Genomic DNA, 57,242 nt, shown 5'->3' with positions numbered 1-57,242 from the left:
TAGGAGTGCCAGTAGGGGGCGGCTCCGCCCAGGTTCGCGGCATTGGGTTCGGCCGTGCAGGCGTTCTCGCCGGTGGCGTCGGGGGTCCAGACCTCGCTGAGCTGGCGCCGCTCGTCATAGGCGTAGCACTGGACGTCGAAGAGCCGGTTGGGGTCGGAGGGTTCGTCCCGGATGGAGAGGATGTTGCCGGCGTCGTCGTAGGCGTAGTGCTGGTGCAGCAGTGATCCGTTGCCGACCTCGGGGACGACGCTGGCCCACTTCACCCGGTTGGTGGCCTCGTCGTAGTCCCAGGTCGCCCAGGTCTTGCGGGCGCGGGTGCCCTCCCGGCTGAAGGAGCGCTGGGTGAGGTTGCCGATGCTGGAGTAGTAGGCGGCCTCCACATAGGTGCCGTCGCCCGCGACCCGGGTCATCTGGCCGAGGTCGTTGTAGGTGTAGGAGACGTTCTCCACGTCCAGGCCGCCAACGGCAGGCATGACCTGGTTCTTGATGCTGCCGTCGGGGTTGTAGCGGGTGGTGAACCGGTAGGTTCCCGCGATCCCGGTCTCGGCCGCAGGGACGATGACGTCGCTGGTGACGGGCCGGTACAGCTGGTCGTAGGCCACGACACGGGTGGTGTAGGCGTTGCCGTCGCTGTAGCGGGTGGACGAGGTGAGCTGCCCCTTGGCCAGGGTGTCGTAGACCCAGGCCGCGCGCTTGTTCCCCTGCGGGGAGTCGTCGTGCAGGGAGACGGTGCGGCCCAAGGCGTCATAGACGTAGGCCAGGGTTTCGTCCCGAGCGTCGGTCTTGGTGGCCAGCCGGTCCAGCTCGTCGTAGGTGAAGGTGGTGGTGCCGGTGTCGGGGTCGGTGGTGGAGACCTTACGGCCCCGCAGGTCGTAGGTATGGGTCCAGGTGTTGCCTTCGGAGTCGGTGACCGTGTCCAGGTCGTTGCGGTGGTTGTAGGTGTAGGTGATCTCGTCGTAGTCGCCGACGGGTTCGCGGCCGTGGTGGTGGCGCAGTTCGGTGGTGTTGCCGCGGATGTCGGTGATGGTGGTGGTGCCCACGCCGCCCTCCGGGGCGGTCACCAGGGTCTGCTCACCGTTGTACTGGGTACTGACGCGCCACTGCTCCAGACCGCGGGACATGCTGATCGCGTGGACCGGGCGTTCGGCTCCGTCGTAGACGGTGCGCTCCCAGCGGGGGACCTCGTCGGTGTTGTTGACGATGACGATGTCGCCGCCGGGTTCACCGGCCGTGGGGTAGGCGGTGCGGGTCTGGACCTGCAGGCCCCGGTTGTCGTGAAGGGTGTCGCTGATCAGACGGCCGCCGTTGCCGGTGGCGGTCTGCGTCTGGCGGGGGCGCAGCAGGCCGTCGAAGATCTGGTAACTGGTGATGTAGGCGCCGTGTGCGTTGAGCCCGCTGCTGGCGATGTAGGTCGGCTTGTCCTTGCTGACGTGGTAGGCGAACTTAAGGCTGGGGCTCACTCCGCGAGACCGGTCGCGGTCGGCGAGCCAGACCTCGGTCAGGCGTCCCAGTGGGTCGTAGGCGAGCTCGATCTTCCTGCCGTTGGCGTCGAGCTCGGCGACGGGCAGGGAGCGGGCCGGTTCCATCTGGGTGGTGGCGATGTGCCCCAACGGGTTGGTGACCTTGAGCGTGGTCGCCGGTCCACCGGCCACGGCCGAGGTGAACTCGTAGGTGAGGGTGTTGCCCTCGGCGTCGGTCTGGGTGAGTTCGCGACCGTAGGAGTCGTAGGTGGAGGTCTGGATGGTCTGGTAGACGGGGGTGGTGCCGTTGTAGTCCTTCAACCGCTCACTGCGGGTTTCCAAGCCTCGGGTGGGCACGGTGCCGATGTTGCCGCCGTCGTAGGCGGTGCGGGTGTCGGCGATGACGTCGCCGGGGTAACGGGGTGTGGTGTCGCAGCCCACGGCAACGGCTTCCTGGCGGGAGACCAGGCCGAGGATGTTCTTGCTGGTGTTGCGCACGTAGGTGGTGCGAGAGCACTGCTCGTCACCCGCGACGGAGGTGTCGCCGTGGTCGAAGACCTCGGTGGGCATGCCAAGGGTGTCATGGGTGGTGTCCATACGGTGCTGGCGCCAGCCGCCGTCGGCCGTGGGGGTGTAGCTGCGTTCCGAGGCGGTGCGAACGATGTCCGCGGTCAGGGTGCCCCAGGAGTAGGTGCGTGATGCGGTGCGGTGGTGCCAGGGGACGGCGATGGTCTTCTCCACGACCTCACCACCCGGACCGTTGCGGGTCAGCGTCTCCAGGGTCTGACCGTAGAAGTGGTCGTAATCGGTGTGCTCGCCGCCCTCGGAGTCGGTGACCTTGACGCTGCGGGTGCCGGAGGGTTGCTTGTCGCCGTGCATGCCGCGGAAGAATCGGTGCTCCTCCTCGCTGCGGGTCTCACCCTCCACACCGGTGTTGACACGGACGATCTCGTAGCCGCGCCACTGGGACCAGGTTCTCTTGTCGTCCTTGGTGAAACCGTCGGCGTCCATGTACCGCCAGGCGGCCCCGCCCCGGTAGTCGTAGGTGGTGATGACATCGGGCTGGTCGGTGACCAGGTCGACCTCGACCACCTGGGTGACGACATACTTGTGGAACCAGTCGGTGATGTCCTTGTCGCCCCGGCCGGAGGGCACCCATCTGACCGGGTAGCAGCGCCTGGTGTTGCTGTGCGGCTCCGGGGTCTGCCCGGGGGTGCAGTCGGGCTGGGAGTACAGGATGTCGAGCTGGCCGCCGGACTCGGAGTAAACGGCGGTGATGCGCCACTTGTTCATGGGGGCGACTCCGTCGGAGGTGGAGTCGACCCGGTTGGGCATGGGGGTACCGGCGAACGTCAGCTTCGGGGTGGCCAGGGTTCCACCGACGTGTCCGGTGTGGGTGATGGAGTCCAGCCACAGGGCCGGGTCGGTGCCGTCACCGGGCGCGGGGAACTTGTGGGTCAGCGTCCAGGAGTCGATGGGCACGTACTCCGTACCGTTGTGGTACTGGGTGGTGACCTTGTCGAGCTTCTTGGTGGTCCAGAAGGTCGGGGAGTAGTTGCCGGTGCACTTCTCCCCGGACTTGCAGTCCTGGTCCTGCGGGACATCGGGCCAGTGGGAGGCGTTGGTCTTGGTGCGCTTGTCGGCGGCGCAGTCGAAGGAGTCGGTCTTCAGGCAGCGTTCGCCGGTGGTGAAGACGACCCGGGACGGCGCGGTGGCGTACACATTGTCGCTGCGCAGGCCGTAGTCGATGCGGCGCAGGTAGCCGCCCCGGTCGTAGGGGGTGGCGACGGTGCCCATGTTGCGGGCGTAGTGGTTCTTCTCCTTGGTGTAGTGCAGGGTCATGGCGTTGCCGTGGACGTCGACGACGTAGTCGAGGTTCCACCGCCAGGCCTGTTGGCACCAGGAGTCTGCGAACGAGGACTTGTGGCAGGGTTCCCCGTCGTTGTTGCCGTAGACGGGTGTGGTCCAGGCGGAGTTGGTCTCGGGGTTTCCCGAGGTCCAGCCGGGCAGGCGGTTGCGGCCGAAGAAGTACTGGGTGCCGTCGGGGGTGGTGACCTTCCAGTACTCGCCGTCGTTGTCGCCGTTGGTGGTGCCGGTCAGGCGTTCGACTTTGGAGCCGTCGTCGCTGCGCAGTCGCCAGGTGCCGTCCTCGTCTACCAGTAGTTCGCTGGACATGCCGTTCAGCGACAGGGTGGCGTTGTGGCGGCGCCAGCATTGGTCACCGGTCTTGTTCGGGTCCTTCTGGCCGTCGTCGGCACATGGGACGTAGGAGCGTTCGATGAAACCGGGGTGGTAGTTGAAGCCTTCACCGATCCAGGAGGTCTGGTTGTTGGTGGAGGCGGTGCGCCCGTCGATGGAGCCGGAGGAGTAGGACAGGGAGACGCTGGGGGCCAGGCCTCCGGCCACGTCCGGGGTGTCGATCGGGTAGGACCAGGAGAAGTCGCCGGTCTGCAGACCGACCTCCCAGGACGCCGACGGGGACAGTTCGCTGGCCTGGTAGTCGCCGCTGTTGCCACCGGCGTCGGACACAGCGGCGAGCGTGACACCGGAAGCGGTGGCCGGGGCCATGGCGCTGAGGGTCCGGGCAGAGAAGTCGTTGACCGCGCCCAGGTCGTAAGCGGCTCGGCAGTCCTCGGCCGGATTCTCCTCCAATGCGCACTCGTCCAGCGCGATCAGGCGCAGGCGCGCCCCGTAGTCGCCGCCGAAGGCGGTGGTGAAGTCGCCGTAGTCCAGCTCTACCTCGACCGGACCGGGAGCTTGCACGTCGTCGGTGCGGGTCAGGCGCATCACCAGGCCGTTGATCCCGGCGGCTTCGGCGGTCTGTGTGTCGAGAACCTCCAGGGTCGCATCCGTCACCGGCTCCGGAACGACCGGGACCGGCTCCTCCTGCACCTCAGCCTCTTCTTCGGCCAGGACCTCCGGGGAGGATTCCTGTTCTGGAGTTCCCTCGGCCGGGCCTTCGGCGCCCTGCCCTGAATCCGGCGTCGCCGGTTCGGTCGAGGCACCTTCGGAGTCCGCTGGGGGCTCCGAGGGGTCGGCCCCCGATTCGGGTTCGGTGTGCAGGCGGTTCTCCGCCGCGGGCTCATCCTCGGGAAGGACGTTCTGCTGCAGGAACAGGGGGATCTCCCATTCCTGGAAGTCCTCATCGGATACCGGGGCCAGGGAAACGGTCGCACCTTCGGAAGGGGGTTGCTGCAACTCGACGGTGCCGGTGCCGGGCCATGCAGCCGAATCGAGTTCGGTGATCGCCGCATCATCGACGGCCGAGTCCTCTTCGATTGCCTCAGTGACAAAGGTACTGGTCTGCAGCCAGCCCTCATCTGGGGCCTCAGGTTGCTGGTTGATCGATTCGGCCTGTGAGGTCGAGACCGACAACAGCGCGATGATGACAGCGATCGAAACGGCGCCGGAGGCCCATCGGCGCAACCGATCGGCGAAAAGCCGGGTACGCGGGGGGGCGTCTTGGTCGGAGAGGGCGTTGAAGTCTTCGGGGGAAGGGGTCACGGACACAGGGGCCTCCAGGCCCGACGGTCATCGTTGCCGCCGGGTTGCCGTTTCAAGGGATGAGGTGGGGTGGAACTGCGCAGGTTCAAAAGATGCTTCACATCTCAGAAAGCCCCTGTCGGGATGAACCCCTCGTACACGTTGTTGATGTCTTCCTGGGTCAGGATTCCCTGGTAGAGGTGCACATCGCTGATGTCGCCAGCCCAGGCGTCGGCGAAGTTCTTCTGGAACAGTCCGCCGCCGATCACCACGGGGCCATTAGCATGCCAAGCGTTGGGAACCTGGACCGTGCCGTTCTTCACGCCGTCGACGTACAGGGTGGCTTCACGTCGAGTGTGGTCGTAGGTGGCGGCCAGGTGGGTCCAGCGGCCGAATTCCGGGGCGTGCTCGGACAGGGCGCGGTGCCATCCGGTGGCGCCGGTGCGGTCTTCGGGCGGCAGTTTCATCACCCAGTTGTTCCAGTCGTAGGTGTACTGGTAAGCGAGGGTGAAGGCGCTGTGGTCGGTGCCGCTCTGGGAGACGGCGGCGGTGTTGGCGCCGACCTCGTCCAGGCGGACCCAGGCGGCGACGCTGTAGCTGCGGTCGGTGCGGATCGCGGGTCCCTGGGTGGTGATGCGTTCTCGCTCGGCACGGTTCAGGCTGACTCCGGGGGCGAAGGTGACGTCGTTCATCGCTTGGTTCCAGGCGGTGAGCGGGTTGCCGTGGAGGGTGCCGGTCAGGCCGTGGTCGGAGGAGTCCGCAACGACGGTGCCCTCGTATTCGTCCAGCTTCCAGCGCCCTTCCAAAGCGGCAGGACGGTTGGCGAGTTCCCAGGCCTCGGAGTACGCGTCGTCGCTCTCTTCGGGGACCTCGTCGGTCAGGACCCGGTCCCAGACCCGGACGTCGTCGATGGCGCCGGGCCAGAAGTCGTGGTAGGTGCCGCGGTACAGGGCGCCGCCGATCACGAACGGCCCTTGGGCGTTCCAGGCGCTCTGCTGGATGTGGGTGCCCTGCTCGACGCCGTCGACGTACAGGGTGAGGGCGCCGGTCTCGGGGTCGTAGGTGCCCATGAGGTGAGTCCACACGCCGGTCTGTGCCGGTTCCAGGGACAGGACGCGCTGGGAGATGGAGGTGTCGTCGCCGTCGTGGGGGGCCTGTTTGAAGATCCAGCGGCCGCCGTCGGTGTGCTGGTAGCCGAGGTAGAAGCCGCTGTGGCGGTTTCCTGCCTGGGAAACGGCGGTGTAGGCGCGGCTGGGCTGGCCGTCCAGGCGGACCCAGGCCGAGACGGTGAAGGCGTCATCGGTGTCGATCACCGGGTTTTCGGTGGCCAACCGGTTGCCGCTGGTGGTGTCCAGGCCGGCGCCTTCGAGCCGGTAGTTCTGGCCGGTGCGTTCGCCGACACGGCCGCGGGTCCAGTCCACCGGGCCGGAGGCCGTGGCAACGCGGTCGTCGTGGACGAAGTCCGCCGCCACACTTCCCTGCCCCTCGTTGAGGGGGAAGTAGGAGACCGGGTTGGAGGGCGGTGCAACGGTGAAGGTGTACACCAGCACGCACGCCGAGGAGTTACCGAAGGCGTCGGTGGTGCGGGCGTGCAGCAGGTTGGGGCCGTCCCGGCGCGGGGTGATCGGCACGGTCACCGTGGCCCCGGGGGTGTCCAGGGTGATCTTGGTGGAGCAGGTGGCGTCGTTGAGGCTGTAGTGGTAGGCCACCGCTTGGGCGACGCCGTTGTTGGAGAAGGTGAAGTCGCCGCTGCGTCCCACGCTGCCGTGGACGACGTCTCCGGCCGGGTAGTCGGTGGAGATCACCTTGGGTCCGGTCTGGGGCTTGGTGGTGTCGACCTTCAGGTAGCACCAGGACGACCACGGTCCCCAGTTCTGCTGGTCGTGGCCGCGCAGGCGGTAGGCGATCAGCTGGTTCTGGGGCAGGTTCTTGACTGTGACGCTGCGATAGCTGCCACCACTCCACTTGGCCACGGTGACGTATGCCGACTCGGCCGACCCCAGGTTGGTCGAGGCGCCGTCGACCTTCCACTCGAACTGGCCCTTGACCTGCTGGCCGACGTAGTAGGAGTCGCGGTCGCGGAGCTGGCCGCGCAGGGTGACCTCGGTGTTGTTGACCAAGCGCGGTTGGGTCTTGTCGGTGGAGCAGGCACCGCCCAGGGAGTCGGAGATGGTGGAGGTGACGGGTTTTTCCGGCGGGTGGTTGTAGTTGACCACCAGTACCGGGGGCTTGTTCTTGATGTCGAAGCGGCGCCAGGCGCTGCTGGCGGACTCGTCGCGTTCCTTCAACCGCAGGTAGATGTGCGAGGCTTCGTTGTCGACGCCCCACTTGTAGGCGGTGGTGGCGTCGAACTCCACACCCGTGGACTTGGGGCAGGTGGCCCAGCCGCCCTTGATGTTCTGGGTGTCGAGCAGGGTGCGGGCGGTGGGCTGGTTGCTCCAGGTGGTCTTGCTGTTGAACGCGTCCACCCGGTGCAGCTGGATGTAGGAGTTGCTGGTGCAGGTGTAGGCCCAGGCCACCTCGGCGCGCAGCGTGGCGGAGTTGATGATGGTGTTGGCGTGGGCGGTGCGCCCCATCACGGTGAACTGGAACAGGGCCCGGCGGGTGTAGGTGCCTTCGCCTCCGGAGTAGTAGCCCACACCGACGCTGTCGACGCTCTTGTTGTAGTACGCCTGGTTGGGGTAGGTCTTGTCGACGTAGGCCCAGTTGGGGCGGTTGGCGCTGACCGAGGGGTCGATGTAGACCGGGTACTGGGTGTCCTCACCGGTCAGCAGGCCCTGGTCGGGGACCAGGCGGATGCTGTCGACGGTGATGTCGGTCTCGACCAGGGCGGTGCGGGCGCCGGTGGTCGCGGCGACGGTGGGGTCCTCCCCCTGGGTCTCTTCGATGCCGGTGGAGTCCCACATGGCCGGGGCCTGGACGCTGAACACGCCGTGGCCGCCCTCGTTGCCGGTGGCTTCGATGTTGCCGTGCTCGTCAGCCCTGAGGGCGACCCCGGTGGTGTCCAGGGGGAGTTCGAGTTCGGCGAGTTCGGGCAGGGCGGCGGCTTCGGGGGTGTGCACGACCAGGACCTGGGTGAAGCCTTCGATCCCGGCGGTCAGAACCAGGTCGACGTCGGGCAGCACGTCGGGGTAGGTGGCCTGGTCGCCGTCCAGAACCGGGGTGGGCAGGGGGCCGTCCCAGTCGAGTTCGACGCTGTTGGAGCCGATCCCGATACGGGCCATGGGGGCGTCGCCGCCGCCGGAGAAGGCGATGTCCATGCCGGCCGCGCGGGGCCGGACCAGACCGTCGGATCCGGTGACCAGGGTGGTGTCCGCGTCGATCCACCCCTGCTCAGAGCGGACCCGGACCGGCAGGGCGGAGATCTCCGCGGTCAGGGTGCCGTCGGGGTTGGCGTAGTGGATCGTCTTCTCATCGGTCAGCGCTGCGATCTCGACCGGATCCCCGGTCTCGCGCGCCAGCGCCAGCGCATCCTGCTCGGCCAGGTCGACCACCGACTGATCAGCACCGGACGAGACAGGCTCGTCGTCCTCATCCGCCCACGCGGGTGCCGCGGCCAGCAACGACAGCGCCAGTGCCGCAGCCGTGGAGGCCGCTGCCGTACGGGTCAGGGAACGACGCATGGGGGATGCCTGTCTGGTTCGGTTGTGAGAGGTCAGGTGTCACCACGGACTAGGTTTCCGCGGTAATCGAAGGTGAAGGTAGTGAAACCACGCAAACCACACAAGAGACCCAGATGCGGGACCCTGAACCAGGCGGGGCCCTTCTCCGAAAACCACTCGCGTGAGCTGGAGAGACACAGCCGGTGGCCACATCTGGCCACCCAGTACTCACAACACCCCTCCGACCACAGGAAGAGTCCGAAACAGGCATAATAACGACGAATTGCAATCGATTGCTTACTGACTGCCATGGCCGCCAGTCGCCACCCGGACAGCTTGGGAGGTGCCATCGGACGTCACCGTCGGCCCGTGCGTGCTCCGTTGGTGCTCCACGGTTTTGGAACGGGGCGACACCGGGCGGTACGACATGACACAGGGCGGCAGGGCGGATCGGATGAGGTGGCACGAAACGGTACGTAGCGATACGTCACGGCACGCAACCAGGGCACTTCTCATCCGATGGCCGCAGGTTCGAATCCTGCCGGGTGCGCCACAAAACCCCAGGTCACAGGGGTTCCCTGAGGACCTCGCAAGAGGTCCTCGCCCCGTTCCGGACCCCGTAGTGCTCCATGCGTGCTCCCCAGTCCAAGGTCAGTACAGGTGGAGGTCCACCTCCCGGAGCACTTTGCCATCCCGTGCCCCTGACGGCCCCGCCCGGAGCGCCCCGTGTCCGCCCTCCAGCGCCCCGCAGCCGCCCCGACGCCGCCACATAGGACCCCGGGGACCGGACACACCCGACCGCCCCGCCAGCCCACACAGCCGATTCAGCCGGAACCCCTTACCCAATACCGGTTCGCGCACAACAATCAGCTGGCACCAGCAAAGCCAGATTGATCGGCGCGGTGGCGCCAGCCATCGCGATCAACCGTCGCACCGGGTCGGGCCGTGAACGCTCCGGGGCGAAGCCTTCACCCTTCCCGCCAACCACACCATCAAAGATCAGCTGTTCCGACCACGCGCGGCCTTGCCCCTGGAGCGAACCGCCCACAGCTCGGCCGACCCGCCGCGTTCCAAGTCCCGAGCCAGATGTGACCGGTGAAACGCCTTGCCGCGCTTCAGACGCTCCCGGTCGTTGCGAGTGTCGACGACCGACAGCTGGAGATGAAAGTAGTTCACGTATTCAATGAGGGCAAAACACCACAGGGCGACTCCTGGCCAGAGTCGGCCGACGGCTTCGCCACGGAAGGCGGCGATCACCAGCAAAACTGCACTCACACCCAGAAGGATCACATCAAGTACACGCAGAACACGGAAGACCGGCAGACCTCGGGGAACGCCGCCACCTGACCGGAGAGCATCGTACTTGAGCTTCCAGTAAACGGACCCTTGCAGAACGAGGCAGGTCACCAACGCCAACGCGGCTAGATTCGCCACGGTAGGCGGCATCTCCAGGATCCACACCACTGAAACGGGTATCAGCACCACGTAGGCGCCCTCAATCCGGGCGAGGAAACGCAGCCTGCGCAGCACCTCGGCCCTACTGGCAAATTGCCCGCTCACAGGTCACCTCTCAGCTCTGTAAGCCACGAACCGCCCCGGAAAGCGGTGGACAGATCCGTCCTGGCCCTGATGAGAGCCATACGCCAATCGGCATGTTCCATCGACCAGTCAACAGAGGTTGTGAGGCCGAGGTCGCCAGAACGAATCGTAACAGCATGCACCTGTGTTTCCAGCTCTCCTCGGATTTCCAACGCGAGCGGTCTTTGGCTCCTGGGCATGAAAGGTCCATGGTGAATCGTGAGGGCATCTTTCAGGCGCCCCTTATACAGGTGGTGAGCATGTCGTCCACATCACAGGAGACCCGAACCTCAAAGGTATCGCCAGCGGTTCACATCGTAGGAGACACGGAGCCCTTTTCATCCTGAAGGTGCTGGTCACAGCCGTGCACCAACCACGCAGAACCACCCCTGACAGCAAGAAGCCCCTGGTAGGTGGGTTAACGACCAAGAAAACCTGCCACACCAAGGGCTCCGATGCTGTTCTACCGCTCTGCGCTGCCGTTGTCACGTCGCACCCTGAACCTGGCCGCCCGCATCATCCGCGCCCACCGCAGGAAGACCGGCTCCCGATGGCGGCGCCTTGACCCGGCACAGCAGGCCCTGCTCGTCCTGGTCCACCTGCACAAAGGAGAGCCGTTCGCGCAGGTCGCGGCCGGTTTCGAGGTCGGCACCACGACCGCCTGGCGGTACGTGCGCGAGACCACCCGCCTGCTCGCCGAGCAGGCACCCACCCTCGAACAGGGGCTACGCCGCGCACGCCGCAAGGGCTGGGGGTACGTGATCGTGGACGGCACCCTCATCGCCTGCGACCGCCTGGCGGCCGACCGGCCCTTCTACTCGGGCAAGCACAAGCAGCACGGCATGAACATCCAGGTCGTCGCGGCCCCGGACGGCGAACCCCTGTGGATTTCGTGGTCGCTACCCGGGGCGGTGCACGACACTCGGGCCGCCCGGGTGTGGAAGATCGCCGAGCGCATCAGAGCCGCGGGCTTGCTCGGTCTGGACGACAAAGGGTACGTGGGGCTGGCGGACGTGGTGTTCTGCCCGTTCAAGGGCCGGGGCAAGCCGCAGTGGAAGAAAGACGCCAGCTCCGAACACGCCAAGCTCCGCTCGCCGGGCGAGCGCGCGATCGCCCAGCTCAAGAACTGGGACGTCCTGCGCCGGCTGCGATGCTGCCCGCACCAGGCCAGCCAGATCACCCGAGCGGTGCTGGTGCTTCAATTCCGCGAAGCAGGATGAAAAGCGCTCACTGCGGCCACGGATCTAGCCCTGGGTCAGAGTGCAGACACACCAAGGGGCGGTCTGCGCAAATCGCCAAATTTAAAGCATCTTCAAAGGTGGGTCCCATTTCCCAGATCCATCCGAGGCCAGCAGCCACCACCCTCCCATCAGCTTCTATGAAAACGCTCGAATAACTTAGCCATTCTCCAATCGGAAAGTACCTCCCACCCAGAACCCCTTCAATCTCTGACACCAGACCCCGCTGACCCGAACCAGCAGAAATAGGGTCGAAATTAAACGGCTCATAATTCACGAAGTTCGGGCCATATTTATTTATTGGCTCTACTGATAACCCACCCAGAGCAACAAGAATTTCTTCAGCCCGCAGATTTTTTAGGTACCCTTCCTGACACAAAGAGTCGAGCCAAGGATCGACACTGATCCTCCTTTGTGAATGCCAGCCAGCCTCGCCAAGAGCTCTCAGTAGACTGGGGTGAAATGAATCAAATCTGATCAAGGTAGCTATCCAGTACCAAGATGATCCAAAAGTCGCACACAATGACCACAAGGACGTGCTGGATCACCGTGCCCGGCAGTACGTGACGTCGGCATGGAGTTATTTCTTGACTGCACTGTGCGCATTGCACCTCCCCTGATAGCAGCAGGACCCTCGACTTCCTGAGCCTGAATGAGGAAATGCACCTCGGCACAACCTCCATGGTGGTCGACCTGTTCCAGATCCGTCTGCAGAAGGCCGTTCGCCTGTTGGCCATGTTTGTTTTGCCCGTAGTACCTCTGACCCGAAGGAGACGTGTACTCCGATACGAATCTGGCACCTGTTTGATTGCGCACCTGATTGGCGTGCTCTGCCAACGGATCGCCAGTAGCGCAGTTGTGGTTGAGGACGTCGAGCGCCCCCGTGGCAACATGGTAGGTGTGGACGCCCTGGACGGTCAGGTTGTGGACCGTGGCGGGCTGGGACCATGCCTGGATGGCGTTGATCTGGACCCAGGTGCCGGCGGAGGTCTGCAACCACATGCCCGGGGCGAGGTCGATCGCGTCAACCCACGCCTTCAGCTCCGGGACCCAGAAGGGGTGAGCGTCGGTCGCGATGACCACATCCCCGGCCGCCACCGGACCCGGGATGCCCGCGTTCTCGGTGTCGGCCTCGACCGTGCCCTCGGAAACGGGCTCGCCCTCTGGAGCGTCGCGTTCGGTGGTCGGGTCGATGGTGACCTCCACCAGGGCTTTGGAACCCGAACCGATGATGGTGGCCGGCACCGTACGAGCCGACTGCTCACCCGTCTCCGGGTCGGTGGCCAGGACCTCGTCACCGGTCTCGACCTCTTCGATGGGCTTGGTCGAACCGTCGGCCATCACCACTTGGGTGCCCGGCACGAAGCAGTTACAGCTACCCCCACCGCTCGGTCTTCTCAGCACCGGGGCTTCGGGGATGATGATGTTGTCGGCCTTCTTCTTGGCGTCGAAGAACCCTTCGATGCCGTCTCCTCAACCCCGGCCGAGTCCCACATGGCCGGGGCGTCGGCGGTGAACACGCTCTCGCCGCCCTGGTCGCCGACGGCGTCGAGGTTGCCGTTGGCGCCCTGGTGGACGGTGACGCCCCGGGTGGACAGGGCGAGTTCGAGCTCTGCCAGGTCGGGGTGCTGCGCGGCCTCGGGGGTGTGCACGACCAGGACCTGGCCGAAGCCGTCCACGCCCGCGGTCAGGACCAGGCCGACGTCGGGCAGCACGTCGGGGTAGGTGGCCTGGTCGCCGTCGACGACCGGTTCGGGGAGGTCCTCGTGCCAGCCCGGGGCGACCTCCTTGGAGCCCGCCGATGCTCACCAGGTCCCGGTCTCCGCCGCCGGAGAAGACGATGTCGGCGACCGCCGCCCTGGGACGCAGCGCGCCGTCGTCGCCGGCCACCAGGTCGGTGTCGACGGGGCTCCAGCCGTCCTCGTCGCGCACGCGGACCGGGAGGGCGCTCTGCTCCATGGTGAAGGTGCCGTCGGGGTTGGCCAGAGGGCGAGGTTCCATGGCCAGCAGACCGCGTCCGGCCGGAGGAGTGCGTGGCCCTGCCGACCGAAGGTCTCCTCGGGCCGCGTCGACCGGTGCATGACCTCAGCGCGAAGGATCGCACGCGGCCGTTTGATCCAAGGCTCGATGCTGTGCCGACGGTGTTCCATTCCGGGTGGTCCACAGAAGGTCTGCAGACCGCTGGCGCCGAGGAAGGGCCACAGTAGGATGACGCGGTGTCCGAGCAACACGTTCATACCCGCACAGACGAAGGTTTCCGTGACGCACGCAGGGCGGGTGCCGGTCTCGCCTCGCCGCGCTACTGGGGCACGGCGCTGCTGCTCGTGGGGGCCGTCGTCGTGACGGCGGTCACCGTGGGGTTGGCCTCCGGGAACGAGATCGAGGTGAGCAGCGGCGCGGAGGGCGTAGAGGGCTACTTCGCCTCCGCCTTCGCGCACCTTCTCACACTCGGGCTCTTCGTGCTGGTGGGCGTCGTCGTGGCGCTGGCCGTCCTCCCCGTGGCCCTCCTCCTGTGCGGCGGGCTGATCCTGAGGTGGCTTCGCGCCGCACCGGCCTGGCGGCGGGCCGCGCGACGCCAGCCGACCAGAGTGCTGCATGCGGACCTCCTACCGAAGACACGTACGGTGGGCCGGCACGTGGTGCGTACCGTGCGGGTGCGGGACGCGGAAGTCCTGCCCGTTCTGCACCTGTACTTCGTGCCCGGCGCGGCGGAGCACCTCGCAGGGCCGGTGGCCCTGGAGCTGTTCGGGGGAGAGCGGGTGGGTGGTCCCGTCCGGGTCGGCGCCGTCACCGGTGCCGCCTGGGCCTTCGACGCGACGGCCGCTGAGCCCGGGGCTGGACCGGAGGTCGAGGTCGAGGCGGAGTTCAGCGGGTCACCCCTCGAGCCGACGCTCGAGGCCTACTCGATCGACCTGAGCCGCCCGAACCGAGGTCGCCGGGCGCCGCTCTCCCCGGCTGGAGATGGCTTTCGGGCCGCCTACAGGGCCGGAACCAGAGGCACCTCGCCGTGGCGGTGGGCCCCCCTGGCGGCGCTGTCGGTGTTCATGTCCGGAGTGATCCTGGTGATCGCCGTCACGGAAGTCTGGGAAACGATATCGACGAGCGGCTCTCTGGACCCGTGGCTTCTCATGATGGCAGGCATGTCCGCAATGCCGCTGCTCTTCCTACCCGATGCGCTCCGTAAGGCTCGCCAGCGGCGCCTCATCGGACCGGCATGGCGCCGGGCCGCCGCGCGCCGCCCGACGCTCGCGCTGGCCGGCACGATACTCCCCGGGACTCAGGCGGTCGGGACCTACGGTATGCGCACCGTCCACCTCGACCGGCCCATCGCACAGGGCGATGGCGAGGCCGCCCGCCGCCTGCAGTTGCTGTTCGTCACGGCCGAGGGCTGGGGCGAGCGCCTGGTCGGCCCGGTCGTCGTGCGGCTCTTCGCCGGCGACCTGCTGCGTGGCCCGGCCCTGGTGCAGGACGCCCACCGGGCCGAGTGGGCGTTCGCCGTGCGGGACGACAACGCCTCGCGGGCCGACAGTGGCTCCCGTGACGGCTGGGACGACGGCGGCTGGACCGAGACCGGTGACGGAGGCGACGGGGGTGACGGCGGGGAATGACCCCACACTTAGTGCTCCTGGGGCCGCCGGATCGCCGGGGTGGCGCACACCGTCATGAGGGTGCTGGCCGTTTCAACGGCCATGCGGATCAGCCAGCGGCGCGGTGTGGTGCCGCTGGCGTCCTCGTGGTCGCGCCGGTGTGATCGGCCACGCGTGCGACGTCGTCGGTGAGCGCGGACTTCCATGACGCCCCGGCCCCGTAGGCGGCAACGGTCGCGGTGCCATGTGCCCAAGCCCCGGCACAAGTGCAGGATGAGGGCTCCGGTCGGACCGAAGGTCGGACCGAAGGGGGAGAACTCATACCCACCACCGGAACAACGCATCGTCAACGGCATCCTGTTCCGTGCCCGCACAGGTGTCCCCTGGCGGGACCTGCCCGGACGCTACGGTCCATGGGAGACCGTCGCGGGTCGTCACCGCCGCTGGTCCCTCGACGGCACCTGGCAACGCATCGCCCGACCGGCTGCGCATCGACGCCGACAGCGGCGAGGAACTCATCGTCGGGATCGACTCCACCACCGTGCGCGCCCACCAGCACGCCGCCGGAGCGGCGAAAAAGGGGAAAGAGCACGGGACGAACCGGACGGGGCCGAGGCCCTGGGCCGCTCCCGGGGCGGGCTGACCACCGAACTCCACCTGCTGGCCGACACCCGACGGCGTCCGCTGGTCGTGCTCTCCAGTCCCGGCCAGCGCGGGGACAGTTTGGTGTCCGAGCCGTTGATGGCCGCGTTGCGGTTGCCTCGCCGGGTGGACAGGCCCCGGACCCGGCCGGACCGTGTGCTGGGCGACAAGGCCTACTCCAGCAGGGCCCATCGGGATCACCTCGGGCGTCGCAAGATCAAGGCGACCATCGCCCAACCCAAGGACCAGCGTGAGAACCGCCGCCGTAAGGGATCGGCGGGCGGCAGGCCCCGGTCTTCGACCGAGGTGCCTCCCTGGGCCGCAACACCGTGGAGCGGTGCATCAACCTGCTCAAGCAGAACCGGGCGGTCATGACCCGCTACGACAAGCGGGCCGCGATCTTCGACGGGACCGTGGTGGCCTCGATCCGGATCTGACTCCGCGACCTGACCCACCCAAAAAACACTGCCTAGGATCCGCTCATGGTCGTGCTCACCGTCGTCATCTCCGTGCTCGCCCTGTTCGTGGCGAGCGCCGCCCTGGCACTGTCCCACGCCCAGCACCGGCGCGACGCCGCCCGCCGCCCGCCGCCACGAGGAACTCACCCCGCACGTGCACGTGGCCGTTCGGCGCAAGTACGGTGACGGTGCCGTGTCGGAGGTGACCGTCACCGGTCCCCGGTCTCTGGAGCGCCTGGACGCGCTCCACATCCACTTGGAGGACGACCACCCGCGCTCCCCCGTCGTCGCCGGAGGGCCCACCCAGGAGGACCTGGACGCGCAGCTGTGGGGCCTCTACCAGTTCTCTCAGGGGGACAGGCACACCGTCAAGCTGGCCGAGGTCGCTGTGGGACAGCTCCCCACGCTGTGGCTCACCGCCACCCCGCCCCCTCCGTGGGCGGTCCCCGCGCACTGGCGCCAGGACCAGGACGGCGCCCCCGTCCGGGTCACCTTCCAGTGCCGCCGCGGCAAGGACTCCTGGAAACCCCCCGCCATGAGGTCTTTCGTGTTCGACCCTGACCCACAGGTGAGCCCGGCGCCGCCCGGGCGGCGACCGCATTCGGTCACCGTCTCTCACTAGGGTGGGCGCTCTCAGCAGTGTCCGCCCCTCCACCCCCGGTGAGGAACCCATGTCGTCGAACACCACGCCCACACCCCAGGCCCGCGCATGGGCATCCCAGATCGTCGCCGAGCACGACATCCATGACCGAGCCCAGGACATCCTCGCCCGCCTGTACGTGCCCGGCCTGCCCGAGGTCGTCGCCGCCCTGTACACCGAGATCACCGCGAGCGCCGACGCCGCCCACCAGCGCCCCCGCACCACACCTCTCCCGCCCCCCGGCCCCGAGATCCGGGCTGTCACCGACACGCTCGACACGGATACACGGTGGAGCACGTTGCTGTGGTGCCAACTGGCCGCCGGATACAAGAGCATCTACTTCGTCGACGATCCCCGGGGCACGCTCCACGGCCTGTACCGGAACCTGGCCGGCCACCTGAAGGGCGAGGCAGGGGACTGGGATGCCGCCCGAATGGGGCTCCTGCTGGAAGCGGCATCGCAGTACCTCGTCTCCCATGAGTACGTCCTCGATATGTGCGAGGACGCACCCCAGGCGGCACTTCGCCCCCACCTGGAGCTGCTGCGCGGCCTGTACGCCAAGGCCGGCAACCGCTACGCCTTGGGCTGGAACCAGAAGAACCCGACCCTGAGCGAGCTCCAGACCCGAATAGCGCAGCTCCTGCTGCGCCTGGGAGCCCCCCTCCCCCTGGACGAGCTGTTCGCCCCCGACGACGTGTTCGGCGACGTGCTGCGCCACAAGTACCCCGACCTCTGCACGACCCCGGGCCTGGCCGGTCTGGTCGCGGGCCTGATCACACCTCCCTCGACCCGTCCCTCCCAGGCGTGGCGGCGCCGGACCGCCGCCCTGTTGGAAGCCCTGGAAGATCCCGCGTCGACCGTGCGGGAGGTGCTCACCCTGATCCCGTCCCTGCCCGCGGCACCGGCCGAGAGCAGCGAGACCCACTCGCCCTACCTGCGGCCCCACGTCCACGACATCCTCACCGGCATGCTCTGGTGCGTCGACCTGCTCCCCCAGGAATCGACTCCCTGGGCCGCACAGGTCCTGGAACGACTGACGGTATTCACCGGCACGGGGCCGGGCGGATCCAAAACGCTGCGCTCGGAGCGGATGGCCACTGCGGCCGTGAGAATCCTCAGCAGGCGCAGCGGAGAAGCCGAGAGGGGCGCCCTGGTCCGGATCCGCGCCGAGGTCACGAAGAAGACCCTGCTGAAGACCATCGACACCGCGTTGGCGGATGTCCCGCTCAGCGCGGGCACCTGAGCAGGTGCCTTTGATGCTCTGGTCCGGGCGGCGCTGGGGCGCCCATGCCAGCAGGCCACTTCTGCCCAGCCCTGAACCGCAGGCGAGCCCGGCACCGCCCCAACGGCGGCTGCGTTCGGTCACCACCCCTCACTAGTGTGGTCGCCCCAATACCGTCCGCCCCCGGTGAGGAACCCATGCCGCCGACCACCACCCCCATGCCTCAGGCTCGCGCGTGGGCGTCCCAGATCGCCGCTGAACACGGCTTCCCGGACAAGGCTGAGGACATCCTCGCCCGCCTGCACCTGCCCGATCTGCCCGTCGTCGCCGACCTGCACACCGAGATCAGCGCGAGCGTCCAGAGCGCCTACCGGGGCCCTCGGCTGCCTCCGCTCCCGCTTGAGGACCGCGGCCCCCGCGCCGTCACCGACCCGTTGGACGCCGATCTGCACTGGCACGCACTCTTCTGGAGCCTGCTGATCACCGGGCAGCGATCGGCGTACGGGTCCTGCCCGACGCCGACCACAAGACGGTGGCCGCTGCCCGGGCCACGGTGCGCTCCCCGGGGCGGGTCCGCGCGTTGTCGGTCTACGCTCAAGCGCATGGCGACACAGCCCGCAGGCGTCCACAGCATGATCACCCGCGCCAACCTGAGCCGCATACGGGGGCGCCTCCTTCGTGTCCTGGAAGGCGCCGCCCCAGCTCGGACGAAACACACCCAGATCGTTGAGCGGGACGGTGAGCCCCATCCGTTGTGGGTGTTCGACCAACGCGACCTGCTCACTGCAGCGGTCAATCGGGAACACGCCTGCCGCGGGCTCCCCACGGTCACCTCCGACGCCGTTCACGAACTGGAGGTGACCGCTGGAGGCCACAGGAACTACGCCCACAAGCTCCCCTGGCGGCTGGCCGAGCTCGCCTGTGGACTGGGCGGGTCGCCGGCCTCAGCAGGGGTGGCCCCGATCACCTGGCACCGCGCCGATGGCTGACTGTTCCCCGGCCTCATCCGTTGGAGGCCCTGTCCCTGCTGCGGACAGGAAACTTACAGCCACCCCCGAGGCGGGCGCGACACCGATGCGTTCCTCGGTCACTCTCACCTACGGCTCCTTCTCCACCGAGGTGACACCGGGGATGCTCGACCTCAGAACGGTCGACTGGTTCCGGCGGGGGGCGTGCCCGCTCATGGCCTGGGCCCTGGTCGAGCAAGCCGCCCGGCACGGCCTGGAGTGGGAGCTGGCCATCATCAGGGACTCGATCGATTGGGGCGATTGGTGGCACATGGGCGCCATCACCGAGGACCACGATTACTTCATCGACGTCAGTGGGGCCATACGAGTCGAGGAGGTGTGCGAGCGGTGGCAGCAGAACCGCCGTCAGCGCCGCCACCCTGCCCATGACACTGGTCTCTCGACGGTCAGTGATTTCTTCTTCCAGTTGCTCTGGCACGACCTCCGCGCCACGGACGAGCACACCCGCCAGGTGACCTTGGAGTTCGCCAACCAGATCCTGGTCGCCGAGGGATTCCTGCCCTGACCGAAAAGCGCCCCTGCCGGGCTGGCAGGAACGGCTTCTCACCAGGGTCATGGGCGGTGGCTGGGGCCCACTGCAGCAGGACAGCACAGGCCTGCACCGGTTCCGCACGCCGTTCCTTCGCCGTGGCCGCGGCCGGCGTGTTCCACCAGAGCGGCCGTGCTCCATACCGATGATGCCCAGTAACTGCCCGGCGGTGTGGGACGGCACCGCCCTGGTCTACCTTGTGCCCGAAGATCCCCGATGCCGAGTGTCTGCGCCGCCCGCCGCCTTGCGGGCCGGTGGGCGCCTCGGGTACCACCCGCCGGAACGGTTCCCACAACTCGTCCGGCACCAGCCGTTCCACCATCGACACAGGGGCAGACTACCGAGAACCCAAATGAGATGAGCTCTATGTAGGTTGCCCGAGGTGGTGTTCTGCCCGTTCAAGGGGGGTGGTAAGCCGCAGTGGAAGAAGGACGCCGACTCCGCCCACGCCAAGCTCCGCAGCCCCGGCGAACGCACGATCGCCCAACTCAAGAACTGGGATTTCCTGCGCCGCCTACGCTGCCGCCCACAACGCGCCGGGGGGGTCACCCGAGCCGTGCTCGTGCTTCAACCCCGCGAAGCAAGATGAAAAGGGCACAGCGAAGAAGGGACCTATTGTGGATCCGATTTGGCAACAGGAGCTGGTTCGGGAGATGGCTCTTGAGCTCATCGAAGCCGCTCCTGAAGGTTGGGTTTCGATGAATTTCCGGTACGAGTACATCGGAAGAGTTGCGGCAAGTGAGAATATCGTGGCCTTTGACACCGGGGAGACGGCGAGGAAGCGCCATCCGTGGCCTGTCGACAAGAAGGCCAGGACCCTGAAGGCCGAGATGTACCAGGAGGACAAGGGGACATGGCTCGCCATTTCGATTAATATAACAAAGGGGGGTGAGTTCAAAGTCGATTTCTACTACGACAAAGAACTGAGGGTTCATCCTCTCCCCGCCTCGCCCGGCAGTTACGCTTTTGAACTAGAGAAATTTCCCCGGAACCCTCATGCAATTCCTGATTGGATCCGTGAGCGAATCAGCCAAGTGCAGGAGGAGTAGGGTTGCACGGTGCGCAGTCGGGGAGCCGAAGTCCTTCGGCTGGACTGAGCCCTTTTCATCCGGCCTGCTCCTGCCCGCTGTGCGAAGCCCTCTCAGCGAAGGTCCACACCTACCACCAGCGCGCCTCACCGTTCCCCGCAGGCCTCAGGAGAATGTGCGTTGTAGCCCGGGTGCACCGCCTGGTGTGTCCAACTCTCGCCTGTCCCCGTCAGGCCTTCTGGGAACAGCCATCCGCTGTCTCGACCCGCTCCGACCGGCTCACCCTCAAAGAGCGGTCGACCCTCACGCCGGGCCGAACAGATCTTCGTGACCTGCGGACTCTGGCGCTGGGTCGGCAGATGCCGCGAAAGAGGGCTCGCATGTCGTTCGCGAGCAGTTCCGACTCCTCCATCACGGGGAAGTGGCCTCCCTCGGCGTGCTCGTCCTCCACCGGTTCCGGCTCCGCGCCCGAGGGTGGGGCCGGGTGGTCCTCCGGCTCGGCCGGGCGGGGACGAGGAACGGCCGCGAGGTCGAGGTAGGGGCGGCGGACCAACGCTCCAGCGATCAGGCCGGATCGGTATCCGCCCTGCCCTCCGAGCCGAACAGGGCGGAACGGTCCCGGTAGGCCTGGTCCCAGCGGGCCGAGGCGGCCGAGGCTCCGGCCGCCCAGGTGTCCGGGGTAAGAAAGCAGGAGCGGCCAGTGGGCAGGTCACCCCGCCTGGAGGCGTCGGGCGGGAGCGCGGAGGGCAGTGCGCGCGGGAACCGGCGGCGCTACCGGGCCGACCGGGGGCTGAAGGGTGTTCCGTGCCGGTCGTGCGGCGTCGTTGCGCACGCCGACCGCAATGCTTCCCGCGTCCTGGTCCGCAGGGGCCAGGACGCGGGGAACGCGGGGCGCGGGGCGGCCGGGCGTCACCCGCTCCCGGGGGACCCGTAAGGATCCCCCGGCGGTGGGCATCCGACCGGCAGCCGGTCGGACGCCCACCCGCAGGCCCGGTCGTTCACTGCCGGGGAGTCGGCCCACCGCCCCTGCCGTGCGACCCGTACAGCAGGTCCTGGTACTCGGGGTGGCGGGCGATCCAGCCCGCGAAGAAGGGGCAGGTCGCCAGCACCCGCAGGTCCGCGGCCCGTGCCCCGTCGAGGGCGGTGCGGGCCAGCGCGGACCCGACGCCCCTGCCCTCGTACTCCGGGGAGACCTCGGTGTGCACGAACGCGACGAGTTCCGCCGTGCGGATGTACTCCGCGACGCCCGCGACCCCGGTCCCCCCGTCGACGCGGGCCTCATAGCGCTTCGCCTCGGGGGCGTCGCTCACTTCGACCGCCATGTGTCCTCCTCCTGTGTCGACCGGCCGGGGCATCGCGCCCGCCCGGTCCGGTCGGTCCGACGATTCATCGACCGCTCCGCGGCCGTGTCGGGCGACGCCTCCGGTGCGGCCGGCTGGCAATCGCATATCCCGGAGCAAGCGACGCCGCTTGCTCCGGCGTGCTGCGGCTGGAGTCCGTCCGGGCGGTCGGGGTCCCGACCGCCCGGATCATGCGCCGCGCGGCCGTGGCGTGCGCCTGCGCCGGGGCACCGCCCGAGGCGTCGGTGGCGGCGAAGACCCCGAAGCCCCCGCCCGCCGCCTGGATCGCCGGCACGGCCGCGCGGATCTCCGTCCGGAGGCCGGGGACGACCGGCCTTCCCGCGCCCGGGCGCCCCGACCGCGTCGACGACCCGCCCGTCCTCCCCGGTGTCGATGAGCGTGCGGTCGATCGGCTCCTGCTCGGGGAACACGTCCTGGAGCGCCTGGACGAGGCGGCCCCCGCGCTCCTCTGTCACGGTCGTCGGGGTGGCCGAAACGTCGAACACCCTGGCGGCCCCGGCGGGGCCGACGACGTTGCCGACGCCCGTCGACGGCTCATGGCCGATCAGGACGGGGGCGCTCTCCCGGGGTGTCGGCAGCGCAGGGAGGCCGTTCTTCGCTCCGGTGCTCATGGGCCTCCCTTTCCGGGGAGCGGTGTCGGGGTCCCGGACGGGGCACCGCCGCGGTGTCGGCGCCCCACTCCGTCCAGGTAGATGATGCGTCCACCAATGTAGCGAGCTTGATTGATGTGTCAACCGCCAAGGTGACAGGCGCGCCAACCCCGACACGCAGGGGATTCCGATGGCCAAAAGGTTGACTCATCATCTAGTATCGTGACGATGCACCGACAGGGACCAGGGGTTGCGGCAAGCCCGCAGCACCCGTCCGCAGCACAGGGACACGACCGCCCGCGCCCTGCGGGGCGCAGCCGAGGAAGTGAGAACCGGTGACCATCCCGCCGACGACGGACTGGCCGGGCCTGCGGGTCTCGGACTGGACGCCCACCCGCGACACCCTGCACATGTGGACCCAGATCGTGGGCAAGATCCGCATGGCCCACACCCCGCTGGTCAACCACTGGTGGCAGGTGACCCTCTACGTCAGCCCGCGCGGACTGACGACCTCGGCCGTCCCGTACCGGTCGGGGGCCTTCGAGATCGAGTTCGACCTCATCGACCACCGGCTCGACGTCCGCAGCAGCGACGGCGGCGCGCAGAGCCTCCCGCTGCGGCCGATGCCGGTCGCCGAGTTCTACGCCCGGGTCCTGGACATGCTCGACCGGCTCGGGATCGAGGCACCGATCCGGCCGCGCCCCAACGAGGTCGATCCGGCGATCCCCTTCGCCGAGGACCACGAGCACGCCTCCTACGACGGCGAGGCGGCCACCCTGTTCTGGCGCCAGCTCCTCCAGGCGAACCGGGTGATCGGCGAGTTCCGGTCGCGTTTCGTCGGCAAGGTCAGCCCGGTGCACTTCTTCTGGGGGGCGATGGACCTCGCCTGCACCCGCTTCTCCGGCCGGTCGGCTCCCCCGCACCCGGGCGGGGCGCCCAACTGCGGGGACTGGGTCATGGTCGAGGGCTACTCCCGGGAGCTGTCCAGCTGCGGGTTCTGGCCGGGCGGCGGCGAGGAGGGCGCCTTCTACTCCTACGCCTACCCCGCGCCCGAGGGGTTCGCCGACCGTCCGGTCACAACCGATGGGGCGTACTACAGCACCGAGTTCCAGCAGTTCCTGCTGCCCTACGAGGCCGTCCGGGCCGCACCCGACCCCGACCGCGCGGTCGCCGGGTTCCTCCGCGACACCTACGAGGCCGCCGCGGACCTCGGGCACTGGGACCGCGCGGCACTGGAGGACGACCCCCTGCGCTGGCACAGGACCCCCGCGCCCGAGGGGGACGGCGGCGCCTGACCGGGCCGCCGCCGTCCCCCGCCGCGGCGTCCCGTTGGATGAGGTGTCAACGATTTCGTTAAACTGCGCCCATGAACGCGACGCCGCGCTGGCTGGATCCGGACGAGAAGGCCGCCTGGGACGGCTTCATCCGTATGCAGGAGGCGCTCCTGGGACGCCTGGCCCGTCACATCCAGGCCGACTCCGGGTTGTCCGCCTCCGACTACGTCGTGCTCGTCAACCTCACGGACGCGGACGGCGGGCGGATGCGCCTACTGGAACTGGCCAGAACGGTGAACTGGGAGAAGAGCCGCATGTCCCACCAGGTCACCCGGATGGTGAAGCGAGGGCTCGTGGCCAAGGAGGAGTGCCCCGACGACGGGCGGGGCGCGTTCATCGTCGTCACCCCGGACGGGTACAGGGCGATCGAGGAGGCCGCGCCCCAGCACGTCGAGCACGTCCGCCGCCTGTTCATCGACGCCCTGACCCCGAACCAGCTCAGAACCTTCGCCCGGCTCACCGAGCGCGTCCACGACCACATGGCGAAGCAGCCGGACTGAACCGCCGGCGGCGCCCCTCCCCCGCCGCTCGCACGGGAGCGGCGCCGGGTACCGCCCGCGGCGACCGGGGGCGGCCGCCGTGGCCGTGCCCGCGCATCAAGGGAAGGACCGCAATGACCAACACAGAGCCCCGCCCGGACACCCACGTGTGCACCGACGGCGGCCTTCCGGGGCCGTGGGCCGAACGCGGGGACGGGGCCCCGGTCGAGATCATCACCGCCCGGGACGTGCCCCTGGGCGGGCCGCGCGCGATGAACGTGCGCCGTACCCTGCCGCAGCGGCAGCGCTCGCTGATCGGGGCGTGGTGCTTCGTCGACCACTACGGGCCCGACGACGTGGCGGCCACCGGCGGCATGGACGTGGCACCGCACCCGCACACGGGTCTGCAGACGGTCAGCTGGCTGTTCGAGGGGACCGTCGCCCACATCGACTCCGGCGGGAACAGGGCGGACATCCTCCCGGGGCAGATGAACCTGATGACGGCGGGGGCGGGCATCTGCCACTCCGAGACCTCCTCGGCGGACTCAGGCCGGCTCCACGGAGTCCAGCTCTGGGTCGCCCTGCCCGAGGAGGTCCGGCACAGCCCGGAGCGCGGGTTCGAGCACTTCGTCCCCGAGCCCGTCGGGTTCCCGGGGGGTTCGGCGCTGGTCTTCCTCGGCTCACTGCTGGGTTCACGGTCGCCTGTGCGCATGTACACGCCGCTGGTGGGGGCCGAGCTGCGGCTCGACCCCGGCGCCGGGGTCACCCTCCCGGTCGACCCCGGCTTCGAGCACGGCCTCCTGGTCGACACCGGCGAGAACGTCACGCTCGAGGGCGTGCACGTGCCCAGGGACGCCGTGGGCTACACCGGTGTCGGGTCCGGGGAGCTGCGTGTCGCGAACGAGGGCACCGGACCGGCCCGGCTCGTGCTCCTGGGCGGCGCTCCCTTCGGCGAGGAGGTCGTCATGTGGTGGAACTTCCTGGCCCGTTCCACGGAGGAGATCAGCCGGTACCGCGAGGAGTGGGAGAACCACGGCGAGCGGTTCGGCCGCGTCGAGGGGTACGTGGGGCACGGCGGGCCGGGCAGGAACCGCGAGGGGATGGAGAGGATCCCCGCCCCGGAGCTGCCGCCGGTCAGGATGCGGCCGAGGAAGAACCCGCCGCCCCACGCGCGGTTCGAAGGCTGACCGTCACCGCCGCCCCCGTACCCGCACCCGCCCGGCCGACCCGGTCGGGCACCATCCCCTCAGAGAGGCGGTCGAGATGACCGAACGGCGCACCGACAGGACCGGCGCCCCCGTGTCCATCGCGCTCGATCAGGAACGCGCGATCAGCGCCTACACCGTGAGCTTGGACGACGGAACCGCGGCCGGACGCGCGGACTTCGTCGACCCGCCCGGGGCGCCCGGCGAGCGCGTCTTCTTCCACACCGAGGTCGCACCGGAGTTCGGGGGCCGGGGCCTGGCCGGACTACTCGTCCGCGAGGCGCTGGCGGACTGCATCCGCAGGAACCTCACCGTGGTGCCGGTGTGCCCGCTCTTCGCCGCGCACCTGAAGAGGCACGGCGAGGAGTACACAGCCGGGGGCGGACGGTTCCGCCGGCCGAGGCCGGCCGACCTCGCCCTGGTCGAGGAGACCGTCGGGGGCGGGGGCGGCGCATGAGCGCGGAGCGCCCCTACATCGACAAGGAGCACCCCGAGGTCTACCGGGCGATGGTCAGGGCGGCCGCGGCCTCCCGGGCCGCGGCGAACGCGGCCGGTCTGGGCGACGACCTCATCGAGATGATCAACGTCCGGGTGTCCCAGATCAACGGGTGCCCGGCCTGTCTGAGCATCCACCTCCCGAAGGCGCGCAGGGCCGGGGTCGAGCAGAGCACCCTGGACGTGCTGCCGGCCTGGCGGGAGGTCGCCCTGTTCACCGATGAGCAGAGGGCCGCGTTCGAGCTGGCGGAGTCCCTGACGGTGATCGACCCGACCGTCGACCGGCAGGCCGTCAACGCGCGTGCGGCCGCCCACCTGACCACCGCCCAGATCTCCGCGGTGGAGTGGACGGCCACGCTGATCAACGCGTTCAACCGCATCTCGATCGCCAGCGGTCACCCGGTGTCCGGGCGGTAGGGGGAGGGGCTCCCGCCGCCGCGCCGGGGGCCCGGCGCGGGTCGCGAGGCGGCCGGGGAAGGAGGGGCGGTCCTGCCGCTCTGGCCGCGTCCGTGCGTCCACCGGTGGCATGCGTCCCGTCCGTTCCCGGACAGGGTCGCATCCCGGGTGCCCGGCCCGGTCTCGATCCGTCCGGGTCCGGACCCGAACGCCCGGTCCATGTTCCCGCCGGGCCGGAAGGCACCGGCGGGTTCCATGTCGACGAACCCCGTCGCCCGCGCCGCGAGTGGTCGGGCGGCGTCCGGGGCCCGCTCCTCACCCGTCGGCGCACGGGCCGCGCGTTGACCGGGAGGCCCTGCCGCCCGATGGCCGCGGGGGTGAGGCGGCCGACCCGAGACCGTGGCCGCCGCCCCGGAGGGGCTCCGACCGCGCCGGGATGCCGTCCGCCCCCGGCGGAGCTCTGCAGGCCCGGTTCGGGCGCACGGGCGCGCCGGCCGATCTGCACGGGGCCGTGGGCCGACCACGCGCTCTCAGCCCGCCGGGGGCGCCACGCTGTCGCGTTCGACGAGGGTCGCGGTGATGACCCGCCGGGTCGAGGCGCTCCCCTCGCCGGAGATCACCGACAGCAGCACGCCCAGTGTCTCGGCGGCGACGGTGTCGAAGTCGGGCCGCACGGTCGTCAGCGGCGGGATGAAGTAGGCGGCCTCGGGCACATCGTCGAACCCGACCACGCTCACGTCCCCGGGGACGGACCGGCCGCGCTCGTGCATCGCCCGCAGGATCCCCAGCGCCAGGTGGTCGTTGGCGGCGAACACCGCCGTCACCTCGGGCATCCGGGCGAGCATCAGGCCCGCGCGGTACCCCGAGGCCGCGCTCCATCCGGCCGGGCTGACCGGCGGCACCTCCGCGCCCGCCTCCTCCAGGGCCTGCCGCCAACCGCGCATGCGCCCGGCGGCGTCGAACCAGTCCGCGGGGCCGGACACGTGCCAGACCGTCGGGTGCCCGGCGGCCAGCAGGTGCCGTGTGGCCAGCCTGGCGGCGGCCTCCTGGTCCACCGTGACCAGGGTGGTCCCGCGCTCCGGGTCGCCGTCCACCGCGACCAGGGGCAGGTCGGTCGGCACCTCGTCCAGGGCCTCGGCGGCAGCCGCGGTCGGCGCTATCACCACGACTCCGGCGGCCCGCTGCTCGCGGTGGTGCTCCACGGCGGCGGCGATGGAGCCGCGATCCAGGACCCGGACCCGCCGCACGCTGACCACGAAGCCCCGCGCCGCGGCGGCCAGTTCGAACGCGGCCAGCAGCGAGGAGGGGCCGAACAGCGTCGAGTTCTGCGCCACCACGCCGATGAGCTGGGACTTCCCGGTCGCCAGGGCCCGAGCCGTCCGGTTGGGCCGGTATCCCAGCTGTTCGATGGCCGCACGCACGCGGAGCCGGGTCTGTTCACGGACGTTGGGGTGTCCGTTGAGCACGCGGGAGACCGTCTGGTGGGACACCCCCGCCAGCCGTGCGACGTCCGTCATCGCGGGTTCGCGGTCGGCCCGGACGACCGATGGCGTGTGGTCCACCCATGACTCCTCGACTGTCGGTGCCACCGCCCCCGGCGGAGTGGGCGGCCACCGGGCCAGGTGATCGGTCCCCGGACGCCCGCACCACGCGTGCCAGCTCCGGAAACATCGTTGGCGCTAACATACGCCACTCTTCGCGCTCGAGCAATGACGTTGAATTGTGCTTGGCAGAGGGGTTGACGCGCAAAATGTTAGCGCTCACCATATTGGCCATGTGACCCCGATCACCACCCACCCCCGGCGGGTCACGGCCGATACGAAGGGCACCCCCCAATGAAGAGGTTCACCACGGTCACGGCGGCACTCGTCCTCATGACGGCGACCGCCTGCGGCTCGGGCGGCTCGGGCGAGGCGGACGACGGAACGATCACCATGGGCTTCGCCCAGGTCGGGGCCGAGAGCGGCTGGCGGACCGCCAACACCGAGTCCATCCAGCGGGCCGCCGAGGAGGCGGGCATCGAGCTGAAGTTCTCCGACGCCCAGCAGAAGCAGGAGAACCAGATCAGGGCCATCCGGTCCTACATCCAGCAGGACGTCGACGTCATCGCCTTCAGCCCGGTCGTCGAGACGGGCTGGGACGCGGTCCTCCTGGAGGCCCAGCGCGCCGACATCCCCGTCATCCTCACCGACCGGGCCATCGACTCCGACGACACCTCCCTCTACGAGACCTTCCTCGGCTCCGACTTCGTCGAGGAGGGCCGCAAGGCCGGGCAGTGGCTGGTCGACAACGCCGAGGGCGAGATGAACGTGGTGGAGCTGCAGGGCACCACCGGCGCCGCGCCCGCCATCGACCGCAAGGAGGGCTTCGAGGAGGCCATCGCCGGCAACCCCGACATCGAGATCATCGCCACCCAGACCGGCGACTTCACCCGCGCGGGCGGCAAGGAGGTCATGGAGGCCTTCCTGCGCTCTCACGACGACATCGACGTCGTCTACGCGCACAACGACGACATGGGCCTGGGCGCCATCGAGGCGATCCGCGCCGCCGGGTTGGAGCCGGGCGAGGACATCCGGATCATCACGGTGGACGCCGTCAAGGCGGGCATGGAGGCCCTGGCCGCGGGCGAGATCAACTTCATCGTCGAGTGCAACCCCCTGCTGGGCGAGCAGCTGATGGAACTCGCCGAAAAGGTCGTGGCGGGCGAGGAGGTCCCCGAGCGCGTGGTGGTGGAGGAGACCACCTTCACGCAGGAGGAGGCCGAGGCAGCCCTCCCGGACCGCCAGTACTAGGCCGTGTTCTTTTGAACCTCCGCTCCGCTCCGGTTCGCGTTCGGCGCCCTCAGAAGGCGGGAACCCTCGGCCCCACGGGAACACCCCCGCTCCCCGGACACCCCCTCCGGGCCCCCAGAACCCCGCCGGCGCCTCACACACCCCCCGCGGAACAGGACGGCACTCGAAGAACAGGCCCTAGCCCTGCTTCCTTCGGGCCTGTGCCGCGCTTCGACCCCAGCGGTACAGGTCCGCGTTCCAGCGGCAGGTTCCAGCCCCAGCCCCGGCGCCCCCTCCGACGGGGGCGCCGGGACCTTCCACGACGACGAAAGCCCTGGCCATGACCGATTCATCAGCGCAGTCGGCCGACCCGGTGGTCGACATGCGCGGTATCACCGTCGACTTCCCCGGGGTACGCGCCCTGTCCGGCGTCGACTTCCGGCTGCTCCCGGGCGAGGTGCACGCCCTGATGGGCGAGAACGGAGCGGGCAAGTCCACCCTGATCAAGGCCCTCACCGGAGTGCACCGCCCGAGCTCGGGCGAGATCCTGCTGCACGGCGAGCCGGTGGAGTTCGCCGTCCCCGCGCAGGCCCAGAACGCCGGGATCAGCACCGTCTACCAGGAGGTCAACCTCTGCCCCAACCTGTCGGTGGCGGAGAACATCCTGCTGGGCCGCGAACCGCGCCGCCTGGGCGCCATCGACGGCCGGGCCTGCCGGACCCGGGCCGCGGTCCTGTTGGAGCGCATCGGCCTGTCCATCGACCCGGGCTCCGCCCTGGACAGCCACCCCATCGCCGTGCAGCAGCTGGTGGCCATCGCCCGGGCCCTGGCCGTGGACGCGCGCGTCCTGGTCCTGGACGAGCCGACCTCCAGCCTCGACGCCGACGAGGTCGCCGAGCTCTTCCGGATCATGCGCGTACTGCGCGAGGAGGGGGTGGCGATCCTGTTCGTCTCCCACTTCCTGGAGCAGGTCTACGAGATCGCCGACCGGATGACCGTGCTGCGCAACGGCTCCCTGGTCGGCGAGTACCTGCCGGAGCGCACCGACCGCCTGGAGCTGGTCTCGCTGATGCTCGGCCGCGAGCTGGGAACCCTGGAGGACGTCGAGCGCCGCTCCGAGGAGCGCAGGCCGGGTACCGCGCCGGTCCTGACCGCGTCCGGGCTCGGCCGGGCGGGCGCGATCGCCCCGTTCGACCTGGAGATCCACGCCGGCGAGGTGGTGGGCCTGGCGGGTCTGCTGGGCTCCGGGCGCACCGAGATGGCCCGGCTGCTGTTCGGCGCGGACCGCGCGGACACCGGGACGCTCAGCACCGGCGGCCGGGCCGTGCGCCCCCGGGGTCCGCGGTCGATGATCGCCCGGGGCGTGGCCCTGTGCTCGGAGGACCGCAAGGCGGAGGGGCTCATCGCGGACCTGACCGTGCGCGACAACCTCATCCTGGCACTGCAGGCCGCACGCGGATGGATGCGCCCGGTGCCCCGGCGCGTGGCCGACGCGCTGGTGGACGAGTACATCGAGATGCTCGACATCCGCCCCGCCGATCCGGGCGCCGTCATGAGCACCCTCTCCGGCGGCAACCAGCAGAAGGTCCTGCTGGCACGGTGGCTGGTCACCCGGCCCCGGCTGCTCATCCTCGACGAGCCCACGCGCGGCATCGACGTCGGCGCCAAGGCCCAGATCCAGAAGGTGGTGGCCGATCTGGCCGCGGACGGCATGGCGGTGCTGTTCATCAGCGCCGAACTGGAGGAGGTGGTCCGTGTGTCCGACCGTGTGGTGGTCCTGCGCGACCGGCGCAAGACGGCCGAACTCGACGGCGACGGGATCACCGTGGACGACGTGATGGCGGCCATCGCCGCGCACGACGAGCAGGGGACGGCGGTGGCCTCGTGATCCGACACCGGCTCTTCTGGCCGATCGCCGCTCTGGTCGCGCTGCTCGTGCTCAACACCGTGGTCAACCCCTCGTTCCTGGAGGTCAGACTCCAGGACGGGCACCTGTACGGCAGTGTCGTCGACATCCTGCGCAACGGAGCGCCGACCCTGCTCATCGCCGTGGGCATGACCCTGGTGATCGCCACCCGCGGCATCGACCTGTCGGTGGGCGCGGTCGCGGCGATCGCCGGATCCATCGCCTGCACCTGGATCGTCTCGGGCGGCGGTGCGCTCACCGGCATGCTGCTGGCGCTGTGCGTGTGCGTCCTGCTCGGCCTGTGGAACGGCTTCCTCGTCTCGGTCCTGGGGATCCAGCCCATCATCGCGACGCTGGTGCTGATGACCGCCGGGCGCGGCGGCGCGATGCTCATCACCGAGGGCCAGATCATCACCGTGAACGATCCGCTCTACCGCCAGATCGGCGCGGGCTTCCTGGTCCTGCCGATCGCGATCCTCATCAGCCTGGGCGTGCTGCTGGCGGTGGCCGCGCTGACCCGCGGCACCGCCCTGGGCATGCTCGTGGAGTCGGTCGGGACCAACCCGAGGGCCAGCCGGCTGGCGGGGGTGCGCTCGCGCACCATCGTCTGGACGGTGTACGTGTTCTCCGGGCTGTGCGCCGGCCTGGCCGGGCTGATGATCAGCTCGAACGTCAACGCGGCCGACGCCAACAGCGCGGGCCTGTGGATCGAGATGGACGCGATCCTGGCCGTGGTCATCGGCGGCACCCTGCTGGCCGGCGGGCGGTACTCGCTCTCCGGCACCCTGGTGGGCGCCCTGGTGATCCAGTCGCTGACGACCACCGTCTACAGCATCGGCGTCCCGCCCAACGCCATCCTGGTGTTCAAGGCGGTCGTGGTGATCGCCGTGTGCCTGTTGCAGTCCCCTCGCACGTCCGCGCTGTTGCGGCCCCGCCGCGGAGCCGGGACCACCGAGCCCCGCACCCCGGAGGTGACCGCGGCATGAACGTTCTGGATCTCGCACACGTGAGGAACCGCGTGGAACGCGTGCCCCGGCGCTTCCTGCCGGTCATCGCCACGTTCCTGGTGTTCGTCCTGACCTTCGGCACCGGCGCGGTGCGCTACGACGGCTTCGCCTCGCCCCAGGTGATGACGAACCTGTTCGTGGACAACGCCTTCCTCATCGTGCTCGCGGTGGGGATGACCTTCGTGATCCTGACCGGCGGTATCGACCTGTCGGTGGGCGCCGTGGCGGCGCTGTCCACCATGATCGCCGCGGCCACGCTGGAGGCGGGTTGGCCTCCGCTCGCCTCGGTGCTGGCCGTGCTCGTCTCGGGCACCGCGCTCGGCCTGCTGATGGGCCTGGTCATCCACTTCTTCGACGTGCAGCCCTTCATCGTCACCCTGGCGGGCATGTTCCTTGCGCGCGGCCTGTGCTTCCTCATCAGCGTCGAGTCGGTCTCCATCACCGACCCCGCCTTCCGGACCATGGCGACCGGGACCATCACCCCGGTGGAGGGGGTGACCCTGACCTACAGCGTCCTGATCGCCCTGGCGGTGGTCCTGGTCGCGGTGTACGTCCTGCACCTGACCCGGTTCGGGCGCACCGTGTACGCGGTGGGCGGCAGCGAGTCCTCGGCCCGCCTGATGGGCCTGCCCACCGGCCGGGTCCAGGTGGGCGTCTACGCGGTGAGCGGGTTCTGCTCGGCCCTGGGCGGGCTGCTGTTCAGCCTGTACATGCTCTCCGGCTACGGCCTGCACGCGGTCGGCATGGAGCTGGACGTGATCGCCGCCGTGGTGATCGGCGGGACCCTGCTGACCGGCGGGACGGGCTACGTCGTCGGCTCCGTGACGGGTGTGCTGGTGCTCGGCACCGTGCAGACCCTGATCTCGTTCGAGGGCACCCTGAGCTCCTGGTGGACCAAGATCGTCATCGGCGTGCTGCTGCTGGTCTTCGTCATCTTCCAACGGCTGATGATGCGCCGGGCCGCCTGAGGCCTGTTCTTTTGATGCCGTCCTGCTCCGCGGGGGTGCGAGGTGCCGGCGGGGTTCTGCAGGCCCGGAGGGGATGTCCGGGAACGGGGACGTTCCCGTGGGGCCGAGGGTTCCCGCCTTCCGAGGGCGCCGAACGCGAACCGAAGCGGAGCGGAGGTTCGAAAACACACCGCCTGGGTGTGCCGACCTGGGAGGTCGGGAACGGGGGAGGCGGGCCCCCGCCGGCGGGTGCGGCGGAGTCCGATGGTCCGGCGCCCGGTGCGGGCGGGGTGCGCCGGGGTGGGCGGGGCGGGCGGCCGGGCAGGTCGTGCATGCCGACCGGGCCCGGGGCCCGGTGGCGGCTCGCCCGCCGCCCGGCGGTGGTGGGGCCGGCCTGGAAGCGTTCGGCGGCCCGGCGCAGCGGCCGGCCGTCGTCCGCGACGCAGCGCACCGACGCGGGGCGGCCCGCGGGTGTGAGGCGGGCGTCGGCGCGGCGGTGCGGGGCGTCGGGGGCCTTCCGGTGTTCGGGGCGGCCCCCGCGGCCCGTACCGGCACCGAAGGCCCCTTCACCTGTGTCGGGCGGGGTGGGTGTTGCCGGCCTCCATCGTCGGCAACACCCGGCACACCGCCCCTCCCTCCCCCGCACCGCCGGGCCCGCGGCACCCGCACCGCTCGTGCACCGAACCGGCCTCGGGTACGGCCACCGCCTCCGAGCCCGGTCCCATATCCCGGAAGGCCGTGTTCGGAGCAGGACGGGCGTCGGGAGGAGGTCCCGGAGAACGCCGCGGTCTCCGTCAGGTCCGACATGGGACAGGGGTCTGGGCAACCGCCACGGAAGGTGCTGTGATGGTCACCCGCCGACCGGAACAGGGAACCCGCCCATGCCCTCGCCCTCCTCCCCCGGACCGTCCACGGCCCCCGGCCGCCCCGCCCGAGTGGACGCCCGCACCCTGCGCACCGACCTGCGCCACCTCCTCCTGGACGCGTCGGTCGCCCTGGCGGCCACCGCCGTCATCCTCCTCGTCCTGCGGCACCGCATCGAGGAGGGGACCTCCCAGACCCTCGCGGTGATGCCGTTCCTCGCCGACGCCGACCTCTACCTGCTCTACTGGCTCTGCCAGGCCTTCGGCTGGTCCGGCCTGCTCTGGGCGTGGATCACCGTCATGCTCGGGCTGCTGCGCGCGACCGCGCCGGGACGGTGGACCGTGGTCCCGCACACCCGGATCGAACGGTGGCACCGGGTCACGTCCATCACCACCATCGGGCTGATGTTCGCTCACGCCCTCGCCTTCTTCCTCGAACTCCTGCGGGAGAACGCCGACGGGCTGGGGACCGCCGCGCTGGTGTGGTCGGCGTTCGTGGACGTGTTCGTCCCGGGCGGGTACGACTCGGGCACCGGCCGCGTCGCGATCCTGCTCGGCCTCATCGCCCTCTACCTGGCGATCCCGCTGGGGTTCTCGTTCTACGTGAGGTCCTGGACCGGGACGCGCCTGTGGCGGGTGCTGCACCGGTTCGTCATCGTGGTGTACGCCCTCAGCGTGTGGCACACCCTGCTGTACGGCACCAACGTGTGGTTCGACGGCTGGTTCCGCACCGTGGTGTGGGCGCTCCAGCTGCCCGTCGCCCTCCTGCTCCTCGCCCGCCTGCTGGCACCGCTGCGACGGGAGGAACGGCTCGCGGTGGGGGATCTGGGCCGCCCCGGCCCCCTGCTCCGGCTCGGCGGACGGATCGTCACGGCCGCCGGTGTGGTGGTGCTCCTCCTGGTCACCGTCACCGGCCGCGACGGCGGCCGGACGCCCGGGGCCGAGAGCGGCGACATGCTCGTCACACAGCCGATGGTGTGGGGTGCGCTGGCGGTCCTGCTGACCGTGATGGGCGCGGTGGCCCTCGCCGTACGGCGGGAGCGTCCCGCGGCCCCGGCCACGGAGTGAGCAGTCCCACAGCCGTGCCCGGCCGTCGGCCGTCCCTCCTCGGGAACCCGGGCCGCCCCGTCGACGACCACAGGGAGGAGAGAACACCTGTCGCCGGGCACCGCGCCCGGCGACCGCTCCTGAGGAGAACGACCACGTGGACCCGCGAACAGGCGTCCCCGCACCGGATCGGCCCCGCGGGCACCGCGGCGGCTGGTCCGTGCTGCGCCCGCTGATCCTGCGCCTGCACTTCTACGCCGGGGTGTTCGCCGCCCCGTTCATCCTGGTGGCCGCGGTCACCGGGCTGCTGTACGTGTGGACGCCGCAGTTGGAGCAGGCGGTGCACGCCGAGCAGCTCCGCGTCGAACCGGACGGGGACCACCTGCCCCTGTACGAGCAGGTGCGCATCGCCCGTGCGGAGCTTCCGGGCGCCGAACCCGACGCGGTGCGCCCGGCCACCGGGGAACGCGACTCCACCCGGGTCCTCTTCGACCTGCCCGGGTCGGCCGAGAGCCACCGGATGACGGTCTTCGTCGATCCCTACGACGGCGAGGTGCTGGGGGTGATGGAGACCTACGGCACCAGCGGAGCGCTGCCGGTGCGGGCCTGGGTGGACACCCTGCACCGCGACCTGCACCTGGGCGACGTCGGCCGCCTGTACAGCGAACTGGCGGCGAGCTGGCTGTGGGCGACCGCCCTGGGCGGGGCCGTCCTGTGGGTGTCGGCCGTGCTGCGGCGGCGCGGGAGCGGACGGGCCCGCCGTCTGCTGCTGCCCGCTGCGGGCACCCCGCCCGGCCGCTCCCGGTCGGTGTCCGTGCACGGGGCGACCGGGCTGTGGCTGCTGGCGGGCCTGCTGTTCCTGTCGGCCACGGGCATGACCTGGTCGCAGTACGCCGGGGCGAACATCTCCGACCTGCGCGAACGGCTGGCCTGGACCACCCCCGCCGTCTCGGTGGAGACACCGAACGCGACCCCGGGTGTGGACGTCGGCGTCGACACCGTGCTGGCGAGCGCCCGGGCCGCGGGCCTGGACGGGCTGGTCGAGGTCTCCTTTCCGGGGGATCCCGCCGCCCCCTACACGGTGACCCAGGTCGACCGGTCCTGGCCGACGAGCGTGGACGCCGCGGCGGTCGCCGCCGACACCGGGGAGGTGGTCGACGTGGTCCGCTTCTCCGACTACCCGCTCGTGGCCAGGCTGAGCCGGTGGGGCATCGACGCGCACATGGGCGTGCTGTTCGGGATGCCCAACCAGCTCGTGCTCACCGCGGTGGCCGTCGGCCTGGTCGCGGTCGTCCTCTGGGGCTACCGGATGTGGTGGCAGCGGCGGCCGACGCGGGGCCGGGCCCCGGGGGTGGGCCGCCCCTACCCGCGCGGGTCCTTCCGGTCCCTGTCGTGGCCGTGGAGGGTCGGGGTGGCCGCCGTCCTGGCGGTGGTCGGCTGGGCGGTGCCGCTGCTGGGGGTGTCCCTGCTGGTGTTCCTGGCGGTGGACGTCCTCCTGGGGTGGCGTGCGCGCGGGGGGCGTGCGGCCTCCGCACAGGCCGCCGAGGACGCGCGGGACGCTCCGGCCGTCGGGGCGGGGAGTCGGTGAACAGCCGGACGGGCGCGGTCACGGCGTGTCGACCCTGGTCATGGCCCGGTCCGTGGCCCCGTTGTCCGCGGTGGCCGCGCCGGCGCCGTGGGGCCGGTCCGGACCCGGGCGCCGGGCCCGTCCTGATCGGGAGGCGGTCGGCTGCGGCTTCACGGTCGCGGCGGCGCCGTCACCGGCGGCCGGGCGGCCGGCCGGCCGGTGGGGCCGCGCCGGTGCACGGTCGCGTCGCCGTTCCCGGCGGCGGCACCGGGGCTGCCGGCGGCCCCTCTCGGACACGGTCGGCCCGGATGCGGCCCTGGCCGCGGGCGGGCCGCGGCCCCGGCCGCCGCGCCCGACGGCGCGGGCCGGGTGCGCCCGCCGGAGCCGTCCTCCGGAGAGCGCGGAGACGGGACGGGTGGGCAGGCCGCCGGTTCGGAGGTGGAACGGACCGCGACGCCGGCCGCCGCGGTGGCGGGCGTCGCGGTCTCCCGCACGGCCGTCCCCGTCCGGGCGGGGACGGCCGCGGGTCTCATCAGTGGTGTCCGCCGTGGTCGGTCCCGGGTTCGAACCCGGCCGCCATCGGCTCCACCGGGGCGGTGAACGCCGCCTCGCGTCCGCCGTCGAAGGTGAGGGCCACCTCCACCTCGTCCCCGACCTCCAGCGGTCGCGGAAGGTCGTTGAGCATGATGTGGTAGCCGCCGTCCACCAGGGCGGTGGACCCCCCGGCGGCCACGGGGATCTCCTCCACCACCCGCATCCGGGACGCCCCCGACTCCGTGGTCTCGGTGCTGCACAGGTCGGCGTCGGGTGAGGCGTCGGTCGAGACCCCGGTGATCACCGCGTCCTCGGCGGCGAGGTTGGCCACCTCCAGGTAGAGCACCGCGACCTGCGGGTTGGCGGGCTCGGGCACCCACGCACCCGAGATCTGCAGGTCCCCCGCCACGACATGGCCGCGGGCCCCTTCCACGGTGTGGGCGGCATCGGCACGGGTCGGCGCACCGCCGGTCCCGCAGGCGGCGGTGAACAGCAGCAGGGTCGCAGAGCCCGGAACGGCCAGGGATCTCAGAGCGCTTCGGAACGGCATGGCGTGGATGTTCCCTCGTGTCGGTGGTGGATCGGCAGGGGTGGGCGCCCACCATGGGAGTCGCCCCGGAGGGACCCCTGGTTCCCGACGGTGTGCGCCTTCACCCGCCCAGCAGGTCGTGTGCGACCCACGGAGCCCCCTCCCGGACCGGCGGAACCGCGAACAGGGCGCTGCCCTCGTGGCGGACGAACGGGTTGAGGGCGTCCCCGCCCTCGTCCAGGGCCCGCTGCACGGGGGTGAACCCCGAACGGGGGTCGGCCTGCCAGGCGGTGAAGAGCAGTCCCGCCTGGCGCCGCCCGTCCGTGTCCCAGCCCAGGTCGTAGGAGAAACCGCGGCGCAGCATCCGGGCGCCCAGGTTGTTCTCCGGAGCGGCCAGCCTGATGTGGGCGTCGCGGGGGATGACGGGCGAGCCGTCGTCCCCGGTGACGGCGAGGTCGGGGCGGTCGTCCTCCGCCGTACCCCCCAGCGGCGCCCCGGTGGACAGGCGGCGGCCGATGACGGCCTCCCGGTCGCGCGGGTCCAGGGTGAACCAGTCGTCCAGGAGCATCCGGATGCGGCGGACGACGACGTAGGTGCCGCCGTCCATCCACGCCAGGGCGGGCTCGGGGTGCGCTGCCAGGACCTGGGGTCCGAACAGTGCGTCGGACGGGTGCGGGTTGACCGTGCCGTCCACCTGCCCCATGAGGTTGCGCGGTGTGGCCTCCGGGTCGGCGGCGGCCGCGGCGGAGCGCTGGAACCCGGCCAGGGACCAGCGCACCCTCACATCGGCGGCGACCGCGCCGAGGAGGTGTCCCACCGCCGAGGAGAGGACGACCGGGTCCTCGGCTCCGACGTGGAGCAGCAGGTCTCCGCCGCACCAGGCCGGTTCCAGGTGGTCGGTGGCGAAGGCGGGCAGGTCCTCCAGGTGCGGCGGGACGCGGTCGGCCAGCCCTGTCGCGGCGAGCAGGGAGGAGCCCAGGCCGAGGGTGACACCGAGCGAGGCCGGCCGCAGCCCCTGGGAAGGGGCTCCCTCGACCCGGGCGGCCAGTCCGTGGTCGTGCAGTTCGGCGGCCTCCCTGCTCCAGGTCCGCAGCACCCGGCGGGCGGCCTCGCGCGCCGCGCTCCCGGGGTCGGCCCGCAGGTCCACCGCGACGAGGTGGGCCTGCGACGGTGTGGGGGTGAGCAGCGCCGGAGGCAGTCCGTCGCGGGCCCCCGCCCGGGAGCGGGCGGGGGCGAGTGCGGGGTCGTGCCCCCCGGCGCTCCGGGGGCCGGTCACGGCGTGCCCGGCCACCGCGCCGGCGGCCAGTCCGGCGAACCCGGCCGCCCCGGCCGTCCCGGCGGCCGCGAGCAGGCCGCGCCGGGAGAGCCGGTCTCCGGTGCCGGTATCGGTTCGGCGTCTCACAGCAGGGTGTCCGCGAGGGTCGGGAGCAGGGCGGCGATCCCGTCGGCCTCGGTGCCCTCGTCGAACATGCCCGCCGCCTCCCCGCCGGGCAGCAGGACCACGATGCGCCCGCCGTGGGTGACCAGGTACTGGCCGTCGGTCTCCTGCGGGGCGTCGATGGGGATGCCGTAGTCGCGGGCGGCCTCGACGGTGGCGTCGATGTCTCCGCGCACCCCCTGGAAGGAGGGGTCGAAGCGGTCCAGCCAGGAGCGCAGCTGCTCGCCGGTGTCGCGTTGGGGGTCGGTGCTCACCATGACGACGTCGTAGGAATCGGCGGCGTCCTGCGCCTGTCCCAGGGCCAGGTCGATCTCGGCCATGGTCATGGGGCACACGTCAGGACAGCTGGTGTAGCCGAAGAAGAGGAGGGTCAGCCGGTCGTCGGCGACGTCGGTGAACCCCCACGGCTCGCCGTCGACGGTCGTCAGTTCGATGTCGGAGGCGGCCATGGGGTCGTCGGACAGGTCCATGTAGTACCCGGCCTCCGAGACGGGGTCATCGGTGGAGCAGCCGGTGGCCAGGGTGAGGGCGGCGCAGAGCACGGGGGCCAGGGCGCGCACGGGGCGCGGGCGGGTCGTCATGGGTGTGGTCTCCTTCATGGTCGGTGCCCGGCCGTCGGCGGCCGGGTGTTCTCGGGCAGGGGGCGGGGCCGGTGCCGGCGGCCCCGGGGTACGGGTCAGGCCGCCTGGCGCAGCATGCGGAGCAGGTCCCGGCGGCCGCGCGCCACCCGGGAGCGCACCGTGCCGACGGGGGCGCCGATGGCCTCGGCCGCCTCCGCGTAGGGCATCCCGTGGAGCTGGGTCAGCACGAAGGCCGTCCTGCGCTCTTCCGGGAGCCCGTCCAGCAGGTCCAGCAGGGCGAGGTACTCGTCGAACCGGCCCGGCTCGGCGACCACCCCCGTCTCGGACCACGCGTCCACGGTGTCGTGGCGCGGGATGCGCCCGTGGGCCCGGTAGCGGTCGGCCACCGTGTGCCGCGCCACGGAGAACAGCCAGGAGCGCACCGGGGCCCGCCCCGCGTAGTGGTCCAGTCCGCGCAGGGCGCGCGAGAAGGTCTCCTGGGTCAGGTCGTCCACCCAGGAGGGGTCCACCCGGCGGGCGATGAACCGCGCCACGTCGTCGCGGGTACGCGCGAAGAGGGAGTCCAGCGCCCCTCGGGCACCCGCCTTGGCGCGCATGGCCAGCACCGTCAGTTCGCCGTGGTCGTTTCCGACCCGGCCTGTACCGTCGTCGGGCCGTCCGGGCCCGTCGGAGGGTACGGGGGAGGTGACCTCACGGAGAGAGGGCATGTCCGTTCTTTCTGTCGCCGTCCGCGCGATCGCCCGGCCGGGACCCGGCCCGGGTCCGCGCGTACTCGTCGGAGGGGCGGCCGCTCGGGCGGCGCACCCCGGAGGGAGGGAAGGAGGAAACGCGGCCCGGACGGCGCGTTCGACGGTCCCCCGACACGGCGGAGCAGGTGGGAAAGTGTCGGAACGGCACGGCGGAGGAGGACGGATCACGGCACGGACGGCCGCGCTCCGGCATTCCGGTGCACGGGGTGAACGCGGGGTCTCAGGCGGCGGACGGGACCGGGGGCCCGCGCAGGATGAGGCTGTGCCGCAGGTAGGGCAGACGGATGCGGGCGGGCGCGTCGGCGCTCCGCAGGCGGGGGACGACCGGTCCGCGCGGTGCGGGCAGAGCGCCCAGCGCCAGCAGCAGCGGGAGGAGCGCGAGCGCCATGAAACGCAGGAAGGCGAACAGCGCCGCCTCACCCCGGTGCAGCCACCAGGCGCTGACCAGCGCGGAGAGCACGTGCATCCCGATCATCGCCCACGCCGGCATCGCCGCGTCGGCGACGACCTGGTCGGGGTGGGGTGCGGTGTGGGAGGCACCGAAGGATCCGGCGTAGCTGAAGGTCACGTGCAGGGCGAGCTGGCCCCAGAGCATCCGACCGGTCAGGGCCGCCCACCCCTGGCGCCGGTGCGCGGCCGCCCAGGCCATGGCGAAGACGACCGCCATACCCGGCAGCAGGCCCGGGAGCGGGACGTCGTGTCCGGAACCGAGCGCGTGCCCGTGCGCGGACAGGCTCGCGCACACCAGGGTGAACACCCCGGCGCGCAGCGGGCGGCACGCTCTGTTCTCGGTCATCTCCCGGATATGGTCTCACCACCGTCAAGGAGGGCTGCGGCGGGTCCGGGTCCACCCGCCTCCCGGGTGTCCCGGGCCCCGCGACCCGGGAGGAGGACTCCGGGGGGCGGAGGAAGCGCCGGGGTCGGCGGACGGAACACCGGCCTGCTCCGCGGGGTCGTTCCCTTCGACGGCCTCCTGTCGGGGCGTGAGCGGAATCCCCCGTCGTGGCCTCTCCGTGCCACTCCCCCTCCCGGGCCCGTGTCCTATGTGACCCGTGATCCGGTACCGGGTCTCGGAACGGGCGGGACGGCCGCCGGGGCAAGGGGGCCGTCGTCCCCGCCGAGACGGACGAGGTGACCCGGCAGTGGAACGAGACGGGGGCGCCCCCGGATGAACCTCGTTCCCGGGCGCATCGCCGGGTTCTTCGACGGGCTGGAGCTGCTGGAGCCAGGTGTGGTCTCGGTGACCCGAGGGCGGCCCGATCCCACCGAAGTGGGCGCACCCCACCCCTGGAGGACTTCGTGGGAGTAGGCGAGGTGGAGCGGGCGGCCTCTCGGCACGCTGCCACGAGCAACCCGTGCGCACGTGCCGGCACCGGCCTGGTTCGCGCACCCACAGGTCGCCTGAACACAGGGGGCGCGCGACTTCACCTGACGATGATGGGCTCCGCCAGTTCCAGGTTGCGGGCCAGCTGCTCGCGGTTCTGCCGTGCGTGCTGGAGCCAGGCGGGCTGGCCGGGGGCGGTACGCCAGGACTCGCTCAGCGGGCTGTTGTCCACCGTGTCGAACCCGAACCGGTCGTACAGCCGCGTGACGATCTCCACGGCCTCGGGGTGGTCGCTCGACACCGACAGCGCCCGTCGGGCGGGGTCGCCCGCGGGACGGGCCGTGCTGAGCAGGCTCGGGGCCTGGATGTGGGTGAACGCCTTGGCGACCTTCGAGGTCGGGAGCTGTTCCTGGCGCAGCTCGTGGACCGTCTTCTCACCGGAGTCGACCATCGGGAAGTGGCCGTCGCGCCAGACCATGTAGTTGTTCGTGTCCAGTACGACCTTGCCCGCCAGCTCTGCGGCGGGCATGTTGTCGACGGGTTGGAGGGGTACGGCGATGACCGCGAAGTCGCCCGCGGCCGCGGCCTCCGCCGCGTACGCGGCGGAGGCCGCGGGGCCGAGTTCGTCGATGAGCTCTTCCAGGGTCTCGGGTCCCCGCGAGTTGGCGATGACGACCTCGTAGCCGTTCGCCACCGCCGCGCGGGCGATCTGGCTCCCCACCTCGCCCGCGCCGATGATCCCGATCGTTGTCACAGGTGCCTCCACCACGAAGTCTTGACGAGGAATACCGTTCGCCCGCGCGGTCGCGCCGTGCGCCGTACCCGGTGCCCGAACGGGTTCACTCGGACGCGGCGGCCTTCGTCCCGCGCGCAGGAGCGCCCGCGCTCCCGCCCCGCGCCCGGGCGGGCATGTCCGCCGAAGCCAGCAGAGTCAGCTTCTCCGCGCTGTCGGATCCGGCGTCCGGGTGGTACACGACAAGTTTCAGGTTCTCGGCCCCGCCCACGCTCAGCCGCTCCCTGTTGAGGGTCAGCTCCCCGATCTGCGGGTGGTCCAGCCGGATCGGCGTCCCGCGCTGGCCCCGCACCTCGTGCCGGGCCCAGAGCCTGCGGAACAGCGGGCTCGCCAGTGAGAGCTCTCCGACGAGGTCGGCGAAGCGGGGATCGTCGGTGTCGGTGCCCACGGACTGGCGCAGGTTCGCGATGAAGCACTCCGTGACGCTCTTCCACTCCGGGTACAGCTCCTGCTGGCCCGGGTCCAGGAACATGTCCCTCAGCTGGTTGCCGCCCACGGCCAGGCGGGGGTCGAGTGCCCGGGCGAGCGCGTTCGAGGCCAGGATGTCGAAGTACCGGCCCTCGATGAAGGCGGGCTGGACGAGGGAGTCCAGCAGCTTGAGCACACCGGTCGGCACGGTCTCCTTACGCGGTCTGCGCCCGCTCCGCCGGGGCACCTCGGCGACCAGCGACAGCAGATGGGCGAAGTGGTCGTCGTCCAGGTGCAGCACGCGGGCGATCGACTCCAGGACCTGCACCGAGGGGTTCCGGTCGCGGCCCCGCTCCAGCCGCAGGTAGTAGTCGGCGCTGATGCCGGCGAGCATGGCGACCTCCTCCCGCCGCAATCCGGGCACGCGCCGTACACCGACGTCGGGAATGCCCACCTGCCCGGGGCTCACCAGAGCGCGCCGGGCGCGCAGGAACGCGCCGAGGGCGTTCGTCGTCTTGCTCATGCGATCAGCCTAGATCTCGGCGGGGCGGACAGAGGGGGCCCTGTCGCACCCCCGGCTCGGCAGGGCTCTGGGCCGGGGGCACGGCCCCTCCTAGCGTGGCCGAAGGCCCGTTCGGGCCGCCTGTCCCAGGAGGAGATCCATGACCATCACGCTGATCACCGGGGCCAACAAGGGCATCGGTTTCGAGACCGCGAAGCGGCTTCTGGCGCTGGGCCACGTCGTCTACCTCGGTGCGCGCGACACCGAGCGGGGCGAGAAGGCCGCAGCGGAGATCGGCGCACGGTTCGTGCGACTCGACGTGACCGACGACGCGTCGGTGAAGAGCGCGCTGGCGGAGGTCGGTGCGGCCGAGGGCCGGCTCGACGTCCTGGTGAACAACGCGGGCATCCTGGCGTCCGGAGAGATCGACGGCCCCTCGGCCCTGCGCTCCTTCGACACGAACGCGGTGGGGGTCGTGCGGGTCACGGAGGCGGCACTGCCCCTGCTGCGCAAATCCGACAACCCCACCGTCGTCACCGTGTCGAGCAGCGCCGGGTCGTTCTGGGCGGTGACCGACCCCGCAAGGCCCGAGTTCCACCTGTCGGCCGCGCTCTACTCCGCGTCCAAGGCCGCGGCCACCATGCTGACGGTCCAGTACGCCAAGGCCCACCCGGGCATCAAGTTCAACGCGCTGGAGCCGGGCACCACCGCCACGGACATGACCGCGGCTTTCGGGATCGGGAGGCCGCCCGGGGAGAGCGCCGAGGTCGTCGTGCGGTTGGCGACCCTCGACGCGGACGGCCCGACGGGGACCTTCCAGGACGAGAACGGGGAACTGCCCTGGTGAGCACCTGGAGACCCCGGGGAGAGCAGCGGCGGCGGGCGTCCGCTGCCATCCGGATCGCTCGTCCGCGCAGCTCGGGCTGATACCTCCTCGGGGGCGGAATGACCCCCATCCCCGGGTACGGGGACCTCCGTCACGCCCCACCGCCGCCTCCGGGGAACCGGTGATCGCGGAGGCGGCGGTGGCGGAGAACATCAGCGGAATGTTCACCGGGCCGAGCTCACCGGCCGCAGCGCGGGACGACCGGCGGCCCTGGCCGTCATCACTCGTCCGGGCGGCCGGGCCTTCTCGGAGCCGGGGGCCGGCACCGCTCGGGTGCCCGCCCGGCCCGGCGCGGGCGGCACCGAGGGCCGCACCGCGGCCGGCGGAGTCGACGAGGTCTCCGGCTCCGCCCGGGCGGAGCGCGCAGGCGGGCCGGAGGGTGGCGCACACCGGCCGGGAACACGGCCGGCGGCCGTGCTGTGTCAGCCCGTCGGGCGCACCAGCCCCGTCCGGTAGGCGAGGATGACCGCGTGGACCCGGTCCCGCAGGTCGAGCTTGGTGAAGATACGGGAGACGTAGGTCTTGACCGTTTCGGGCTTCAGCACCATCCGGGCGGCGATCTCGGCGTTCGACAACCCCTCGGCGAGCAGGCCCAGCACCTCCAGCTCGCGGGGTGAGAGCCTGTCCAGCGCCTGCGCCGCCTCCGGGCGCGCGTCACCGGGCAGCAGTCGCTCCGCGAAGCGGCCGATGAGCCGGTGGGTGACGGCCGGGTCGAGCAGGGCCTCACCCCGGGCGACGGTACGCACGCCGGCCACCAGCGCCTCGGGGGTGGCGTCCTTGAGCAGGAATCCGCTCGCCCCGGCCCTCAGTGCCCGGTAGACGTAGTCGTCCAGGTTGAAGGTGGTCACCACCAGGACCCGGGGGGAGCCGACCGCCTCCGGTCCGGCCAGCCGCCGGGTGGCCTCGATCCCGTCGAGCACGGGCATCCGCACGTCCATGATCACCACGTCGGGGCGCAGCCGAGCCGCCGCCTCCACCGCCGCCCGGCCGTCCCCCGCCTGACCGACCACCCGCAGCCCGGGTTGGGCGTCGAAGATGGCCGCGTACCCGGTACGCACCAGCGCCTGGTCGTCGCAGACCAGGATCCGGACGGGCGCGGACGGGTCCGTCATCGGACACCCCCCAGCGGCAGACGGGCACGCACCACGAAACCGCCCCGGGGGAGCACGCCCGCCGTGAACTCGCCGCCGGACGCCCGCACGCGCTCGCCGAGCCCGATGAGACCGTGCCCGCCGGAGGGCAGGTCCGGCACAGGGGTCCCGGGACCCCCGGTGGTCACCTGGACGTCGATGCGGTCCCTGTCGTAGTCGACGAGGACCCGGGTCGGCCGGCCGTGCGCGTGCTTGACCGCGTTCGTCAGGGCTTCCTGGACCACGCGGTGGACGGTCAGGCCGGTCCCGGGGTCCATGGCGGGCCGCTCGCCCCGCACGCTCAGTTCGACCGGTTGACCGCTCCTGCGGACCCGCTCGACCAGGTCTCCCATCTGGTCCGCGGCCGGGTCGGGGGCCCCTCCCGCCGGGTGGGCGGGGGGTCCGTGGACCGCGTTCGGGGTGTGGGGGGTGTCGGGGTCATGGAGCACCTCCAGGAGCCGGCGCAGGTCGGCCATCGCCTGGCGCCCGCTGTCACCGATACCGGACATCAGCTCGGCGTGCCGGTCGGCGGGCAGGAACCGGGCGGAGTCGGCCTGCACCACCATGGCGGTGACGTGGTGGGTGACCACGTCGTGCAGGTCCCGTGCGATCCTGACGCGCTCCCGGGCGGCGGCCGCTTCGGCACCGCGGCGGTGCCGTTCGGCCTCGCCCGCGCGCCAGGAGCGCATCAGCGCACCGCTCCCGGCGCAGGCGAGCATGATGAGGTAGAAGGCGGCGTAGTCGACGACCCGCTCGGACGATCCGCGTGCGGCCAGTCCCAGGGCGAGCAGCAGGTAGCCGACCGTCAGCGCCGCCACCGCGGGGAGCCGGAAGCGGCTCTGGTGGGCACCGGCGCTGTAGAGCGCCACGATGACGCCGACGCTGGCGAACGTCGGCGGGTAGGCGAACAGCTGGACCGCGGCGAAGCACAGGGCCACGGCGGCGAGGCAGGCGAGGGGGCGCAGGCGGCGCACGACCAGGGGCAGGCACTGCCCCAGCACCAGGGCGAGGCCCACCGCGTCCAGGGGCCGTTGGGGGAGCTCGCCCACCACGACCCCGTTGTCCACGAGGCCGGGAGCGAAGGCCAGGGCTGCGAGCGTGAACGCGAGGACGCCGTCGGGCAGGGCGACGCTCCGCGCCCTCCACCGACCCAGGAGCTCCGTCACCCCGCTGGGAAGCGCTCTTGTTTCCGGACCGGGCACGGGCCGACTCTAGCGGACCTTCGCACCGCGTCGGCCGCCCCCGTCGGCGGTGGACCGCCCCGCGGCTCAGTGTGCGGTCGGCACCTCCCCCCGGCGGTGGAGGCGGCCCCGGCGCTTGGCCAGGAGGAGGAGGACGACGGTGAACGCGCTGCACAGCAGGACCGCCAGCGGGCTCGCCTCGGGGCCGGAGGAACCCCCGAACAGGAGGTCCGAGCCGCTCATGTCGCCCGCGATCAGGCTGCCGGTACCGACATCGGTACCGCCGACGCCCGTTCCGTAGATCCCGGCCAGGGAGACGTTCCAGGCCAGGTGCAGACCGATGGGCAGCCACAGGCTGCGCGTGGCCGCGTAGGCGGCGGCGAGCATGAACCCCGCCTCGACGGCTATGGCCAGGGCACCCCACAGGGTGAAGTCCGGGTTGACCACGTGCACCAGGCCGAAGACCAGGCCGGAACATCCGATCGATCCCAGGGTGCCGAGCTTCTCCTCCAGCAGCCGGAACAACACGCCGCGGAAGAGCACCTCCTCGACGACCGCCACGCAGGTCATCAGCCCCAGTGTGATGAGCAGACCTTCGAAGGACCCCCAGCCGGTCACGCGGTACCCGCCCAGGGCCGCGATCAGCAGGATCGTGGCCGTGAACAGCCCGAATCCGAGGAGTGCCCCCCGGCCGAGCCCGGAGGCGGCTCCGGCCGGGGCGAGCTCGGTCACGCTCCGGTGCTCCAGCCGCCGGACGAGGCCGACGTAGCACCAGAGGGCGAGCACCGCGGTGCCGACGCCCACCGGCAGCGCGGTCACCGGGCTCCCGGAGGCCGCGGCGTTGACGGGCGCGGTGACGATCATCACCACCAGGAGCACCGGGAACATGATCGCGAGCCGTGTCCAGGTGGACCGCGGCCGTCCCGTCGAGGCCCTTCCCTGCGGGGGCCGGGGGTTCTCCTGCCGTTCGGGTGAGGGCTGCTGCCCGCTGGACGGTCCCATGGTCTCTTCTCCCACTGCTCGGGCGCCCCGCACCTCGGGGTCGCTACGGAACAGCAAGTTACGGTTCCGGCACACCGCCCGGATGCCCCCTGGGGTGGGCGATCTGCGCGTGGGTCCTGTCCCCCGTGCGAGCCACACGCCGGTGCGGTGCACACGGCGCCGAGGCGGGCCGTCCGGGGCCGCCGTGCGCGTTCGCTGTTCGCCGCGGGAGTTCCCCCGGTGGACGTGCGCGGCGGCCGGGGGGCGGGGCCCCTCCTCCGCCTGCCCCGGGCGTCCGGCCGGCTCCCCGTCGGCGCTCCGGCTCCCCGGCGTGCCGGTGTACGGTCACCGGCACGGAGGCGGTGGCACGGGCCGGAGAGGAGCGGGCCGTCTCCACCCGTGGGCACGGCTCGCGCGTGGTAGCGCCGCCGACCCCTGCCCGCTTCACGGGCGAGGTCGGAGAGCAACAGCGCACCCGCACCGGCTCCGGGTCCGCGCCCGTCTCCAGCGCCCGGCCGCGGCCTCGGGAACGGCGTCCGGCCCGCCGACCACGAGCAGGGGCGGACCGCGGCGATGGCGCGCGGGTGGGCGCTCTCGGGCGGGGGGTCACCGGCCGCCGACTCCAGCGACCGCGCCTCCCGCCGGGGTGCGCGCCCCCGCCGGTGCGCCGGAGGAACCGGGCAGCGTGCCCGCCGGGCCGAAGGGGCCCTGTCCACCGCGCGGCCCGGGGCCGACCGCTCCCGTCGGTCCACGGCCCGGAAAGCCGGGACCACCGCGGTGCGGGAGCTGCACCGGTCGGTGCCCGAACACCCCCGCGCCCTGGTGGGCACCGACGCCCCGGACCGGGCGTGCATCGGGTGCGGCCGCGACGTCGACGCAGACGGCGACCGGCACCACCGGGATCCGGAGTCGGGCCGGTGGCGGTGCACCGACCGCGGAGCCCGCTCACCCATGGCGTGCGGGCACTGTGGCGGCTCCCGCGGCCGACCCGGGTCCGTGCCCCGCCCGACCCCCTCCAGGTGGTGGACTCGGGTGGTTCACCCGGTGAGGCGCAGCACGGCCAGGTGGTCGCGGCCCTGCTCGTGGACGGTCTCCAGCCGCCACGGGGAGGGGCGGACGAGCCGTTCGAGGTCCGCCACACCCGCCAGCAGGTAGTCGAACCAGCCGGTGGCCAGGGTGCCGCTTCGGACCCGCATACGGATCTGCCCGGGCAGCCGCCCCCGAGCCCGGTTGTGGTCGTGGTAGGCGGTGTGCTCGGGGTCGGGGCTGTCCGGGTCCATGCCGGTGCCGACCAGCAGAGCCCCGGGCCGGGCCAGGGACGCCAGCTGTTCCAGCACCTGCGGGGCCGCCTCCTCCCCCTGGAGGAGGCCCAGGTTGTTGCCCAGCAGGAGGAGGGAGTCGAACCTACCGATCCCCGCGGGTGGGCGGGCGACGGATCCGAGCCGTGCCCTGGCCCCGCGCCGGCGGGCGACCTCGACGGCTCCCGGGGAGGGGTCGATCCCGACCACGTCCCTGTCCTGCGCCTGGAGAGCCAGAACGTGGCGGCCCGCCCCGGCGCCGACGTCCAGGATGCGGCCGCGAGCGACCTCCAGGGCGGCGCGGTCCAGGTCGGACAGCTCCTCGGCGGGGGTGAAGTAGCGGGCCGCGTCCGCGGCGCTGATGTGGCCGTCCTCGCGCTCGATGACCTCCGAGGCCGCGCCCGGTACGGCGCCGGCGGCCCAGCAGCGCTGGAGGGTGCGTCCGAAGGCGTCCCCGATCCGGGGCTCAGGGGTGTGCTCCATACCGGGTGAGCTTCGCAGCTTTCCCGGCGCGGCGCAGCTGGTCTGCGCAAGCCCGTACAGCCGCCGGTGTTCCTGCCGGGCGGAGGCGGACAGGAGCTGTGGGCTTCACGTGTCCGGGCGGTCGCCGTCGGCGGAGGCCGGTTGCGGCAGGCCCTCGAGATGGAGGGCGAGGCCCGACACGAAACGGCCCGCACCCCGGCGAACAGGGAGTGCGGGCCGGGGCCGGGCAGCCGTCCGCCCGCCGGTCGCCCGGCACCCGTGGACGTGCTCCCCGCCGACGCTCCTCGCCCGGAGGAGGGGCCGCAGCAAGCCCCTGGGGTTCGGAGCGTCGGTCAACCGGTGAGGTGGACAGCGTCCTTGCCGAGTTTGCTCCTCACCTGTTCTCGGATCGAGCCACCGGAGCGCGACTCGGCGTACTCCTTGGTGAGGTGCTCGAAGGTCGCCACGCCCTGACAGATCGTGTGCTCACGCGGCGAGACAGGCGTGATCAGCATGTTCTTCCCGGGTGCGGGATCGGCGAGGAAGGCGCACAACTCCATGGCGGGCCCGGACCGACCGTTGGTGACGTGTCCGACCAGAGCGAGACCGGGAAGACCCCGGCCGGGTCGGGTTCGCGGTAATCCCGCGACAGTGGGTGACGGAGCGCCCTGGCGTGGTCGGCCGCCCGTCGGCAGCCGGCCCGGGGCGGCGGAGGCGATGATGCGGGCCGGCCGACCGCTCGGCATCACCACGTCGGGGAGGCATGAGGAACGGGAGGCTCCAGAGGGGCGAGGGCGGACCGTGCGCTCCGCCGCTACCGGCCCCACCGGGTGACGGCGGTACTCCCCGGTCATCGCCCAGGGTGAACGCCGGCACACCGAGGCGCGGGAACGAGGTCCTGCGGGCCCGGTCGGTGCCCCTATGGCGGAGTCGCGGTCGCGGCCACCCGGGCGGGTCCACGGCCGGTCACCGGTCCTGCCCCTCGGCTGTCCGGCCCCGGGCGAGGAGGGCACGGAGCGCGGTCGGGGTGTGTCCGAGGTGGTCCCGGACGGTCCGGCACAGATGTGCCTGGTCCGCGAACCCAAGGTCGGCGGCGAGCACGGCAAGGCTCTCCTCCCCCTCCTCCAGGCGGTCCAGGGCCCGGCTCACGCGGACGCGGTTCCGGTAGCGGGTCAGTGACACCCCCGTCCCGCGGGTGAAGGTCCGGCTGAGCCGGTAGGGCGAGACGTCGAGGAGTTCGGCGAGCGAGATCAGCGTGGTCGAGGCCGGGTGGTCCGCGCCGATGGCCTCGCGCGCCTCCGCCAGGAGCGCACGGTCCCCGGCCGACGGGGACGGAGGCGGAGGCGCCGCCGCCACCTGCTCCACGACGGCCCTGAGCAACCGGACCAGTTCCTCCGCCATGGCGTAGCCGACGTCCGACGAGGCGGCGAGGGCGCGGCGGTGCGCCAGGTCGATGCGGGCGTCGACGTGGACGGCGGGGCCTCCGGCGGGGTCGAGCGGCCGCCCCTCCGTCATGCTCCGCCACAGCCGCGGGGAGAAATCGATGGAGGTGCACACGTCCCCTCCGTGGGGGTGGGCGAAGCGCTCCTCCACGCCGGGCTCCGACAGGTACGCCAGGGTCGGATCGAGGTCGGCGTCCGCCCCGGCGCCGCTGCGGCGGAACCGGCCCCGGCGCACCAGGACCATGCTGTAGCCGTCCCGGACCTCCGGCTCCGACCAGCGCCTGTGGTCGTTTCGGCACGTCACCGCGGTGACGGAGAAGTCGTCGCAGGAAGCGATCCCCGTGGACTCGATCATGTCCGCCCACGTTAGCCCCGGCCTGTGACACGGGCGGGACCCGGTCCGGCGCCGCAAGGATCTTCAAGACGAGGCGTGCTCCCCCGGGCAGTCTGGACCCGTCACACCCTCTGAGAAGGAGAGATCGGTATGTCAACGAAAGCCGTGTCGGCCGGGATCGTCCTCGACTGCGCCGACCCCGTCGCACTCGCGGAGTTCTACCGGGTGCTCACCGGTTGGAAGCTCACCGGTACCGGCGACTCCGCCGCACTGGACGACGGCGGTTCGGTCCGCCTCGGTTTCCAGCGCGTCGCCGGGTACCGGGCCGCCGACTGGCCCGCCGACTCCGCGCGCACCCACCTGGACTTCACCGTGCCCGACGTGGAGCGGGCGGTGCAGGAGCTGCTGGAACTCGGCGCGACGAAGCCGCAGTTCCAGCCGGGGAAGGACGAGTGGACCGTCCTCGCCGACCCTGAGGGACACGTCTTCTGCCTGATGGCATCGGAGTGAAGCGGCTCCGCGGCCGGGACCGGACGGACGAGGGGAGGGGCCCGTGGCCTCTGTGCGCGAGGAGTTGACCATCAACGCCACGGCGGAGGAGGTGTGGTCGGTGGTCTCCGACTTCGCCTCGGGTCCCCACCGCATGGCACCGGGCTTCGTCACCGGATCCCGTCTCGACGGAGAGGGGACCCGTGTGGTCGCTTTCGCCGACGGCACGGTGGTCCGTGAGAGGTTCGTCGCCTCGGACGGGGAGTCCCGCCGGATCGTCTATGCCGTGGTGGGCGGCCTCGACGGCCTTGTCCACGACAACGCTTCGATGGAGGTGGTTCCGGAGGGCGAGGGGCGCTGCCGTCTCGTCTGGACCCGCGACATGCTCCCGGACGATCTGTCATCCGTGATGGAACGGGCCATGGAGGAGGGCATCCGGGTTATCGGACGGACCCTGGGCGCAGGCCGCGGGTGACCCTTCCGGGACGGGCGGGCCAGGAGCCGCGCAGCCCGTCCCGGAAGGGGGGACTCCCCCGTTTCCTCCGGGCCGGAGCGGGCCGCGACCGTGCGGGAGCAGGGGCGGACCGAGGACCGCCCGCGGCGCTGGGACCCGCGGGCGGCGGATGCGAGGATCCCGCAGGGCGCCGTCGGACGCCGCCCGTCCACGGCCTGTGCTCCGTTCGCGCCGCGCGGTGGGCACCCTGATGGGCTCCCCGCGGATGCTCCCGCCCCCGGTGCGGCGCGGCACCGGGTGGGTCGCGGCGGAGGCCGCGCCGGGGGTCTTCCCCGGGCGGAGCCGGCCACCGGTGTGCTCGGCGGGGTGCGCGCCCGCGGTACCCGGGCGTCGGGCCCGGGGAAGCGGTGGGTGGGGGCCACGGGGATCCCGGAGGAAGTCCGCGACGGACACTCGACGGGACGCCGGGGACCCGGCCCCGCCCCGTGGACGGGTTCCCGGCCCGCGGGTGCCCCGGGGGGAGCGTCGGCCAGGGCTCCCCCGGCCGACGAAGCCCCGAGTGCCAACTTTTTGTTGACAACTTGTTGTTGATGCTGGCACGATCGCCGCATGGCCCCTGATATCCCGAACGAGTCCGACGAGATGAACGAGGTGGGCTCGGCGCGGCGCCGGCTGCTCGAGTCCGGCGCCGACCGACTGCCCCGACTCCCCTGGGCGCCCCAGGGCATGCCCGACGACGCCACCCTGCTCAGGTTCGCCCTGTGGCGGGCGAACTCGGCCGTCGGGGAGGCGGACCACGACGACCTCCGCGCCGCGCTGCGGCTCCTCGAGTCGGCCCGGGGAGAGCTGGACGCACTCGAGGCGGGGCTGATGCTGATCGCACGGGCGGAGGGACTGACCTGGCCCGACATCGCGAAGCAACTGGGGGTCAGGTCCCCCCAGGCCGCGCAGCAGCGCTTTCAGCGTGTGTCGGCCCGCACCCGGGACGACGGCCTTCCGGAGCGGGCGGAATGACCGCCGGGCACCCCGACGACCGGCACGCCGGACGGCGACAGGACGGCGTGCGCCCGGACGGCTCGTCTCCCCCGGCCCGGGCCGCGGCGGAGGCGACCCGGCGGTCGCGACCGGAGCTGCTGGTCCTTCACACGGTCCGCCTCGCCGGGTTCGCCGGCGTCGAGGCCGTCGCCGACCGGGCGGGACTTGCGGGGGACACCGTCCTCGGAACGCTCCGCGCCCTCGAAGGCCGGAAGCTGGTCGAGCACATCGCCTTCGCCGACTCCGCCGGCTGGATCCTGACCGAGGCGGGGAAGGCACGGAACGCGGAACTGCTGCGGCACGAACTCGAGGCTTCCGGGGCGCGTCCCGTTCTGGAGGCGGCGTCCGAGGACTTCGAGCCCGTCAACTCCCGCTTCGTGCGAATGGTCACGGAGTGGCAGCTCGCACCGTCCTCGGGCCACGCCGAAATGAGCACCGGGCTCCTGCGGGAACTCACCGGAACGGCCGACGTCCTCCGCGGTCTCATGGCCGGGCCGACCGAGCGGCTCGAGAGGTTCGGCCGCTACCCCCGCCAGTTCTCGGCGGCCCTGGAGAAGGCCCGGTCGGGCGACCACCGGTGGATAGCCGGTGTCGGCATCCTCTCCTGCCACACCGTCTGGGCGGAACTCCATGAGGACCTGCTCTCCAGCCTCGGCCGCGACCGCTCCTCGGAGCCGCACGAGAGGGGAAGGTGAACCATGGCCCGACGCACGCTCTACCTCGTGCGCCACGGGGCGGCCGACGCGCTGGGACGGCTGACCGACGACGGCCGGGAGCAGTCCCGCCTGGTCGGCCGGCGGCTGGCCCGGGAGCCCATCGACGTCGTCTGGCACTCCCCGCTGCCCCGTGCGGCGGAGAGCGCCCGGCTCATCGCCGCGGAGTTGCCGCGCGTCCTGGTCGACGAGGCGGGGGAACTCGTGGACAACGTTCCGTTCGTCCCCGAACCTGAGGACATCCCGCCCTCGTGGACGGGGTTCTTCGACGGTTACGACCGCCGCGAAGCGGACGCGGGACGAAGGACCGCGGACGCCTCGGCGGCACGGTTCGGCAGACCCGGCGGCCGCGACCGGCGCGCGACCCACGAGGTGGCGGTGACGCACGCGTACCCCATCGCCTGGCTCGTCCGCGAGGCGCTCGACGCACCGCCCGCGCGGTGGATGCCCCTGGCCGGTGTCGCCAACACGTCCCTCACCGTGATCGAGTTCGACGGCGGCGAGGCGCCGAACGTCGTGATGTTCAACGACATGTCGCACCTGCCCGCCGGGCTGCGGTGGACGGGGTTCGCGGGCGGGAGGCGGATATGAGCACCGTCGACCTCGTCGGGGCCGACCGTGCCACCGGCGGAGGGAAGGCCGCACCCCTGGCCGAGCTGGCCCGTGCCGGGTTCAGGGTGCCCGCGGGTTTCGTCGTGCCGACGGACGTCCACCGGGCCGTGACCGCCGGCCTCGGTCTCGACGCCCTCCCCCCGGACGGCGTCGAGGCCCGGTCGCGGATCCTGGGCTCCCGCCTCCCGGACCGGTTCGTCGACGACGTGGGCCGGGCACTGGCACGCATCACCCACGGGGCGCCTACCGACGCCGTGGCCGTCCGCTCGTCCTCCACCGCGGAGGACGACGAGACCGCGTCCGCCGCGGGACAGCACGACAGCTTCCTCGCCGTCCGCGGGGTGGAGCAGGTCTGCCGGGCGATCCTCGGGTGCTGGGCGTCGCTGTGGACCGGTCGCGCCGCCGCGTACCGGATGCGCCGGGAGGGCTCCGAGGGCCCGGCGGGACCGGGGATGGCCGTGCTCGTCCAGAGCTTCGTCGACCCCGACGTCTCAGGGATCATGTTCACCGGCGGCACGACCGTCATCGAGGCCTCGTGGGGTGTGGGGGAACCCGTCGTCGGGGGGCGGATCACGCCGGACTCCTGGCGTCTGGGGGATTCGGGCATCCTCGAACGTCGGCCGGGGTCCAAGACCATCCGGACCGACCGCCGCGAAGGCCGTCTCGTCACCCGCCCCGTACCGACCGCGCGGCAGCGGGAACTCTGTCTGACGGACGACCGGGTCGAGGACCTGCACCGCCTCGGCACGGAGGTCTCCGCCGCGCTGGGCGGCCCCCGGGACATCGAATGGGCCATCGCGGGAGACACGACCTGGGTGCTCCAGGCCCGGCCCGTGACGGCCCCCGCTCCCGGTCCGGTCGGACCGTCGGCGCCGGTCGGCGCCGGAACCCTGTTCGGAGAGCCGGCGAGCCCGGGAGTCGCCTCCGGGCCCGTCCGCCTCGTCCGCGGCCCCGCCGACTTCTCCGGGGTCGGGCCCGGGGACATCCTCGTCTGCCGTCACACCGACCCCGCGTGGACACCGCTGTTCACCGTCGCCTCGGGGGTGGTGACCGAGACAGGCGGTGTGCTCTCCCACGCGGCCATCGTCGCCAGGGAGACCGGGATCCCCGCGGTACTCGCGGTTCCACGGGCGACGGCTCTCCTGGCCCCCTCGTCCACCGTCACCGTCGACGGCGACACCGGCCGCATCCTGTTGGGGGAACCGTAGGAGGGAGCGGGAGTCCGCTCCCCGGTGCCGGGCGGCGCGCGCCGGCTTCAGGAGTCCGTCCCATGGGGGCGGGGCGGCGGTAGCGGATCGACGCGCAGGGGTCGGTGAAAGCCGGGAAGTGGTCGGCGCCGTGTCGTGGCGGCGGTGCGGGCGGTGGTGTCCGAGCGGCCGGGCCGCGGTGGGCTCGACCTGCCACCGGTGCCTCCCCGTGCGGGGAACCGACCCCTCCACGGACCGGGCGGTGGACGGCCCCCGCCCGTACGGCCATCGGCGCAGGTGGGCGCAGGCACAGCCCTTGCCGCGGTGCCGCCGGTCCGCTCCGGCGGGAACGGACCGGCGGGCCCCCGCCGGGGGGGTGCGGGGCCCGGCCGTCAGGGGCGTCGGTTCACGAGATCGCGGAGCCGCTACGAGCACCTGCCTCCAGGACGGGCCGTCGCGGTTCACGGGGAGAGCGGGATGCGGCCGGGATGCGACCGGGAGGGTCGCTGCAGAGCCCCGGGGTCATGCGGGCGGCACCAGATCACTCTCACTGACGGTGTACGCCAGCGGGGGGTAGGTGAAGTCCGTTTCGTTGTTCTCACGGCGCCGTAGCCGGTAGAACTCGCGCCTCTGCTCCTCGTCGGCCGGCATGAGGCGAACCCCCTGCGGGAGGTATGCGCTCCCGCCGCGGAACCGGACGAAGGTCTTCGAGGTCCGGAAGGTCACACCCAGCCACTGGTCGTCCGCCGTCCGGGCGGGCGCGTCCAGAACGATCCTGTGCCTGAGGCGCCGGTTCGTGTCGACGGAGAAGGCGACGACACTGTTGTGGGCGAGGGGGATCTCGAACCTCTCGGCCCCGGACACCTTCGACTCGAAGACCAGCTTCCTCGGCGGACTCTCCTCGGAATGCCGGTAGCAGGAGAAAACGGCGATGAACGACCCGTCGGCCAGATCGAGGGCCTGGTCGGAATGGCCGCCCATGGTCCTGTAGGCGTTCGTGTAGCTCTCGATGAGGGCGTTGTTGAAACCGACGGGGATCCCCGCGCTTTCTCGGACCTTGTGCGCGAGCCGTTCGTGGACCGGCCGGAAACGCTGCGCCGGATCGCCGTATCGGGTGGTGGTGCGCACGAGGGGCACACCGCCCGCCTCGTCGGTCCGGGCGAGCACGGCGCCCCGCCGGCCCTTTCCCACGTCCTCCCAGCGGACCGACGCGGACAGCTCCGCGAAGAGATCCTCATCGGTCGGCAGAGGGCACGAGATGATCTCGTCCGGGATCCTGGACTCGGGGGGCAACATAGTCTCCCGTGTTCATACTGAAAAGGAATTCGTCGCCGTAGTCGATGAAGGACGAGGTCCTGTTCTCCTCGGCGTACAGCCTGCGCAGCTCGTCCATACCCGCCGGTGTGGGCGGCCCCAGCTCCACCAGGCCTCCGGGCGCCTTGAGGAACGTGCGGCCGTCCTTGTGAACGGCCTCGGTGCCCGAACAGCGCACCACGTATCCCAGGCGGGTCGGGAGCAGCGCGGCGTCCAGCGTCGAGGGCCGGATCTCGTGCGTGTACAGACGGTTGGTGGACAGCGGCATGAAGAACACGGAGCCGGGGTGGAGCGTCAGCGCGAACTGTGACGGGAGCTCGGCCCCGTCGCGTCCCCCGGTCGGCTCCTTGAGGCGGAAGCGGAGTTCGGTCAGTCCGCTGGTGTTCTTCACACCGTGGTCGAA

General features: G+C 71.4%; 48 protein-coding genes and 2 pseudogenes (2 of these 50 only partly in view). 27 read left to right on the top strand and 23 right to left on the bottom strand.

Annotated elements, in window-relative coordinates; translation table 11 throughout:
* The 3 genes from ACSUPR_RS29055 to ACSUPR_RS29045 all read right to left on the bottom strand — a co-directional run.
* Positions 1–4,352, bottom strand: partial view of a polymorphic toxin-type HINT domain-containing protein gene (locus ACSUPR_RS29055; protein ID WP_436888253.1) — the 5' portion only. Its footprint begins 2,179 nt before the window's first position; 4,352 of the gene's 6,531 nt are visible here — the first part of the coding sequence; the start codon lies at positions 4,350–4,352; its stop codon lies off the left edge, out of view.
* Positions 4,353–5,068: 716 nt separating this feature from the next.
* Positions 5,069–8,566, bottom strand: coding sequence for a LamG-like jellyroll fold domain-containing protein (locus tag ACSUPR_RS29050; RefSeq protein WP_436888251.1), 3,498 nt, complete (start codon positions 8,564–8,566; stop codon positions 5,069–5,071).
* Between the two features lie 978 nt (positions 8,567–9,544).
* Complete coding sequence (locus ACSUPR_RS29045) at positions 9,545–10,075, bottom strand: hypothetical protein (protein WP_436888250.1); 531 nt, start codon at positions 10,073–10,075, stop codon at positions 9,545–9,547.
* A 503-nt stretch (positions 10,076–10,578) separates the two neighbouring features.
* Here ACSUPR_RS29045 and ACSUPR_RS29040 point away from each other — a divergent pair.
* Positions 10,579–11,343 (top strand): transposase family protein, encoded by a 765-nt coding sequence (locus tag ACSUPR_RS29040; protein ID WP_436888248.1) that lies wholly within the window; start codon positions 10,579–10,581, stop codon positions 11,341–11,343.
* Between the two features lie 7 nt (positions 11,344–11,350).
* Here ACSUPR_RS29040 and ACSUPR_RS29035 read toward each other — a convergent pair whose 3' ends face one another.
* The 3 genes and pseudogenes from ACSUPR_RS29035 to ACSUPR_RS29025 form a co-directional block, all read right to left on the bottom strand.
* The gene (locus tag ACSUPR_RS29035; protein ID WP_436888247.1) at positions 11,351–11,842 is read right to left on the bottom strand and encodes an SUKH-3 domain-containing protein; all 492 of its coding nucleotides are present in this window, start codon (positions 11,840–11,842) and stop codon (positions 11,351–11,353) included.
* Between the two features lie 5 nt (positions 11,843–11,847).
* A complete protein-coding gene (locus tag ACSUPR_RS29030; RefSeq protein WP_436888246.1) occupies positions 11,848–12,702 on the bottom strand; it encodes a polymorphic toxin-type HINT domain-containing protein in 855 nt (284 codons plus the stop codon).
* A 122-nt stretch (positions 12,703–12,824) separates the two neighbouring features.
* A pseudogene (locus ACSUPR_RS29025) lies at positions 12,825–13,362 on the bottom strand (LamG-like jellyroll fold domain-containing protein); the annotation flags it as partial.
* 215 nt (positions 13,363–13,577) lie between these two features.
* Here ACSUPR_RS29025 and ACSUPR_RS29020 point away from each other — a divergent pair.
* The 6 genes from ACSUPR_RS29020 to ACSUPR_RS28995 all read left to right on the top strand — a co-directional run bounded on the left by ACSUPR_RS29020 (position 13,578) and on the right by ACSUPR_RS28995 (position 19,443).
* A complete protein-coding gene (locus tag ACSUPR_RS29020; protein WP_436888245.1) occupies positions 13,578–14,969 on the top strand; it encodes a hypothetical protein in 1,392 nt (463 codons plus the stop codon).
* Between the two features lie 183 nt (positions 14,970–15,152).
* Positions 15,153–15,965, top strand: a complete 813-nt coding sequence (locus ACSUPR_RS29015; protein ID WP_436888243.1) for an IS5 family transposase — start codon at positions 15,153–15,155, stop codon at positions 15,963–15,965.
* A 237-nt stretch (positions 15,966–16,202) separates the two neighbouring features.
* Complete coding sequence (locus ACSUPR_RS29010; RefSeq protein ID WP_436888242.1) at positions 16,203–16,670, top strand: hypothetical protein; 468 nt, start codon at positions 16,203–16,205, stop codon at positions 16,668–16,670.
* 49 nt (positions 16,671–16,719) lie between these two features.
* Positions 16,720–17,931, top strand: a complete 1,212-nt coding sequence (locus ACSUPR_RS29005; protein WP_436888241.1) for a hypothetical protein — start codon at positions 16,720–16,722, stop codon at positions 17,929–17,931.
* Between the two features lie 176 nt (positions 17,932–18,107).
* Positions 18,108–18,899 carry a hypothetical protein gene (locus tag ACSUPR_RS29000; protein ID WP_436888239.1) on the top strand — a complete coding sequence of 264 codons (792 nt, stop codon included), beginning with the start codon at positions 18,108–18,110 and terminating at the stop codon, positions 18,897–18,899.
* A gap of 142 nt (positions 18,900–19,041) precedes the next feature.
* Positions 19,042–19,443 (top strand): hypothetical protein, encoded by a 402-nt coding sequence (locus tag ACSUPR_RS28995; RefSeq protein WP_436892228.1) that lies wholly within the window; start codon positions 19,042–19,044, stop codon positions 19,441–19,443.
* Positions 19,444–19,690: 247 nt separating this feature from the next.
* Here ACSUPR_RS28995 and ACSUPR_RS28990 read toward each other — a convergent pair.
* Positions 19,691–19,795: pseudogene (locus tag ACSUPR_RS28990) on the bottom strand (IS5/IS1182 family transposase); the annotation flags it as partial.
* A gap of 325 nt (positions 19,796–20,120) precedes the next feature.
* Here ACSUPR_RS28990 and ACSUPR_RS28985 point away from each other — a divergent pair.
* Positions 20,121–20,516, top strand: coding sequence for an immunity protein YezG family protein (locus ACSUPR_RS28985; RefSeq protein WP_436888237.1), 396 nt, complete (start codon positions 20,121–20,123; stop codon positions 20,514–20,516).
* Positions 20,517–21,493: 977 nt separating this feature from the next.
* On the opposite strand, the gene ACSUPR_RS28980 is transcribed toward ACSUPR_RS28985, so the two are convergent.
* On the bottom strand, positions 21,494–21,817 hold the full coding sequence (locus ACSUPR_RS28980) for a GNAT family N-acetyltransferase (protein ID WP_436888235.1): 324 nt from the start codon (positions 21,815–21,817) through the stop codon (positions 21,494–21,496).
* A 964-nt stretch (positions 21,818–22,781) separates the two neighbouring features.
* On the opposite strand from ACSUPR_RS28980, the gene ACSUPR_RS28975 reads away from it, so the two are divergent.
* The 5 genes from ACSUPR_RS28975 (at position 22,782) to ACSUPR_RS28955 (ending at position 26,376) form a co-directional block, all read left to right on the top strand.
* The gene (locus ACSUPR_RS28975; protein WP_436888233.1) at positions 22,782–23,741 is read left to right on the top strand and encodes a DUF5996 family protein; all 960 of its coding nucleotides are present in this window, start codon (positions 22,782–22,784) and stop codon (positions 23,739–23,741) included.
* A 71-nt stretch (positions 23,742–23,812) separates the two neighbouring features.
* Positions 23,813–24,280 (top strand): MarR family winged helix-turn-helix transcriptional regulator, encoded by a 468-nt coding sequence (locus tag ACSUPR_RS28970; protein ID WP_436888232.1) that lies wholly within the window; start codon positions 23,813–23,815, stop codon positions 24,278–24,280.
* A 113-nt stretch (positions 24,281–24,393) separates the two neighbouring features.
* Positions 24,394–25,446: a pirin family protein gene (locus tag ACSUPR_RS28965; RefSeq protein ID WP_436888231.1), complete on the top strand. Its 1,053-nt coding sequence runs from the start codon at positions 24,394–24,396 to the stop codon at positions 25,444–25,446.
* 76 nt (positions 25,447–25,522) lie between these two features.
* The gene (locus tag ACSUPR_RS28960) at positions 25,523–25,921 is read left to right on the top strand and encodes a GNAT family N-acetyltransferase (protein ID WP_436888230.1); all 399 of its coding nucleotides are present in this window, start codon (positions 25,523–25,525) and stop codon (positions 25,919–25,921) included.
* Positions 25,918–26,376, top strand: coding sequence for a carboxymuconolactone decarboxylase family protein (locus ACSUPR_RS28955; protein ID WP_436888228.1), 459 nt, complete (start codon positions 25,918–25,920; stop codon positions 26,374–26,376). The genes ACSUPR_RS28960 and ACSUPR_RS28955 overlap by 4 nt, the downstream gene beginning before the upstream one ends.
* Before the next feature lie 509 nt (positions 26,377–26,885).
* Here ACSUPR_RS28955 and ACSUPR_RS28950 read toward each other — a convergent pair.
* A complete protein-coding gene (locus ACSUPR_RS28950) occupies positions 26,886–27,917 on the bottom strand; it encodes a LacI family DNA-binding transcriptional regulator (RefSeq protein ID WP_436888227.1) in 1,032 nt (343 codons plus the stop codon).
* 273 nt (positions 27,918–28,190) lie between these two features.
* Between ACSUPR_RS28950 and ACSUPR_RS28945 the strand changes: the two genes are divergently transcribed.
* The 6 genes from ACSUPR_RS28945 to ACSUPR_RS28920 all read left to right on the top strand — a co-directional run bounded on the left by ACSUPR_RS28945 (position 28,191) and on the right by ACSUPR_RS28920 (position 36,484).
* Positions 28,191–29,147 carry an ABC transporter substrate-binding protein gene (locus tag ACSUPR_RS28945; RefSeq protein ID WP_436888226.1) on the top strand — a complete coding sequence of 319 codons (957 nt, stop codon included), beginning with the start codon at positions 28,191–28,193 and terminating at the stop codon, positions 29,145–29,147.
* Between the two features lie 319 nt (positions 29,148–29,466).
* Positions 29,467–31,014: a sugar ABC transporter ATP-binding protein gene (locus ACSUPR_RS28940; RefSeq protein ID WP_436888224.1), complete on the top strand. Its 1,548-nt coding sequence runs from the start codon at positions 29,467–29,469 to the stop codon at positions 31,012–31,014.
* Positions 31,011–32,018 carry an ABC transporter permease gene (locus ACSUPR_RS28935; protein WP_436888222.1) on the top strand — a complete coding sequence of 336 codons (1,008 nt, stop codon included), beginning with the start codon at positions 31,011–31,013 and terminating at the stop codon, positions 32,016–32,018. Before ACSUPR_RS28940 ends, ACSUPR_RS28935 begins: the two co-directional genes overlap by 4 nt.
* Complete coding sequence (gene yjfF, locus ACSUPR_RS28930) at positions 32,015–33,007, top strand: galactofuranose ABC transporter, permease protein YjfF (protein ID WP_436888220.1); 993 nt, start codon at positions 32,015–32,017, stop codon at positions 33,005–33,007. Before ACSUPR_RS28935 ends, yjfF begins: the two co-directional genes overlap by 4 nt.
* Positions 33,008–33,867: 860 nt before the next feature.
* On the top strand, positions 33,868–34,917 hold the full coding sequence (locus ACSUPR_RS28925; RefSeq protein ID WP_436888219.1) for a ferric reductase-like transmembrane domain-containing protein: 1,050 nt from the start codon (positions 33,868–33,870) through the stop codon (positions 34,915–34,917).
* A gap of 136 nt (positions 34,918–35,053) precedes the next feature.
* Positions 35,054–36,484, top strand: a complete 1,431-nt coding sequence (locus ACSUPR_RS28920; protein ID WP_436888217.1) for a PepSY-associated TM helix domain-containing protein — start codon at positions 35,054–35,056, stop codon at positions 36,482–36,484.
* Positions 36,485–36,995: 511 nt separating this feature from the next.
* Here ACSUPR_RS28920 and ACSUPR_RS28915 read toward each other — a convergent pair.
* From ACSUPR_RS28915 to ACSUPR_RS28895, 5 genes are all read right to left on the bottom strand, one after another.
* Positions 36,996–37,547, bottom strand: a complete 552-nt coding sequence (locus ACSUPR_RS28915; protein WP_436888215.1) for a copper chaperone PCu(A)C — start codon at positions 37,545–37,547, stop codon at positions 36,996–36,998.
* A 100-nt stretch (positions 37,548–37,647) separates the two neighbouring features.
* On the bottom strand, positions 37,648–38,928 hold the full coding sequence (locus tag ACSUPR_RS28910; protein ID WP_436888213.1) for a Dyp-type peroxidase: 1,281 nt from the start codon (positions 38,926–38,928) through the stop codon (positions 37,648–37,650).
* Positions 38,925–39,545 (bottom strand): SCO family protein, encoded by a 621-nt coding sequence (locus ACSUPR_RS28905; protein WP_436888212.1) that lies wholly within the window; start codon positions 39,543–39,545, stop codon positions 38,925–38,927. Before ACSUPR_RS28905 ends, ACSUPR_RS28910 begins: the two co-directional genes overlap by 4 nt.
* Before the next feature lie 95 nt (positions 39,546–39,640).
* On the bottom strand, positions 39,641–40,252 hold the full coding sequence (locus ACSUPR_RS28900) for an RNA polymerase sigma factor (RefSeq protein WP_436888211.1): 612 nt from the start codon (positions 40,250–40,252) through the stop codon (positions 39,641–39,643).
* 262 nt (positions 40,253–40,514) lie between these two features.
* Positions 40,515–41,090 (bottom strand): hypothetical protein, encoded by a 576-nt coding sequence (locus tag ACSUPR_RS28895; protein WP_436888209.1) that lies wholly within the window; start codon positions 41,088–41,090, stop codon positions 40,515–40,517.
* A gap of 372 nt (positions 41,091–41,462) precedes the next feature.
* Here ACSUPR_RS28895 and ACSUPR_RS28890 point away from each other — a divergent pair, with 372 nt between their 5' ends.
* Entirely contained in the window at positions 41,463–41,603 is a 141-nt protein-coding gene (locus ACSUPR_RS28890) for an SAM-dependent methyltransferase (RefSeq protein WP_436888207.1), read from the top strand.
* A 115-nt stretch (positions 41,604–41,718) separates the two neighbouring features.
* Here the strand turns inward: ACSUPR_RS28890 and ACSUPR_RS28885 are convergent, their stop codons facing one another.
* Complete coding sequence (locus tag ACSUPR_RS28885; protein WP_436888205.1) at positions 41,719–42,372, bottom strand: NADPH-dependent F420 reductase; 654 nt, start codon at positions 42,370–42,372, stop codon at positions 41,719–41,721.
* 85 nt (positions 42,373–42,457) lie between these two features.
* On the bottom strand, positions 42,458–43,342 hold the full coding sequence (locus ACSUPR_RS28880; RefSeq protein WP_436888204.1) for a helix-turn-helix domain-containing protein: 885 nt from the start codon (positions 43,340–43,342) through the stop codon (positions 42,458–42,460).
* A gap of 139 nt (positions 43,343–43,481) precedes the next feature.
* Between ACSUPR_RS28880 and ACSUPR_RS28875 the strand changes: the two genes are divergently transcribed.
* Positions 43,482–44,168: an SDR family NAD(P)-dependent oxidoreductase gene (locus ACSUPR_RS28875; RefSeq protein ID WP_436888203.1), complete on the top strand. Its 687-nt coding sequence runs from the start codon at positions 43,482–43,484 to the stop codon at positions 44,166–44,168.
* A gap of 461 nt (positions 44,169–44,629) precedes the next feature.
* Here ACSUPR_RS28875 and ACSUPR_RS28870 read toward each other — a convergent pair whose 3' ends face one another.
* The 5 genes from ACSUPR_RS28870 to ACSUPR_RS28850 all read right to left on the bottom strand — a co-directional run bounded on the left by ACSUPR_RS28870 (position 44,630) and on the right by ACSUPR_RS28850 (position 51,056).
* Positions 44,630–45,319 carry a response regulator gene (locus ACSUPR_RS28870; protein ID WP_436888202.1) on the bottom strand — a complete coding sequence of 230 codons (690 nt, stop codon included), beginning with the start codon at positions 45,317–45,319 and terminating at the stop codon, positions 44,630–44,632.
* Positions 45,316–46,503 (bottom strand): sensor histidine kinase, encoded by a 1,188-nt coding sequence (locus ACSUPR_RS28865; RefSeq protein WP_436888200.1) that lies wholly within the window; start codon positions 46,501–46,503, stop codon positions 45,316–45,318. The genes ACSUPR_RS28870 and ACSUPR_RS28865 overlap by 4 nt, the downstream gene beginning before the upstream one ends.
* Positions 46,504–46,605: 102 nt before the next feature.
* Positions 46,606–47,520 carry a CPBP family intramembrane glutamic endopeptidase gene (locus ACSUPR_RS28860; RefSeq protein ID WP_436888199.1) on the bottom strand — a complete coding sequence of 305 codons (915 nt, stop codon included), beginning with the start codon at positions 47,518–47,520 and terminating at the stop codon, positions 46,606–46,608.
* Between the two features lie 1,016 nt (positions 47,521–48,536).
* Positions 48,537–49,280, bottom strand: coding sequence for a class I SAM-dependent methyltransferase (locus ACSUPR_RS28855; protein ID WP_436888198.1), 744 nt, complete (start codon positions 49,278–49,280; stop codon positions 48,537–48,539).
* A gap of 945 nt (positions 49,281–50,225) precedes the next feature.
* Positions 50,226–51,056, bottom strand: a complete 831-nt coding sequence (locus ACSUPR_RS28850; protein WP_436888196.1) for a helix-turn-helix domain-containing protein — start codon at positions 51,054–51,056, stop codon at positions 50,226–50,228.
* A 129-nt stretch (positions 51,057–51,185) separates the two neighbouring features.
* Between ACSUPR_RS28850 and ACSUPR_RS28845 the strand changes: the two genes are divergently transcribed.
* The 6 genes from ACSUPR_RS28845 to ACSUPR_RS28820 all read left to right on the top strand — a co-directional run bounded on the left by ACSUPR_RS28845 (position 51,186) and on the right by ACSUPR_RS28820 (position 55,546).
* Complete coding sequence (locus ACSUPR_RS28845) at positions 51,186–51,545, top strand: VOC family protein (protein WP_436888194.1); 360 nt, start codon at positions 51,186–51,188, stop codon at positions 51,543–51,545.
* 43 nt (positions 51,546–51,588) lie between these two features.
* Positions 51,589–51,999 (top strand): SRPBCC family protein, encoded by a 411-nt coding sequence (locus ACSUPR_RS28840; protein ID WP_436888193.1) that lies wholly within the window; start codon positions 51,589–51,591, stop codon positions 51,997–51,999.
* Between the two features lie 588 nt (positions 52,000–52,587).
* On the top strand, positions 52,588–52,992 hold the full coding sequence (locus ACSUPR_RS28835; protein ID WP_436888191.1) for a DNA-binding protein: 405 nt from the start codon (positions 52,588–52,590) through the stop codon (positions 52,990–52,992).
* Positions 52,989–53,708, top strand: coding sequence for a transcriptional regulator (locus ACSUPR_RS28830; protein ID WP_436888189.1), 720 nt, complete (start codon positions 52,989–52,991; stop codon positions 53,706–53,708). The genes ACSUPR_RS28835 and ACSUPR_RS28830 overlap by 4 nt, the downstream gene beginning before the upstream one ends.
* A gap of 3 nt (positions 53,709–53,711) precedes the next feature.
* Positions 53,712–54,317 carry a histidine phosphatase family protein gene (locus tag ACSUPR_RS28825; RefSeq protein ID WP_436888187.1) on the top strand — a complete coding sequence of 202 codons (606 nt, stop codon included), beginning with the start codon at positions 53,712–53,714 and terminating at the stop codon, positions 54,315–54,317.
* Entirely contained in the window at positions 54,314–55,546 is a 1,233-nt protein-coding gene (locus tag ACSUPR_RS28820) for a PEP/pyruvate-binding domain-containing protein (RefSeq protein ID WP_436888186.1), read from the top strand. Before ACSUPR_RS28825 ends, ACSUPR_RS28820 begins: the two co-directional genes overlap by 4 nt.
* Positions 55,547–56,047: 501 nt before the next feature.
* Here the strand turns inward: ACSUPR_RS28820 and ACSUPR_RS28815 are convergent.
* Positions 56,048–56,818, bottom strand: a complete 771-nt coding sequence (locus ACSUPR_RS28815; RefSeq protein WP_436888184.1) for a hypothetical protein — start codon at positions 56,816–56,818, stop codon at positions 56,048–56,050.
* A protein-coding gene (locus tag ACSUPR_RS28810; RefSeq protein WP_436888182.1) for a hypothetical protein crosses the window boundary here: on the bottom strand, positions 56,760–57,242 show its 3' portion. 789 nt of this gene lie beyond the right edge of the window; the window shows 483 of its 1,272 coding nt (coding positions 790–1,272); its start codon lies beyond the right edge, outside the window — the gene reads right to left on this strand; the stop codon is at positions 56,760–56,762. Before ACSUPR_RS28810 ends, ACSUPR_RS28815 begins: the two co-directional genes overlap by 59 nt.

The organism is Nocardiopsis dassonvillei, from assembly GCF_964273065.1.
Lineage (GTDB): Bacteria > Actinomycetota > Actinomycetes > Streptosporangiales > Streptosporangiaceae > Nocardiopsis > Nocardiopsis dassonvillei_B.
The sequence above is the reverse complement of the archived record's forward strand: the minus strand, read 5'-3'. Positions and strand labels throughout refer to the sequence as shown.

Coding starts and splice junctions, on each gene's coding strand:
- ACSUPR_RS29050 (WP_436888251.1), bottom strand. CDS start 8,566: ATGCGTCGTTCCCTGACCCGTACGGCAGCGGCCTCCACGGCTGCGGCA.
- ACSUPR_RS29040 (WP_436888248.1), top strand. CDS start 10,579: ATGCTGTTCTACCGCTCTGCGCTGCCGTTGTCACGTCGCACCCTGAAC.
- ACSUPR_RS29030 (WP_436888246.1), bottom strand. CDS start 12,702: ATGGCCGACGGTTCGACCAAGCCCATCGAAGAGGTCGAGACCGGTGAC.
- ACSUPR_RS29015 (WP_436888243.1), top strand. CDS start 15,153: ATGACGCCCCGGCCCCGTAGGCGGCAACGGTCGCGGTGCCATGTGCCC.
- ACSUPR_RS29005 (WP_436888241.1), top strand. CDS start 16,720: ATGTCGTCGAACACCACGCCCACACCCCAGGCCCGCGCATGGGCATCC.
- ACSUPR_RS29000 (WP_436888239.1), top strand. CDS start 18,108: ATGCCGCCGACCACCACCCCCATGCCTCAGGCTCGCGCGTGGGCGTCC.
- ACSUPR_RS28995 (WP_436892228.1), top strand. CDS start 19,042: ATGCTCGACCTCAGAACGGTCGACTGGTTCCGGCGGGGGGCGTGCCCG.
- ACSUPR_RS28985 (WP_436888237.1), top strand. CDS start 20,121: ATGGCTCTTGAGCTCATCGAAGCCGCTCCTGAAGGTTGGGTTTCGATG.
- ACSUPR_RS28980 (WP_436888235.1), bottom strand. CDS start 21,817: ATGGCGGTCGAAGTGAGCGACGCCCCCGAGGCGAAGCGCTATGAGGCC.
- ACSUPR_RS28970 (WP_436888232.1), top strand. CDS start 23,813: ATGAACGCGACGCCGCGCTGGCTGGATCCGGACGAGAAGGCCGCCTGG.
- ACSUPR_RS28965 (WP_436888231.1), top strand. CDS start 24,394: ATGACCAACACAGAGCCCCGCCCGGACACCCACGTGTGCACCGACGGC.
- ACSUPR_RS28960 (WP_436888230.1), top strand. CDS start 25,523: ATGACCGAACGGCGCACCGACAGGACCGGCGCCCCCGTGTCCATCGCG.
- ACSUPR_RS28955 (WP_436888228.1), top strand. CDS start 25,918: ATGAGCGCGGAGCGCCCCTACATCGACAAGGAGCACCCCGAGGTCTAC.
- ACSUPR_RS28945 (WP_436888226.1), top strand. CDS start 28,191: ATGAAGAGGTTCACCACGGTCACGGCGGCACTCGTCCTCATGACGGCG.
- ACSUPR_RS28940 (WP_436888224.1), top strand. CDS start 29,467: ATGACCGATTCATCAGCGCAGTCGGCCGACCCGGTGGTCGACATGCGC.
- yjfF (WP_436888220.1), top strand. CDS start 32,015: ATGAACGTTCTGGATCTCGCACACGTGAGGAACCGCGTGGAACGCGTG.
- ACSUPR_RS28925 (WP_436888219.1), top strand. CDS start 33,868: ATGCCCTCGCCCTCCTCCCCCGGACCGTCCACGGCCCCCGGCCGCCCC.
- ACSUPR_RS28915 (WP_436888215.1), bottom strand. CDS start 37,547: ATGCCGTTCCGAAGCGCTCTGAGATCCCTGGCCGTTCCGGGCTCTGCG.
- ACSUPR_RS28905 (WP_436888212.1), bottom strand. CDS start 39,545: ATGACGACCCGCCCGCGCCCCGTGCGCGCCCTGGCCCCCGTGCTCTGC.
- ACSUPR_RS28900 (WP_436888211.1), bottom strand. CDS start 40,252: ATGCCCTCTCTCCGTGAGGTCACCTCCCCCGTACCCTCCGACGGGCCC.
- ACSUPR_RS28895 (WP_436888209.1), bottom strand. CDS start 41,090: ATGACCGAGAACAGAGCGTGCCGCCCGCTGCGCGCCGGGGTGTTCACC.
- ACSUPR_RS28890 (WP_436888207.1), top strand. CDS start 41,463: ATGAACCTCGTTCCCGGGCGCATCGCCGGGTTCTTCGACGGGCTGGAG.
- ACSUPR_RS28880 (WP_436888204.1), bottom strand. CDS start 43,342: ATGAGCAAGACGACGAACGCCCTCGGCGCGTTCCTGCGCGCCCGGCGC.
- ACSUPR_RS28875 (WP_436888203.1), top strand. CDS start 43,482: ATGACCATCACGCTGATCACCGGGGCCAACAAGGGCATCGGTTTCGAG.
- ACSUPR_RS28870 (WP_436888202.1), bottom strand. CDS start 45,319: ATGACGGACCCGTCCGCGCCCGTCCGGATCCTGGTCTGCGACGACCAG.
- ACSUPR_RS28860 (WP_436888199.1), bottom strand. CDS start 47,520: ATGGGACCGTCCAGCGGGCAGCAGCCCTCACCCGAACGGCAGGAGAAC.
- ACSUPR_RS28855 (WP_436888198.1), bottom strand. CDS start 49,280: ATGGAGCACACCCCTGAGCCCCGGATCGGGGACGCCTTCGGACGCACC.
- ACSUPR_RS28850 (WP_436888196.1), bottom strand. CDS start 51,056: ATGATCGAGTCCACGGGGATCGCTTCCTGCGACGACTTCTCCGTCACC.
- ACSUPR_RS28845 (WP_436888194.1), top strand. CDS start 51,186: ATGTCAACGAAAGCCGTGTCGGCCGGGATCGTCCTCGACTGCGCCGAC.
- ACSUPR_RS28835 (WP_436888191.1), top strand. CDS start 52,588: ATGGCCCCTGATATCCCGAACGAGTCCGACGAGATGAACGAGGTGGGC.
- ACSUPR_RS28830 (WP_436888189.1), top strand. CDS start 52,989: ATGACCGCCGGGCACCCCGACGACCGGCACGCCGGACGGCGACAGGAC.
- ACSUPR_RS28825 (WP_436888187.1), top strand. CDS start 53,712: ATGGCCCGACGCACGCTCTACCTCGTGCGCCACGGGGCGGCCGACGCG.
- ACSUPR_RS28820 (WP_436888186.1), top strand. CDS start 54,314: ATGAGCACCGTCGACCTCGTCGGGGCCGACCGTGCCACCGGCGGAGGG.